General features: G+C 37.0%; 47 protein-coding genes, 8 tRNA genes and 1 pseudogene. 39 read left to right on the forward strand and 17 right to left on the reverse strand.

The genetic code is table 11. The annotated features are described in order from the left end of the window. Positions 1 to 135 precede the first annotated feature (135 nt). The 16 genes from JMM81_RS18150 (at position 136) to JMM81_RS18225 (ending at position 11512) form a co-directional block, all read left to right on the forward strand. Positions 136 to 210, forward strand: a tRNA-Asn gene (locus JMM81_RS18150). A gap of 40 nt (positions 211 to 250) precedes the next feature. Further along, positions 251 to 323: transfer RNA gene (locus JMM81_RS18155), tRNA-Thr, on the forward strand. Positions 324 to 347: 24 nt separating this feature from the next. Further along, positions 348 to 422 (forward strand) — tRNA-Glu (locus JMM81_RS18160). Positions 423 to 428: 6 nt separating this feature from the next. After that, positions 429 to 504: transfer RNA gene (locus JMM81_RS18165), tRNA-Val, on the forward strand. A 12-nt stretch (positions 505 to 516) separates the two neighbouring features. After that, positions 517 to 592 (forward strand) — tRNA-Thr (locus JMM81_RS18170). Positions 593 to 599: 7 nt separating this feature from the next. Then, a tRNA-Tyr gene (locus tag JMM81_RS18175) sits at positions 600 to 683 on the forward strand. 73 nt (positions 684 to 756) lie between these two features. Then, positions 757 to 831 (forward strand) — tRNA-Gln (locus tag JMM81_RS18180). Positions 832 to 971: 140 nt separating this feature from the next. Next, positions 972 to 1044 (forward strand) — tRNA-Lys (locus JMM81_RS18185). A gap of 287 nt (positions 1045 to 1331) precedes the next feature. Further along, positions 1332 to 2228 carry an arginase gene (gene rocF, locus JMM81_RS18190; RefSeq protein ID WP_256242960.1) on the forward strand — a complete coding sequence of 299 codons (897 nt, stop codon included), beginning with the start codon at positions 1332 to 1334 and terminating at the stop codon, positions 2226 to 2228. A gap of 246 nt (positions 2229 to 2474) precedes the next feature. Continuing rightward, positions 2475 to 3038 carry an RNA polymerase sigma factor SigW gene (gene sigW, locus JMM81_RS18195; protein ID WP_256242962.1) on the forward strand — a complete coding sequence of 188 codons (564 nt, stop codon included), beginning with the start codon at positions 2475 to 2477 and terminating at the stop codon, positions 3036 to 3038. 16 nt (positions 3039 to 3054) lie between these two features. Continuing rightward, entirely contained in the window at positions 3055 to 3696 is a 642-nt protein-coding gene (locus JMM81_RS18200) for an anti-sigma factor family protein (RefSeq protein WP_256242963.1), read from the forward strand. 456 nt (positions 3697 to 4152) lie between these two features. Beyond that, entirely contained in the window at positions 4153 to 4980 is an 828-nt protein-coding gene (gene cdaA / locus JMM81_RS18205; RefSeq protein WP_256242964.1) for a diadenylate cyclase CdaA, read from the forward strand. After that, on the forward strand, positions 4973 to 6250 hold the full coding sequence (locus JMM81_RS18210) for a CdaR family protein (RefSeq protein WP_256242965.1): 1278 nt from the start codon (positions 4973 to 4975) through the stop codon (positions 6248 to 6250). The genes cdaA and JMM81_RS18210 overlap by 8 nt, the downstream gene beginning before the upstream one ends. Before the next feature lie 139 nt (positions 6251 to 6389). Next, a complete protein-coding gene (glmM, locus tag JMM81_RS18215; protein WP_256242966.1) occupies positions 6390 to 7742 on the forward strand; it encodes a phosphoglucosamine mutase in 1353 nt (450 codons plus the stop codon). A 567-nt stretch (positions 7743 to 8309) separates the two neighbouring features. Next, positions 8310 to 10112 carry a glutamine--fructose-6-phosphate transaminase (isomerizing) gene (glmS, locus tag JMM81_RS18220; protein WP_256242967.1) on the forward strand — a complete coding sequence of 601 codons (1803 nt, stop codon included), beginning with the start codon at positions 8310 to 8312 and terminating at the stop codon, positions 10110 to 10112. Positions 10113 to 10696: 584 nt separating this feature from the next. Beyond that, on the forward strand, positions 10697 to 11512 hold the full coding sequence (locus tag JMM81_RS18225) for a DUF368 domain-containing protein (protein ID WP_256242968.1): 816 nt from the start codon (positions 10697 to 10699) through the stop codon (positions 11510 to 11512). A gap of 224 nt (positions 11513 to 11736) precedes the next feature. Here JMM81_RS18225 and JMM81_RS18230 read toward each other — a convergent pair whose 3' ends face one another. Continuing rightward, positions 11737 to 12570: a TetR/AcrR family transcriptional regulator gene (locus JMM81_RS18230; RefSeq protein ID WP_256242969.1), complete on the reverse strand. Its 834-nt coding sequence runs from the start codon at positions 12568 to 12570 to the stop codon at positions 11737 to 11739. A 99-nt stretch (positions 12571 to 12669) separates the two neighbouring features. On the opposite strand from JMM81_RS18230, the gene JMM81_RS18235 reads away from it, so the two are divergent. Together JMM81_RS18235 and JMM81_RS23155 are read left to right on the forward strand one after the other, a co-directional pair. Beyond that, positions 12670 to 15753 carry an efflux RND transporter permease subunit gene (locus JMM81_RS18235; RefSeq protein ID WP_256242970.1) on the forward strand — a complete coding sequence of 1028 codons (3084 nt, stop codon included), beginning with the start codon at positions 12670 to 12672 and terminating at the stop codon, positions 15751 to 15753. Between the two features lie 66 nt (positions 15754 to 15819). Further along, positions 15820 to 15927, forward strand: a pseudogene (locus JMM81_RS23155) (hypothetical protein); the annotation flags it as partial. 499 nt (positions 15928 to 16426) lie between these two features. Here JMM81_RS23155 and JMM81_RS18240 read toward each other — a convergent pair. Further along, the gene (locus JMM81_RS18240; RefSeq protein WP_256242971.1) at positions 16427 to 16873 is read right to left on the reverse strand and encodes an Lrp/AsnC family transcriptional regulator; all 447 of its coding nucleotides are present in this window, start codon (positions 16871 to 16873) and stop codon (positions 16427 to 16429) included. A 118-nt stretch (positions 16874 to 16991) separates the two neighbouring features. Between JMM81_RS18240 and JMM81_RS18245 the strand changes: the two genes are divergently transcribed. The 9 genes from JMM81_RS18245 to JMM81_RS18290 all read left to right on the forward strand — a co-directional run bounded on the left by JMM81_RS18245 (position 16992) and on the right by JMM81_RS18290 (position 25987). Next, positions 16992 to 17567 (forward strand): cysteine hydrolase family protein, encoded by a 576-nt coding sequence (locus tag JMM81_RS18245; RefSeq protein WP_256242972.1) that lies wholly within the window; start codon positions 16992 to 16994, stop codon positions 17565 to 17567. Between the two features lie 294 nt (positions 17568 to 17861). After that, a complete protein-coding gene (locus JMM81_RS18250; protein ID WP_256242973.1) occupies positions 17862 to 18326 on the forward strand; it encodes a VanZ family protein in 465 nt (154 codons plus the stop codon). Between the two features lie 1058 nt (positions 18327 to 19384). Next, entirely contained in the window at positions 19385 to 19657 is a 273-nt protein-coding gene (locus tag JMM81_RS18260; RefSeq protein WP_256242975.1) for a GerAB/ArcD/ProY family transporter, read from the forward strand. Between the two features lie 424 nt (positions 19658 to 20081). Then, positions 20082 to 21086 (forward strand): DUF3231 family protein, encoded by a 1005-nt coding sequence (locus tag JMM81_RS18265; RefSeq protein WP_256242976.1) that lies wholly within the window; start codon positions 20082 to 20084, stop codon positions 21084 to 21086. Positions 21087 to 21920: 834 nt separating this feature from the next. Further along, positions 21921 to 22520 (forward strand): nitroreductase family protein, encoded by a 600-nt coding sequence (locus JMM81_RS18270; RefSeq protein WP_256242977.1) that lies wholly within the window; start codon positions 21921 to 21923, stop codon positions 22518 to 22520. Positions 22521 to 22839: 319 nt separating this feature from the next. After that, positions 22840 to 23184, forward strand: coding sequence for a DUF3889 domain-containing protein (locus JMM81_RS18275; RefSeq protein ID WP_256242978.1), 345 nt, complete (start codon positions 22840 to 22842; stop codon positions 23182 to 23184). Positions 23185 to 23522: 338 nt separating this feature from the next. Beyond that, a complete protein-coding gene (locus tag JMM81_RS18280) occupies positions 23523 to 23990 on the forward strand; it encodes a DUF2243 domain-containing protein (protein ID WP_256243007.1) in 468 nt (155 codons plus the stop codon). 6 nt (positions 23991 to 23996) lie between these two features. Then, the gene (locus JMM81_RS18285; protein ID WP_375162415.1) at positions 23997 to 24794 is read left to right on the forward strand and encodes a cytochrome c oxidase assembly protein; all 798 of its coding nucleotides are present in this window, start codon (positions 23997 to 23999) and stop codon (positions 24792 to 24794) included. Positions 24795 to 25159: 365 nt separating this feature from the next. Continuing rightward, positions 25160 to 25987, forward strand: coding sequence for a squalene/phytoene synthase family protein (locus JMM81_RS18290; protein ID WP_256242980.1), 828 nt, complete (start codon positions 25160 to 25162; stop codon positions 25985 to 25987). A gap of 89 nt (positions 25988 to 26076) precedes the next feature. Here JMM81_RS18290 and JMM81_RS18295 read toward each other — a convergent pair whose 3' ends face one another. After that, positions 26077 to 27351, reverse strand: a complete 1275-nt coding sequence (locus JMM81_RS18295; RefSeq protein WP_256242981.1) for an MFS transporter — start codon at positions 27349 to 27351, stop codon at positions 26077 to 26079. Positions 27352 to 27689: 338 nt separating this feature from the next. Between JMM81_RS18295 and JMM81_RS18300 the strand changes: the two genes are divergently transcribed. The 3 genes from JMM81_RS18300 (at position 27690) to pdxT (ending at position 30696) form a co-directional block, all read left to right on the forward strand. Beyond that, positions 27690 to 28790 carry a mechanosensitive ion channel family protein gene (locus JMM81_RS18300; protein WP_256242982.1) on the forward strand — a complete coding sequence of 367 codons (1101 nt, stop codon included), beginning with the start codon at positions 27690 to 27692 and terminating at the stop codon, positions 28788 to 28790. 418 nt (positions 28791 to 29208) lie between these two features. Further along, complete coding sequence (pdxS, locus tag JMM81_RS18305; protein WP_256243008.1) at positions 29209 to 30093, forward strand: pyridoxal 5'-phosphate synthase lyase subunit PdxS; 885 nt, start codon at positions 29209 to 29211, stop codon at positions 30091 to 30093. 12 nt (positions 30094 to 30105) lie between these two features. Beyond that, positions 30106 to 30696, forward strand: a complete 591-nt coding sequence (pdxT, locus tag JMM81_RS18310) for a pyridoxal 5'-phosphate synthase glutaminase subunit PdxT (protein ID WP_256242983.1) — start codon at positions 30106 to 30108, stop codon at positions 30694 to 30696. A gap of 239 nt (positions 30697 to 30935) precedes the next feature. Here the strand turns inward: pdxT and pdxR are convergent, their stop codons facing one another. After that, positions 30936 to 32366: a MocR-like pyridoxine biosynthesis transcription factor PdxR gene (gene pdxR / locus JMM81_RS18315; RefSeq protein ID WP_256242984.1), complete on the reverse strand. Its 1431-nt coding sequence runs from the start codon at positions 32364 to 32366 to the stop codon at positions 30936 to 30938. 304 nt (positions 32367 to 32670) lie between these two features. On the opposite strand from pdxR, the gene JMM81_RS18320 reads away from it, so the two are divergent. The 3 genes from JMM81_RS18320 to JMM81_RS18330 are packed head-to-tail and all read left to right on the forward strand — an operon-like array spanning position 32671 to position 35795. Further along, positions 32671 to 33231 carry a biotin transporter BioY gene (locus JMM81_RS18320; RefSeq protein WP_256242985.1) on the forward strand — a complete coding sequence of 187 codons (561 nt, stop codon included), beginning with the start codon at positions 32671 to 32673 and terminating at the stop codon, positions 33229 to 33231. Continuing rightward, positions 33232 to 34680, forward strand: coding sequence for an AMP-binding protein (locus tag JMM81_RS18325; RefSeq protein ID WP_256242987.1), 1449 nt, complete (start codon positions 33232 to 33234; stop codon positions 34678 to 34680). Beyond that, on the forward strand, positions 34677 to 35795 hold the full coding sequence (locus tag JMM81_RS18330; RefSeq protein ID WP_256242988.1) for an acetyl-CoA C-acyltransferase: 1119 nt from the start codon (positions 34677 to 34679) through the stop codon (positions 35793 to 35795). The genes JMM81_RS18325 and JMM81_RS18330 overlap by 4 nt, the downstream gene beginning before the upstream one ends. Before the next feature lie 51 nt (positions 35796 to 35846). Here JMM81_RS18330 and dprA read toward each other — a convergent pair whose 3' ends face one another. From dprA to JMM81_RS18355, 5 genes are all read right to left on the reverse strand, one after another. Then, positions 35847 to 36899, reverse strand: coding sequence for a DNA-processing protein DprA (gene dprA / locus JMM81_RS18335; protein ID WP_256242989.1), 1053 nt, complete (start codon positions 36897 to 36899; stop codon positions 35847 to 35849). Positions 36900 to 36905: 6 nt separating this feature from the next. Continuing rightward, on the reverse strand, positions 36906 to 38441 hold the full coding sequence (locus tag JMM81_RS18340; protein WP_256242990.1) for a YifB family Mg chelatase-like AAA ATPase: 1536 nt from the start codon (positions 38439 to 38441) through the stop codon (positions 36906 to 36908). Next, positions 38441 to 39016 carry a transposase gene (locus tag JMM81_RS18345; RefSeq protein WP_256242991.1) on the reverse strand — a complete coding sequence of 192 codons (576 nt, stop codon included), beginning with the start codon at positions 39014 to 39016 and terminating at the stop codon, positions 38441 to 38443. The genes JMM81_RS18340 and JMM81_RS18345 overlap by 1 nt, the downstream gene beginning before the upstream one ends. A gap of 209 nt (positions 39017 to 39225) precedes the next feature. Further along, positions 39226 to 41376 carry a PAS domain-containing protein gene (locus JMM81_RS18350; protein ID WP_256242992.1) on the reverse strand — a complete coding sequence of 717 codons (2151 nt, stop codon included), beginning with the start codon at positions 41374 to 41376 and terminating at the stop codon, positions 39226 to 39228. A 187-nt stretch (positions 41377 to 41563) separates the two neighbouring features. After that, positions 41564 to 42907 carry a sodium-dependent transporter gene (locus JMM81_RS18355; RefSeq protein WP_256242993.1) on the reverse strand — a complete coding sequence of 448 codons (1344 nt, stop codon included), beginning with the start codon at positions 42905 to 42907 and terminating at the stop codon, positions 41564 to 41566. Positions 42908 to 43281: 374 nt separating this feature from the next. Between JMM81_RS18355 and JMM81_RS18360 the strand changes: the two genes are divergently transcribed. Together JMM81_RS18360 and JMM81_RS18365 are read left to right on the forward strand one after the other, a co-directional pair. Then, a complete protein-coding gene (locus JMM81_RS18360) occupies positions 43282 to 43551 on the forward strand; it encodes an iron-sulfur cluster biosynthesis family protein (RefSeq protein ID WP_256242994.1) in 270 nt (89 codons plus the stop codon). Between the two features lie 234 nt (positions 43552 to 43785). Next, a complete protein-coding gene (locus JMM81_RS18365; RefSeq protein WP_256242995.1) occupies positions 43786 to 44214 on the forward strand; it encodes a DUF2935 domain-containing protein in 429 nt (142 codons plus the stop codon). A gap of 92 nt (positions 44215 to 44306) precedes the next feature. Here the strand turns inward: JMM81_RS18365 and JMM81_RS18370 are convergent, their stop codons facing one another. After that, positions 44307 to 44684: a hypothetical protein gene (locus JMM81_RS18370; RefSeq protein ID WP_256242996.1), complete on the reverse strand. Its 378-nt coding sequence runs from the start codon at positions 44682 to 44684 to the stop codon at positions 44307 to 44309. 331 nt (positions 44685 to 45015) lie between these two features. On the opposite strand from JMM81_RS18370, the gene JMM81_RS18375 reads away from it, so the two are divergent. Both JMM81_RS18375 and JMM81_RS18380 read left to right on the forward strand, forming a co-directional pair. Next, positions 45016 to 45243 (forward strand): DUF1858 domain-containing protein, encoded by a 228-nt coding sequence (locus tag JMM81_RS18375; RefSeq protein ID WP_256242997.1) that lies wholly within the window; start codon positions 45016 to 45018, stop codon positions 45241 to 45243. Between the two features lie 85 nt (positions 45244 to 45328). After that, positions 45329 to 46573: a DUF438 domain-containing protein gene (locus JMM81_RS18380; RefSeq protein ID WP_256242998.1), complete on the forward strand. Its 1245-nt coding sequence runs from the start codon at positions 45329 to 45331 to the stop codon at positions 46571 to 46573. 199 nt (positions 46574 to 46772) lie between these two features. On the opposite strand, the gene JMM81_RS18385 is transcribed toward JMM81_RS18380, so the two are convergent. The 7 genes from JMM81_RS18385 to JMM81_RS18415 all read right to left on the reverse strand — a co-directional run bounded on the left by JMM81_RS18385 (position 46773) and on the right by JMM81_RS18415 (position 54296). Further along, a complete protein-coding gene (locus JMM81_RS18385) occupies positions 46773 to 47612 on the reverse strand; it encodes an undecaprenyl-diphosphate phosphatase (RefSeq protein WP_256242999.1) in 840 nt (279 codons plus the stop codon). 24 nt (positions 47613 to 47636) lie between these two features. Beyond that, entirely contained in the window at positions 47637 to 48248 is a 612-nt protein-coding gene (locus tag JMM81_RS18390) for a DedA family protein (RefSeq protein WP_256243000.1), read from the reverse strand. 261 nt (positions 48249 to 48509) lie between these two features. Continuing rightward, positions 48510 to 49490 (reverse strand): ABC transporter permease, encoded by a 981-nt coding sequence (locus JMM81_RS18395; protein WP_256243001.1) that lies wholly within the window; start codon positions 49488 to 49490, stop codon positions 48510 to 48512. Next, the gene (locus JMM81_RS18400) at positions 49483 to 50391 is read right to left on the reverse strand and encodes an ABC transporter ATP-binding protein (protein WP_256243002.1); all 909 of its coding nucleotides are present in this window, start codon (positions 50389 to 50391) and stop codon (positions 49483 to 49485) included. The genes JMM81_RS18395 and JMM81_RS18400 overlap by 8 nt, the downstream gene beginning before the upstream one ends. Beyond that, entirely contained in the window at positions 50384 to 51190 is an 807-nt protein-coding gene (locus tag JMM81_RS18405; protein WP_256243003.1) for a GDSL-type esterase/lipase family protein, read from the reverse strand. Before JMM81_RS18405 ends, JMM81_RS18400 begins: the two co-directional genes overlap by 8 nt. 384 nt (positions 51191 to 51574) lie before the next feature. Further along, the gene (gene ilvD / locus JMM81_RS18410) at positions 51575 to 53254 is read right to left on the reverse strand and encodes a dihydroxy-acid dehydratase (RefSeq protein ID WP_256243004.1); all 1680 of its coding nucleotides are present in this window, start codon (positions 53252 to 53254) and stop codon (positions 51575 to 51577) included. Positions 53255 to 53693: 439 nt separating this feature from the next. Continuing rightward, on the reverse strand, positions 53694 to 54296 hold the full coding sequence (locus tag JMM81_RS18415; protein ID WP_256243005.1) for a DNA-3-methyladenine glycosylase: 603 nt from the start codon (positions 54294 to 54296) through the stop codon (positions 53694 to 53696). 117 nt (positions 54297 to 54413) lie between these two features. Between JMM81_RS18415 and proC the strand changes: the two genes are divergently transcribed. Both proC and JMM81_RS18425 read left to right on the forward strand, forming a co-directional pair. Further along, on the forward strand, positions 54414 to 55256 hold the full coding sequence (gene proC / locus JMM81_RS18420) for a pyrroline-5-carboxylate reductase (protein WP_256243009.1): 843 nt from the start codon (positions 54414 to 54416) through the stop codon (positions 55254 to 55256). Positions 55257 to 55694: 438 nt separating this feature from the next. After that, the gene (locus JMM81_RS18425; protein WP_375162416.1) at positions 55695 to 57149 is read left to right on the forward strand and encodes a DHA2 family efflux MFS transporter permease subunit; all 1455 of its coding nucleotides are present in this window, start codon (positions 55695 to 55697) and stop codon (positions 57147 to 57149) included. The last annotated feature ends 159 nt before the right edge of the window (positions 57150 to 57308 follow it).

Raw genomic sequence — 57308 nt, forward strand, 5'->3', positions numbered from 1 at the left:
TATTATTCCGCAGTAGCTCATTGGTAGGGAAAGGCAGCGTCCTGAAGAGGATGCGTTGTGCAACAAAAGACAAAGGCTTTTGAAGCATAAGATCATTACCTATATACCTATATTTAAGAAGATATAATTTTCTATTCCGCAGTAGCTCAGTGGTAGAGCTATCGGCTGTTAACCGATCGGTCGTAGGTTCGAGTCCTACCTGCGGAGCCATCTTATCATAAGCCTATATTATATAGTGATATGAGCTAGTGCTTCCATAGCTCAGTAGGTAGAGCACTTCCATGGTAAGGAAGAGGTCATCGGTTCGAATCCGATTGGGAGCTTTGTAATTGATAAATCATTCATTTGGCCCGTTGGTCAAGCGGTTAAGACACCGCCCTTTCACGGCGGTAACACGGGTTCGAATCCCGTACGGGTCACCAACATATGGAGGATTAGCTCAGCTGGGAGAGCATCTGCCTTACAAGCAGAGGGTCGGCGGTTCGATCCCGTCATCCTCCACCATATTTATATTAAGCCGGCCTAGCTCAATTGGTAGAGCAACTGACTTGTAATCAGTAGGTTGGGGGTTCAAGTCCTCTGGCCGGCACCATTCATATGGAGGGGTAGCGAAGTGGCTAAACGCGACGGACTGTAAATCCGTTCCCTTGGGTTCGGCGGTTCGAATCCGCCCCCCTCCACCATTCTTGAATAGATAATAAAAAATAGGACAACATAATTAATGTCCTTTTTATTTTGTGAAAATTATATAAGTATTGGGCTATAGCCAAGCGGTAAGGCAACGGATTTTGATTCCGTCATGCGAAGGTTCGAATCCTTCTAGCCCAGCCATTCTTATTTGAGCCATTAGCTCAGTTGGTAGAGGGTCGCAGCTTCTATGAAATTGCTTCCTTGAATAGCGATCTGTGAGAAAAACGTAGGTTTTTTGAACACAGACCACTATCCTAGTTTAGGGCGAAACATAATATAACGAGCCATTAGCTCAGTTGGTAGAGCATCTGACTTTTAATCAGAGGGTCGAAGGTTCGAATCCTTCATGGCTCATAATCAGAAAACCTTAGGGGAAAAACTCCTAAGGTTTTTTATTGTCTATTAAAATGTGATACATGATGGATCTGTTCTCGACATTTTCTTTGTAGCCGTATTGCAATAGTGGAAACATTAATTCTTATATTGCTATGCTTATTTTTCCTATTTATTGTAAGCTATTCGTCCCCCACCTAAAATTCTAACAAATTTTTGCGGAAGGAAACTTCTTACCTAAGTGTCAAATAACGCAACTGATAAATAAAGTAATTATAGATAGACATTGATACAGGGGGAGATCAACTGTGAGAAAACTTTCCATTATCGGGATGCCGATGGACCTTGGTCAGATGAGACGTGGTGTGGATATGGGACCAAGTGCTATTCGTTATGCAGGTGTTTGTGGAGAATTAGCAGAACTATTTGATGAAATAGATGATTTAGGAGATATTTCAGTTGGTAGACCAGCCGTTGTTATTGATCCGAATACAAAAATAAGAAACTTAAAGCTAGTTATTGAAAAGAATGAGGAATTAGCAAAAACTGTGGCTAAAGCGATAGAGAATGGATCCTTCCCGTTAATTTTAGGAGGGGATCATAGTATTGCAATTGGAACTTTAGCAGGAGTAGCCAAATATTATCCGAATTTAGGTGTCATATGGTTTGATGCACATGGTGATTTAAATACTGTGGAAACGTCCCCCTCAGGAAATATACATGGCATGCCATTAGCGGTCAGTATGGGCATTGGTCATAGATTATTAACAAATATAATGGGGTATAGTCCGAAAGTTAAACTTGAGAATATTGTTATTATTGGGGCGAGAGCGTTAGATATTGGGGAGAAAAAATTAATTAAAGAAAAAGGAATAAAGGTTTATACCATGCATGAAATTGATCGAATGGGAATGACAAAAGTAATAGAAGAAACCATTGCTTATTTAAAAGAGAAAACCGATGGAGTTCATCTATCTTTCGATATGGATGGATTGGACCCAACTGATGCACCAGGAGTAGGAACACCTGTTAATGGCGGCATTAGTTATCGAGAGAGCCACCTAGCAATGGAGATGTTTGCAGAAGCGGATATAATTACATCTGCTGAATTTGTTGAAGTAAATCCAATTCTCGATGAAAAAAACAAAACAGCTTCTGCTGCAGTTGCTCTAATGGGTTCATTATTTGGGAAAAAACTATTATAATAGGTGAAAAGCGGTAACTTTTATCGACGGTTACTGCTTACTTTTACTTATTAATACATAATATCTTTTTCAGTATAATTCGACTTGAATCTTGGAACTTGAACTAATCCTTAGAATAGTGTCAGGTGATTAACATAATAATGACTTAAAACTGAATAGTAAAATCTAGAGAAATAAAAAAATAATGAAACCTTTTCCGGTATCGATGCGTAATATCGAGTAGCCGCATAGAGCGGAGGTTATAAAATGGAAATACTTATAAAAAAAAGGATTAAACAAGTTTTAAAAGGTGACCAAAATGCATTCGGGGAAATCGTAGAAATTTATAAGGACAAAGTGTTTCAATTGGCTTATCGTATGCTCGGTAACAGACATGAGGCTGAGGATATTGCCCAAGAAGCCTTCATACGTGCATATGTTAATATTCAAAGTTATAATATTAATTTAAAATTTTCAACTTGGCTTTATCGAATTGCGACAAATCTTTGCATTGACCGAATTCGAAAAAAGAAACCAGATTATTATTTGGATGCAGAAGTAGCAGGGACAGAGGGATTAACCATGTATTCCCAAATTCCTTCTAAGACTTCATTACCCGAAGATGATGTAGAAAGCTTAGAGTTACAGGATACAATACAAAGGGAAATTTCGAAACTCCCAGAGAAATATCGATCTGTGATTGTATTAAAATATATAGAAGAATTATCGCTTAATGAAATTAGTGAGATTTTAGATATGCCTCTAGGCACGGTAAAAACAAGAATTCATCGTGGAAGAGAAACACTGCGAAAACAATTACGACATGTGTGATAAGAGGGTGATAACTTTGAAGTGTCCAGCAAAAATGGTAGTTTATATGCATGATTATTTAGATGATGAGATCTCAGTTGAACATGAGAAAGTGTTAAGAGAACATATTCATAGCTGTTCTGAGTGTGAAATGCATTTTCATCAATTAAAGAAAACGATTGCCCTTGTTCAAAGTACATCACATATACAGGCTCCTACTGACTTTACAGCCAATATTATGGAAAAGTTACCAAAGGAAAATCGAAAAGTTGGTGTACAGCGTTGGTTTATGAAGCATCCGATTATGACGGCAGCAGCGCTATTTCTTGTGCTAATGGGTGGAAGTATAGTCTTAACTTGGAGTGAGGATCAACAATTCTCCGTTTCGAAACAACCAAATCTAATTGTACAAAATGATACTGTGATTGTTCCAGAAGGTAAAGTAGTAAAAGGGGATGTGACGGTGCGGAACGGAAACTTAAAAATTGAAGGAGAAGTCGATGGAAATGTCACTGTTATTAACGGTGAACAATATATGGCGTCAGCAGGAAAAGTAACTGGAGAGATTAAACAAATTAACGAGATGTTTGATTGGCTATGGTACCATATCAAAAAAACAGGGGAAGATGTCTTCTACGTGTTTGATGATAAAAAAGAAGTAGGGGAAAATGAAAATTAGGGCTTATATTCGATTAATATCTTTCTGAAGATGATAAACGGGGAAAACCTCTGCTCTTGTAGAGGTTTTTTCTCGTCATGGAGAAAATTAATAGCTTTTTATCTAGAGTATATTTTAAATAAAAGCTATGGTAATGATGATTGTTGCTAAAGAACCTTTTGTATAAGCGGCTATGTGTGTTATGCAGCATGAATAACGTAATGGATGCCCACACCAAAGACTATTAGAACATCAATAGGATTGTTTAATATAGAGATAAACAAGAAGAAACGGATATTTAAAAAGGTAATCATTTGATTACTTAGTTTCCCAGATTGGCATTTGTTTCTAATATGGTATAATAATTAAGCTACATAATGGAATAATTGTATGAATCAAAAACTTACTTATATTAGTTGAATATGAACAAATCTTATGTACCAAACAAAGCTTATTAAAAAAGATGGAGGAAGTACTATGTTGTTTACGGATCTCCCAGTGATGAAATATTTGGCTAATACAGTTGACGTTCTCCTCGTTTGGTACGTCATTTATAAAATCATTATGATTGTTAGAGGTACGAAAGCAGTTCAATTTTTAAAAGGAATTTTTGTTATTTTAATTGTTCGTCTCATTAGTCAAATCTTTCATTTTCAAACTCTTTTTTGGATTACAGATCAAATTATATCATGGGGATTTCTAGCCATTATTATTATTTTCCAGCCTGAGCTACGAAGGGCCCTTGAACAATTAGGGCGAGGGAAGTTCTTTTCAAGAAGTGGTGCTAGTGAGGAAGAAGTTCATGAAAAAGTGGTCGAGTCTATTATTAAAGCTGTTGAATATATGGCCAAGAGAAGAATTGGGGCACTCATTTCTGTTGAAAGAGAAACGGGAATGGGAGATTATGTTGAAACAGGTATTGGGGTTGATTCGAAAATTTCATCTGAGCTGTTGATTAATATATTTATTCCAAATACACCTCTTCATGACGGTGCTGTCATTTTACAAAAAGATCGTGTTGCCGCTGCAGCCTGTTATTTACCATTATCAGAAAGTCCATTTATTTCTAAAGAATTAGGAACAAGACATCGTGCAGCAATTGGAATTAGTGAAGTAACAGATAGCATTACAGTGGTTGTCTCAGAAGAAACGGGAGGCATTTCATTAACTAAAAATGGAAAACTTCACAGAGATTTGAACAAAGATACTTTTCGAGAGATGCTTACAAATGAATTAATAGCATCAAAAGTGGTAAAACAAGCTTCTTCAACCCGTTGGAATTGGAGGGGGAAGAGAGATGGATAAATGGCTTGATCAATTTACTGATAATCGTACATTCATGAAATTGGTTGCATTAGTGTTGGCGATATTATTATTTGGAACTGTATATGATGATAGCAAAGAAACGAATGATGTTAATGTTCCAGGCAGTAGAGAGTCAGAAACTCTATTAGATATACCGCTGAAAAGCTATTATGACACAGATAACCTTGTCATAACAGGTATGCCTGAGACGGTTGAAGTAGTGCTAGAAGGTCCGACAGCTAATTTGCGAGCAGCAAAAACTCAAAGGGATTTTGAAGTGTATGCCGATTTATCGAAAGTAGACGTTGGTAAACAGCGAGTCCAGCTGCAAATTAGGGATTTGTCTGATAGATTGAATGCAACAATCAACCCTGCCTATGTGGATATAGTCGTACAGGAAAAAGTAACAGAAGAGTACACAGTTGACGTTGAATTTAATCATAAGATGGTTGCGGAAGGTTATACAGCCGATAACCCTGAAGTACAACCAGGTAAGGTAAAAATTACTGGTGGAAAAGATGTTATGGATAAGATTACTTATGTAAAGGCAACGATTGAATTAGGCGAAAAGGTGAACAAAACAATCGATGATTATGCTATTGTTACAGTTTTGGACGACAATTTAAATAAATTAAATGTAGTAGTTGAGCAGGAGACAGTCAAAGTGACAATCCCTATTAGAAAGATAAGCAAAACCGTACCAATCGAAATTATGAGGTCTGGTACATCGCCTACAGGCGTAACAATCGATTCAATCATATTAGATAAAAATGAAGCAACCATTAAAGGCAATGAAGATATTCTGGATACGACGGAAAATGTGAGAGTAGAAGTGGATGTAAGTAAGATTAATGAAAATACAGAATTGACGCTTCCCGTAATCATGCCGAATGAGCTAAAAGAAGTAAACCCAGAAACGGTTAAAGCGATGGTTAAAGTTAGTGTGGAGATTGAAGAGACTGCAGTAACAGAAGAAGAGGAAACAACAAAAATATTTTCAGATATCCCGATTGAGTTAAGCGGGATACCTGAAAACTATCTTGTAACTTTTCAAGAACCTTCAAGTGGAACAATAAATTTAACGGTAACAGGAACAGAGGAAGTGCTTTCTATTATTAAAGAGACTGATTTCGAGTTAACCATAAATGCAGAGGGTTTAGAAGAAGGGGAGCATACAGTACAAATAAATGTAAATGCACCAGAGAATGTTAGCTGGACAATGGATATTGATAAAGTAAATATTGATATAACAGAAAAAGAGCTTTCTTAAAAAAATACTCTTCATTATAGTAATCATTTAATAGAGAACTTTAAACGGAAGATATAGAGGGAGATTGAAAGAAGTAGTATGAAATAATCTTCCTCTACATCGGCATATTAGGAATAATCCTAGAAGGAGCGATTCATAAATGGGTAAATATTTCGGTACTGATGGAGTTAGAGGAGTGGCAAATAGTGAGTTAACGCCTGAACTAGCTTTCAAATTAGGCCGCTTTGGCGGTTATGTATTAACAAAAGATCATGATCGACCAAAAGTGTTAATTGGGCGTGATACACGTATTTCAGGTCATATGCTTGAAGGGGCACTTGTTGCAGGTCTTCTCTCTATTGGCGCAGAAGTAATGCGTTTAGGAGTTATATCAACACCAGGGGTATCCTATTTAACAAAAGCAATAGGTGCACAAGCAGGCGTGATGATTTCTGCTTCACACAACCCAGTTGCTGACAATGGGATTAAATTCTTTGGTCCAGATGGGTTTAAATTATCAGATGACCAGGAACTGGAGATTGAGCAATTGTTAGATATGGAAGAAGATAAACTACCAAGACCAGTTGGAATAGACTTAGGACAAGTAAATGATTATTTTGAAGGTGGTCAAAAGTATCTACACTATTTAAAACAAACAGTTGATGAAGATTTCTCAGATATCCATATTGCTTTAGATTGTGCACATGGAGCAACATCCACCCTTGCAACTTATTTGTTTGCTGACCTTGATGCAGATACTTCAACCATGGGAGCATCACCAAATGGCTTGAATATAAATGATGGTGTAGGATCTACACATCCAGAAAAATTAGCAAGCTTTTTAAAAGAAAAAGGAGCGGATATTGGACTTGCCTTTGATGGAGATGGTGATCGCCTGATTGCCATTGATGAAAATGGTGAAATCGTAGATGGCGATCAAATCATGTATATTTGTGCTAAGTATATGAAAGAGCAAGGTCAATTAAAGCATGGTACAGTTGTTTCTACTGTAATGAGTAACCTTGGGTTTTATAAGGCATTAGAAGCTCAAGGAATTGAAAGTATTCCAACTGCTGTAGGTGATCGTTATGTTGTCGAAGAAATGAAGAAAAATGGCTATAATTTAGGTGGAGAACAGTCAGGACATATTATTTTTCTTGATTACAATACGACAGGTGATGGTCTTCTAACAGGTGTACAGCTTGTTAATATTATGAAAGTGACGAAAAAATCATTATCCGAGCTTGCTTCTGAAATGAAAAAATTTCCGCAAAAACTTGTCAATATTCGTGTAACAGACAAGCACCATGTCACTGAAAACGAAAAAGTAAGTGCAGTGATCAAAGAAGTAGAGCAAGAAATGAATGGAAATGGTCGTATTTTAGTACGTCCTTCAGGAACAGAGCCTCTTGTTCGTGTAATGGCTGAAGCATCGACAGAAGAACTTTGTGAATCTTACGTAAATCGTATTGCAGTAGTTGTTCAGACTGAAATGGGATTAAAAGAAGAATAACTTTAATGATGCATAAGGGAACTTTAAGTTCCTTTATGCATATTTTATTTTAAGGGGGCCTTTGAAGGTTGGAAATAATCACTATTTATGCGATATTGACGAAGGTTTTAAACTATTGTATGATTGTTCTTGTTTCTGCAATCCATTAAAAACAGAAGCCTATTTTTTTATTTGCAAAGGAGGGAGAAACAGTTTACTACAACTTTTAAAAGCGCCTGAACTATACCCTGTATGGATGGGTCTAGTTGACGAGGAGGAGGTTTATCGAAATTTCGGCGGATGCCTCCCGGTTGAAAGCACAACCGAACAGCACTTCTTTAAATCGTTAAGGCAACTTAACGGACAAAGGGAAGGGCATGCTAATGAGAAAGAAGATCTAAATAGATCTGAAAATCTATGAAAATATAAAAAATTATAGATATAAGGGGACAAGAGTGTCCCGGAATTTGTTCAAAGGATGCCTTTCAAATGTGAATGCGACCGATCGCAAATTGATTTGAGAGCCATTTAACCAAATTGAACATTTTACAAAGACTTCTTGTTCCCCTATAGGGAGGAAGCAGAAATATGTGTGGAATTGTTGGCTATATTGGAAATCAAGATTCAAAAGAGGTTTTATTAAGAGGGCTAGAAAAGCTCGAGTACAGAGGATATGACTCTGCGGGGATTGCTGTTATGGGGGAAGATGGAGTACAAGTTTTCAAAGAAAAGGGACGTATTGCAGATTTACGAAATATCGTTGATTATGATGTACGTGCAAAAACAGGTATTGGTCATACTCGTTGGGCTACCCATGGGGTACCAAGCCAAATGAATGCACATCCACATAAAAGTGCATCAGGTCGTTTCACCCTTGTTCATAATGGTGTCATTGAAAATTATGAAATTGTTAAACGTGAATATTTAATGGATGTACCATTAGTAAGTGATACAGATACAGAAGTAATTGTACAGCTTATTGAGTTATTTGTGAATAAGGGTGCATCTGTTGAAGCAGCATTCTGTCAAACTCTTGAACTACTCAAAGGTTCATACGCGATTGCTCTATTAGATGAACAAAATCCAAATATGATTTATGTGGCCAAGAATAAAAGTCCACTATTAGTCGGTGTTGGAGAAGATTTCAATGTCGTGGCAAGTGATGCAATGGCTATGCTGCAAGTAACGGATCAATTTGTCGAACTCATGGATCAAGAAATTGTACTGGTCACAGAAGATGGTGTAACCATTAAAGATCTTACTGGTGAAGTGATAAATCGGAACCCTTATACGGCTGAACTTGATGCAAGTGATATTGAAAAAGGAACATATCCGCATTTTATGCTTAAAGAAATTGATGAACAGCCACTTGTTCTTCGCAAAATTATTCAAAAGTATCAAAACGATAATGGTGAATTGACAATTAATGAGGAAATTGTTCAGGCGGTAAATGAAGCGGATAGAATTCATATTATTGCTGCTGGGACATCGTATCATGCAGGGCTTCTAGGTAAACAATTTATTGAAAAGTTAGCTGTTGTTCCAGTTGAAGTGCATATTGCCAGTGAGTTTGTCTATAACATGCCATTATTATCTGCAAAGCCGTTGTTTATTTTCATTTCACAAAGCGGTGAAACAGCTGATAGTCGTGCAGTGCTTGTTCAAATCAAAAAGTTAGGACATAAATCGTTGACAATCACAAATGTTCCTGGTTCTACTTTATCAAGGGAAGCTGATTATACGCTATTACTCCACGCTGGTCCAGAAATCGCTGTGGCTTCTACAAAAGCGTATACAGCTCAGTTAGCTGTGTTAGCGATTCTTGCTGAAGTAACAGCTAAAAGAAGTGGCAAAGAAATCAAGCTTGACCTTGTTAGGGAACTTGGAATTGTAGCGAATGCAATGGAAATTCTTTGTGATTCTAAAGAAGAATTTGAGAAAATGGCAAAAGAGTATTTAACAACTACCCGAAATGCATTCTTTATTGGTCGCGGAGTTGACTATTATGTATGTCTTGAAAGTGCATTGAAATTGAAGGAAATTTCGTACATTCAAGCAGAAGGCTTTGCAGGTGGAGAATTAAAGCATGGTACAATTGCTTTAGTTGAAGAAGGTACACCGATTATTGCCTTAGCGACACAGGAAGGTGTGAACTTAAGTATTCGTGGAAACGTGAAAGAGGTTGTAGCGCGTGGAGCAAACCCGTGCATTATCTCTATGAAGGGTCTGGAGATGTCTGAGGATCGCTTTGTGATTCCAGAAGTACATGAGTTATTAACACCTCTTATCTCGGTTATTCCAATGCAGCTTTTCGCCTACTATGCAGCCCTAATTCGTGACTGCGACGTCGACAAACCTCGTAACCTAGCAAAATCTGTTACGGTCGAGTAACGATGTAGATCTTAAACTTATGTTTTGTTGAATGAAAATAAAGTTCTATCGTAAAAGGAAAGGCTCGGTCTAATTTTATTAGATCGGGCTTTTTGGTAAGGAGAAAACTTAATTCCATTTTTCACTTTAATTTTTTCTGTTATGATCCATTTTTCTTTGAATAGAGATTTTTAAGTGGGTGTTAATTTACCAAAATAATTTGTGGTTGCTGCGATTCCCAAAGAATTAGTTAATAAGAAAGTAGACATTATTGGAAATTGACTACAATCAATCGATGCTTCGTTACAGGCAATTGGAGGAGTGTATGGTTTATAGAAAACGATAGCTGTAGGTAGATGGATACAAACGATTGGAGCTGTTGTTGAAGCGATCGGGGGTATACAATCAATCGGAGTTTGTAAGAGGGGTGCTTATCTGTTATAAAATATTGATTAAATAGAGAATGGAAGATATGATATTAAAATGGTATCTTAATACAGGATAGTATCTTATATGATTTTGTAGATGAGAGGTAATAGTAGAAGCAGTATATTTTGAAAAGAGAAACCTTGTTTTGTGTGGGATAAATAGAAAGGAATGAAATTGTGTTTGAATGGAAGAATATTTTTAAAGGGATGATGATGGGGGCAAGTGATGTTGTTCCAGGAGTTAGTGGAGGAACCATTGCCTTATTAGTAGGGATTTATGAAAGGTTAATAGAAGCAATTGATGGTCTTACAACAAAGGGTTGGAAAAAACATGTCGTTTTTTTACTTCCGGTAGGACTAGGGATGGGAACAGCGATTCTAACATTAAGTCATTTACTGAGTTGGTTGATGGAAAGATTCCCGCAACCAACCTTTTTCTTTTTTCTCGGTCTCATTGTGGCGATTATTCCATTATTGCTGCGTGAGGCTGACTATAAGCAAACATTTAAAGTACCACACTATGTGCTCCTTATACTCGCTGCAGTTGCAGTTGCGATGACTGCCTTTGTAAGTCATGATCAAACCACAGTCATGACTAATCTCGCTTGGGATGATTATCTTTATCTTTTTTTTGCGGGCTGGATTGCAAGTTCAGCGATGATCTTGCCTGGCATTAGTGGTTCATTAATGCTTTTGCTCATGGGTGCATATGCAACGGTAATAGAAGCAATTAAATCTTTGAACTTTCCGGTGATTATCGTGGTTGGTTTGGGCATTGTGATGGGTCTCTTATTAACAAGTAAGCTGATCCGTTATGTATTTCATAATTACAGGACAGTAACATACGCCATCCTAATCGGCTTTGTCGCAGGTTCTATTTTTGTGATCTATCCTGGTTGGCCTGAGAATGTTCTACTTATGGTCATGAGCTTACTCTCTGCTATAGGTGGTTGTCTAATTGCTTATTATCTAAGTCAATTTCAAAAAGGATAAGAATAATTAAACAAACACTAGGTTTTATTGGAATTTGGACTAGCGAGTCTTCGCTAGTCCTTTTTATATTAGCTCTTCTTAGTTTTTGGCTGTGTTAATGATGCTTGTTAATAAATTGCCTTTGGTGTACGTGCAGCATGTGTTTTATTACGTGAATAACTTAATGCCTACGTATACCAAAGGCTTATAAAGTAGCAAAATTACTGCTTAATAAAACCTAGTTTTTAAAACTCATAATAACTACGAAGTAAATAAGAAATCCATTTACAATGTGGGTGATTTCGAATATTTTCTAGTAACCCTCTCACAATAACAAGACTTAAATTAGGTTTAAGTAGCTGTTGTTTTAGTAGAATTAACGATTCTTTTTCAATAGAATCTTCAACTTCTTCTATTTTTTGCTCCATCATTTCAATAAGTTGTTCCTTCGTTACTTCTTCATTTATCGGTTGCTTAAACAGATGGATAAGGTCTTGTGAAATAAATGGAATGGTAGTATGTTTCGCTAGGAGATTTGTTTTTTCCACAAGCGATTGAGACAGTAAGTCCAAATCTAACGAGATGTTATTGTATAGCAGTAATTCTGAATAAATATTCGTAAAGCCTTTAATACAATAAATTAAATCATATTTTGTATGTTTGACCTCTTCACCATATAAACGTTCAACCATCGATAAGATAATTTTCTCCATTAACCTGTTGTAGTAACGAATTTTTAGAATGAGCTCTTTATTAAAAGATTGTGTTTGCTCTTTGATAAAGAATTTTGCAAAATCAGAGTACTTATGAAACGAGTGGAATATTGCGTAATAAAATTCATATAAAAGCTCTTCATCATTATTTGTGTTTTTGACTTTATAGTCAATATCGGAGGTGATTTGTATCATAAAATGATCAACTAGTGCTAAAATCAATTCGTCCTTTGACTTGAAAGATAAGTAGAAAGCACCTTTAGAAATACCACAATGCTCTGTTATTTGTTGGACAGATGTGGATTCAAAACCTTGCTTCGCAAAAAGTTCTAACGCTTTTTCCATAATTAATTGTTTTTTAATCATTTTATTTTATCGCTCCTAGGCTATGTTATTGACAAATGACTGATTAGTCATTAGTATAAGTAATTGAGCTTAATAAGTCAATTAAGGGTAGGTGTAAGAGTGAAAGGTTTAGTCAATTTTGTCCTGAAGAATAAACTAGCCGTATGGTTGCTTACCATTATCATCACTGTATCTGGTATTTATTCAGGTATACAAATGAAAACAGAAACGATTCCAGATATTTCACTTCCTTACTTAATGGTAATGGACGTATATCCTGGAGCAACTCCTGAACAAGTGATGGAAGATGTGTCCATGCCGTTAGAGAAAGCAATAGAAAATCTTGAAGATGTGAAATCCGTTTATTCAAATTCATATTCTAACATGGCAAATATTCAAGTAGAATACGAATACGGTGTAGATATGGACGAGGCGAAGCGTGCATTAGAATCTGCATTAGGTGCAGTGACTTTAGCAGAAGGAGCACAGGAGCCAATTATTACAGCAATTAGTATGAATATGATGCCAGTGGTTGCATTAAGTATAAGTAGTCAGGAAGAAGATATTGTTGAATTAACATCAACAGTAGAAGAAATTTTACTTCCGAAAATCGAGAAAATCGATGGTGTTGCATCTGCAGCGATTACAGGTCAACATATTGAAGAAGTGCAGCTTACGTATAACGAAGCAAAAATGGCTGAACTTGGCTTAACCGAAGATACAGTAAAGCAAATAATTCAAGCAAGTGACCTAGCGGTTTCATTAGGTCTTTACGAGTTTGAAGAAGGTGAAAAAGCTGTAGCAATAGATGGCAAGTTCATGACAGCTGATGAATTAAAGGGAATGCTTATTCCTGTAACACCTTCAGAAACAAATCCATCACCATTTGTGAAACTTAGCGAGATCGCTACAATTGAAGTAGTTGGTAAAGTAGAATCGGTTTCACGCACAAATGGTGAGGACGCGATTGCCATTCAAATTGTCAAAGGGCAACAAGCAAACACGGTTGATGTTGTAGACGATGTGAAGGAGCTAATCGAAGAAGAAGAGGCAAATATCGATGGTCTTGTCATCGATGTATCACTTGACCAAGGTGCGCCAATTCAAGAATCGGTTACAACGATGATTGAAAAAGCGTTATTTGGCGGTTTAATTGCCGTATTGATTATCCTTCTCTTCCTACGTGATGTTAAATCAACCATTATTTCGATCGTATCCATTCCAGTTTCTATCTTCATGGCGTTACTGCTGTTAAACTGGTTGGATATTACGCTAAATATTATGACACTTGGTGCGATTACAGTGGCCATTGGTCGTGTAATTGATGACTCAATCGTAGTCGTTGAAAATATTTATCGTCGTCTTCATTTAAAAGAAGAAAAATTAACAGGTCGTGCACTTGTACGAGAAGCGACAATTGAAATGTTTAAACCAATTCTGTCATCAACATTAGTAACGGTTGCGGTATTCGCACCACTTATCTTCGTTGGTGGTATGGTTGGCGAGCTGTTTATGCCGTTCGCATTAACCATGACGTTTGCACTTGGAGCTTCGTTAATTGTTGCGATTACAATTGTTCCTGCACTATCTCACTTCTTATTTAAGAAGAAGTTATATAGCGAAAAGACAGAGAGCAGTCATAAGGAGATTGGTAAATTATCACAATGGTACAAAGGAATTCTTAAATGGACACTTAATCATAAAGTTATTACTTCACTCATTTCTATTGTTTTATTAGCTGGTAGTTTGGCGTTAACGCCATTAATTGGTTTTAGCTTTATGGGTAGTGAAGAAGAAAAAGTGATGTACTTAACGTACACGCCAGAAACAGGCGAGCTAATGGAAGATACATTAGCAAACATAGAAGTGGTAGAAGAAGAGTTACTAAAACATGAGGATATTGATATTGTTCAATTATCTGTAACGAATAGTGGCGATCCGATGGCAGCGATGATGGGCGGCGGTGGAGATGGTGCATTAATGTACTTAATCTTTGACCCAGAAATGGATGACTTCCCAGAAGCCCGCGCGGAAATTGAAGAGTATGTATTCAACATTAGTCAAACAGGTGAATGGAAGAGCCAAAACTTTTCTTCGATGTCGATGTCAACAAATGAAGTTAGCTACACATTCTACAGTGAAGATTTAGATAAACTAAATGAAGCTGTAAAAATGGTAGAAGACGTTATGAATAAAAATGATGGCTTAGAAGACGTTTCTTCAAGTGCAGAGGATGCGTATGTTGAGTATACATTTAAAGTAGAACAAGATAAATTACTGCAGTATGGTTTAACAACGGGTCAAATCGTGATGATGTTAAGCCCAATAACAACAAAAGAAGTATTAACAACAGTTGAAAAAGATGGTGACCCGTTAGAAGTAATCGTTCAGCAAGAACAAGATGAACAGCCAAAATCAATTGATGATATTTTGGCAACACAAGTGCCGACAGCACAAGGCATGTCAATGCCACTTTCTGAACTTGTAACAGTTGAGAAAGGTACAACGTTAAATACACTTGCACGTAGTCAAGGTGAATACTACGCAACCGTTTCAGGTACAATCATTGGTGATGATATTTCAAAAGCAACATCCCAAGTCGATGAAGCAATTGATCAATTAGATTTACCTAAAGGTGTTACAATCGGTGTTGCCGGTGTAGCTGCAGATATGACTGAAACATTTACACAACTTGGTGTAGCCATGCTTGCGGCAATCGCAATTGTGTACTTTATCCTTGTTGTCACATTCCGTGAAGGTGTCGCACCATTTGCAATTCTATTCTCACTACCATTTGCAGTAATTGGTTCATTTGTTGGTTTATTAATCGCTGGTGAAACCATTTCTGTATCTGTCATGATGGGTCTATTAATGTTAATCGGTATCGTTGTAACGAATGCGATCGTACTTGTAGACCGTATTATTCATATGGAACGTGATGGTATGAGTATGCGTGAAGCGATTCTAGAAGCGGGTGCCACACGTCTACGTCCAATTTTAATGACAGCACTTGCCACGATTGGTGCGTTAATTCCATTAGCCATTGGCTCAGGTGGTGGCGGTTTAATCTCGAAAGGTCTTGGTATTACAGTAATCGGTGGTCTGACAAGTTCGACGTTATTAACATTAATTATTGTACCAATCGTGTATGAGATATTATCTAAGCTATTTAAGAAAAACCGTAAAGAAATAGAAGAAAACTAATTGATTAGCCCTACAAGGTGATCCATCATCTTGTAGGGCTTTTTGTTTTTTAGGAGATATGACACGCTTATTGCCTTAGCGATACAAGAAAGCGTGAATTTAAGTATTCCCGTAAATGTTAAAGAAGCTGTAGCCGGTGGTACATATCCTTGCATTATCTCAATGAAAGGTCTTGTCTTGAAGTGACAGTTGACCGGTTCGTAATACTAGGTGGATCTAAGTCAATATTTTGGACACAAATAAGTTAAATTCTAATTGGGTGTTATTTCCATAAGAGTGCGTAGGGCGTTGGCGCTTGGCACGGAGCCTCTGCGAGCGTGTTGTCTTGCGAAGGGCGAAAGAGGGTATAATGCACTCTCTTTCGCAAAGCGAATAGCCTACCACGCTCACCTCTCCATGTAAAGCGGTGCACAATTGAAGTAAAGTGACTAAAGCTACTTCTCGCATGTGGTTCTCTACTTCTTGGGGTACGACCGAGATATGTTTAAAAACAGGTCATATTATTACATTATTTACCAAATATTATTTCCCATGCTATTCCAGTATTTTTGTAAAAGTATTTGGTAATCTTTTTGGACACGTTTTTTGGTAATAAAAAAACTTAATTAAACTAGGTATCACTGAAACAGAAAAAATGATTACAAAAAGTACACCTTCTGGGAAAAACAAACGTTTATTGTAATGTGGCAGTTAACGGATTATGTTGTTTGATCTTTTGTATTGATAGATTTACACTATAATTCCCATGTTCGAGAAGTTTATTAAGAAAAAGATTCAATTGTTCTTGAGATTTAACCTTTATTTTTAAATGGTAACATCCTTCCCCCGATATTCGGTGAGCTTCAACTACCTCATTTCGATCATTAATAAAACGAATAAACGAATCATGATTTGCTGTTTTCATATAAACAATGACAAACGCTGTATAAGGAAGCCCTAATTGCATTTCATCGATGATTAGAGAGTAGGCTTTAATTACACCACTTTCCTCAAGTTTTTTAATACGATTCCCTACTGCTTGTCCAGTCATATGAATTTGTGCTCCTAAGTCTTTCCATTGAATACGTGAATTTTCAGTTAATAACTGGAGAATCTGAAAATCAATTTTATCAAGTTGCATATAAATTCCTTTCACCATGAATTTTTTTGATAAAAAAGTGTTTCATCAAAGTATCGATAAAAATCAAGATATTATTTATGATTTGATTATAATCTATTTTTGGATGGGGTGGATAAAAATGAGTGTAGCTTTGATCTTAGTTGATATTCAAAATGACTATTTTCCAAATGGAAAGATGGAATTAAGCAATCCTGTAAAAGCAGCCGCTAATGCTGCAAAAGTTCTTGAATGGTTTAGACAGAATAACAAAGATAATATTTTTCATGTCCAGCATATCGCAAGTGAAGCAGGGTTAGGCTTCTTTCTTCCAAACACGGAGGGAGTCAAAATAAATGAATCTGTTTTACCATTAGAACATGAAAGTATTATCATAAAACATGCACCTAACAGCTTTTTAAAGACCGAATTAGAAAACAAATTAAGAGAAATTGGAGCGACCAAGCTAGTGATTGTAGGTATGATGACGCATATGTGCATTGATGCCACGACAAGAGCTGCAAAGGACCTAGGTTTTGAATGTACAGTTATTGAAGATGCATGTGCGACAAGGGACTTATCTTATCAAGATAAGGTCGTCCCAGCTGAACAGGTTCATTATGCGTTTGTCAGTGCACTTAATGGAATGTATGCAAATGTAGTTTCGACCGAGGATTTCCTGCAACATGAAGTTGATACGATCCAGGAGAACAACTAATTAAATATAAAAGGGAGCTTGTTTATAAAACAGTCTCCCTTTTTTCTGTGTCTTTGAAATAAAGTTGTACCGTTAATAAAGTTATACCGTTTGTAAAAAAGTTGCACCGTTTCCCCTTTGGATATCTAAAGGGGTTTTTGTGTCGTCGCAAAGAAAAGTTGCTAAGTAGATTAAGGAAGAATTGTTCCGTTATAGGGCCATTTACTTGAATAACACTCAATAATGAAATCATTATCTATGCTAAAATAAAGAGATAGATTTTTAAAAGAAACATAGCAAGTAGTGGGGGATAAAATGAAAAAAGTAATAAAAACTGTTTTCGGTATAAGTTTCGTGTTTTATTTATTGGCATTAGTAGTTTTATTGTTCTTAGGTTCAAGAGGTTATATATGGACAGATTTATCATTGATAGAATATATAAAGAACTCTTCTAATTTTGTACCATTTAAGACTATAAGTACATATATTACGGCAATATTTGATGGAAGTATGAATATGGATATACCTATAAAAAACCTCTTCGGTAACTTCTTTATGTTTTTGCCAATGGGAATTTATCTACCTTACTTTATAAAAAAGATTAATAAAATAAGTGTATTTACCATTTCGATGATTATATTGTTATTTGCTATTGAAGTAATACAAGTAATTACAAGAAGAGGAAGTTTTGATATTGATGATTTCATTCTTAATATGGTTGGTGCTTTGATAGGTTTTGGTATTTGGAAAACAAAAGTTGTTCAGAAGTTACTTAAATAGGTATCTTTAGTTCTTCAACTAGTTCTTCAACAAACGGGCGCATTTGTTGAAAAGATATAAAAGGACCATACATATTAGTCAGGCTAATATATATGATCCTTTATTTGTGTTATTAACGCAAAATAAGTATTAAAAAAGCGCAAAATAAATATAAAAGTTACATAAATATAGTTTAATATTTTCTCTAATTTTGTTTATTGTAGTGAACACCGAATGTATGAATTTATTTATTTTCGTATATTGAAAAGATTGGCTTAAGTTACGTAATACTACCTTAAGGTCATTAACATAATCAGATATTATCGGTACTAAAAAAGGACCTTCGAACAAAGATCCTTTTTATTGTGTAATGAGTTTTTAAGCACCGTTAATGAGAGAACTTTTATTTTATAAATTTTTTATAATACATTAATAAAGTCATAAGCAGTAAAGGATCTATAGCAGCTGAATACCCTATATTCCACCACCCATAATGAAAATACCCAAAAGGTTTTGGAAGTAATGTAATTAATTCATATGTTAATAATAATAATTCCCAATAGAAAAAGTAACGTATTTGTTTCCATAAGGAATTTCGGAATGGATACCAGTTTAAAAACATCATATTTACAGGCGGTATTAAAACTGTAACCGTGGGTAAATCTAACCAATCTACATTTTGAGTAAAGTACCAATATCCGTGATATTTTATGTCAACATACCCATCAAAAAGGATTTGGAAAGCAACAGTAAACATCCACACGTGTGCTATCTGCTTAGATGATAATATTTTATTTGTTTTGAAAGCAATTAAATTAAAAAGAACAATACTAACAATGAGTATAATCATAAAATCCTTTTTTTATCAATAATTATTTCCATTACCTTATTCAATTATTCTGTTTTATTAGTTGATTTAATTAACATAAGCGATGTTATCGGTATTGAAAAAGGATCTTCGATTGGAAGATCCTTTTTCATACTGCTAATTCACCTATATCCACTTGTAGTTTAAGTTTAGTAATAAATATAGGAATTTATTGGAATACTAAATATTATCTGATAATGTGGAGGAAATCATGCTCGAAAAAGGGAAAATTAACTCCGGTGAATTTCAAATATTAGTGATCACATTTACGATAGGAACTGCAATTCTTAATCTACTTGCTTTACTTGCAACTTCAGCAAAGCAGGATGCCTGGATTTCTTCTGCTTTAACGACTTTCATCAGTTTATTTTTTATATTCATATTTAACCAATTAGCTGCCCTTTATCCATCTATGACTTATATCGAAGTTAATGAAAAAATATTTGGGAAATGGATTGACAAAATCGCACATTCAAATCATTGATTAACAAGGGTTCAGAACTCGTTTGAGGAATGGAAGGAAAGGTTGTGAAGGGTTATGAATCAATTAAAAGATATGCAGCCACGAGTCTTCTGAAGAAGCCTGCAACGTTGATAAATCAACCATATATAAAAACCTGCATAAACGATAAAAAATGAACACAAGCCAATCCCTTACGGTTCAAGAGATTGGCTCTTTTGCTAGCTGCTAATAGTTGACTTTATGTTAAATAGGTTTGTATACGGTATTCATGTAATTATGGGAGATCTTGTTCAACAAGTAGGTTTTTTCAATAAAATAATGCAAAAAAGGACTTATCCTGAGAGTCCCTTTTTGCATTATTTTAGATAGGTTGTTCATTTATATTTTCCACCGTTTAGGAAATATTATTCCATAATGTATTACTTTAAAATAGGAGGTTGTTCCAATGGAGGATAAAACAAATATCCCTTTAACTGCTGCGGAAATGTCTGGTTTATGGACTCAATACATGGGCGATACAATAGCTGTTTGTGTGAATAGCTATTTCTTAGAAAAAGTAGAAGATGAAGAAATACGTCCTATTATTGAATGGACACTCGATACAGCAAAAGAGAATGTTTCCATCATGCAGGAACTGTTTCAAAAAGAGAATTTCCCGATACCCATTGGATTTACGGAACAAGATGTCAATACAAAAGCTCCAAGACTTTTTACAGATACATTTTTCTTAAAGTATTTAAGTCAAATGGCTGTATCTGCAATGACAGCCAGCAGTGCAGGACTAACAGTTGCGACACGTCCAGATGTTGTTACTTTTCATAAACGTATATTGAATAAAGGGGTTGAATTGCGGAACAGAACACGTGATTTAATGCTAAAACAAGGGATTTATGTAAAACCGCCTTATATACCTATTCCTGATAAGGTCGATTTTATAGAAAAACAACATTATTTAACTGGTTTTTTGGGGAAAAAGAGGTCTATTAATTCACAAGAAATCACTCATTTATACTTAAACACTCTAATAAATGCTATCGGTAAAGAAATAGTAACGGGCTTTGGCCAGACTGCTCAAAACGAAGATGTAAAACAGTATTTTTTAAGAGGGAAAGAACTTGCCCAAAAATATGTAGATACATTTAGCAATTTTTTAACCAAAGAGGATCTGCCTGCCCCTATAAGTTCAGGTTCGGCTGTTTTAGATACAACCGCAAGTATTTTTTCAGATAAACTAATGATGTTTCATGTTACAACTATGGTTGCAACAGGAATTGGATATTATGGAATGGCATTAGCAGCAAGTCCAAGGAGAGATTTAGGACTTAAATATATATCAATAATTCCAGAAGTCGCACTGTATGTCGAAGATGGAGTCAATATTATGATTAAACACGGCTGGATGGAGGAACCTCCACAAGCAGTCGACCATGACAAGTTAATACAGAATTAATGCTATGAATCCCTATGAAAAATTATTATGGAGCATTGCTCTTCCTGGCTTCGGCTAGTTATTAAATGGCAAATATGTAAAGGGCATTATACTCATCTTGTTGGAGTTTGTGGTCAATGTTCAAGCAAATTTTAATGAAGTGATTAGATTAAGGGGTAGTACCAACATTTTGACTTAAAACCCATGTTAAGACATTTTCTGGTAAAAAATAGTATTTTTCCTTACTCTAAGCTAAATCCCTTTAACTTGAATAGCTTTGTGACAAGGGAATTACATTTAGGGAAGGATTAAGGGAACTAAAATCATCTATTTTACAACCATTACATGGTTAGTATTTAACTTCCCTAAAATGGTCGTTAAAGAGAAATTGTTTATTTATCAAGGGTTTTGTCCTTAGCGTGGGAAATATGATAAATGGTTGGTAATACCCCTATTAGTATGATCTTATTAAAGTATACCAGTTAATGAAAACTATAGTTTATTCAAGAATAGGGCGCGATTGTGAAGGATTACAGGTGGAAGATGATCCAAGTTTTTTATAAAAGAATGCTTCAATTGAATATATTAAAAGCTTGTTTTGATCAATCTTTTTTCAAAACAAGCTTTTTCATTTTTTCATCAGGGTTATTAGTATCAATTTGATCCAACTTTATTTTAGCGATTTAATACTGCATCATACGTTTGTTTATGCCTAAATATTAAAAAAGTAAAATAAATAATTCTCGAGGATTTGACAACAACTATTTTTTTATTTAAAATTACTATTAATTCGAGATATATTTATTGAAGATATTTTGAATCGAGGCATTTTAAAAATTGGGAGGAATAAGTGTTATGACAAAAGATTTTTACACTGTATTGAAAGAAAGACGTTCTTACTATGGGATTAATAAAGAGGTACGGATCTCTGATGAAAGAATTAAAGAAATTGTTGAATTTGCTGCAAAATATACTCCATCTGCTTTCAACTCTCAAACGGCACGTCTTGTTGTATTGACAGGAGAAGCACATAATAGATTATGGGATATTACGACTGAAACATTAAGAAAAGTGGTTGGAGAAGGTGATTTTGAAGGAACTCAACAAAAAATGGATTCCTTTAAAGCTGGATATGGAACTGTATTATTCTTTGAAGACGAAGCAGTAGTGAAATCTCTTCAAGAACAATTTGCTTTATATGCTGATAACTTCCCAGTCTGGTCAAACCAAGCATCAGGTATGCACCAATTAGTGGTATGGACAGCATTAGAAGCAGAAGGGTTAGGAGCATCTTTACAGCACTATAATCCACTAATTGATGACGAAGTAAAAAAAGAATGGAATATTCCAGGGAACTGGAAATTGATTGCCCAAATGCCATTTGGTAACCCAACTTCTCCAGTGGGCGAAAAAGAATTCCAACCACTTGAAGATCGTGTTAAATTTTATAAATAATTTGAACAGGAAGAGAAGTACCTTTTCATCTCTCCCTTAATAACAAATAGTAGATTTACTAAAAGTCTGGTGAGGATTGATAGCCCATCAGACTTTTTTGAGTTCATCTGATCATAAGTATGTAAGGATTGTTCATTGCATTTAGGGATGCTTTCCAGTGTAGGTGTGACGAAAAGACAAAAGCGAAACTCGGTATTTATTGAAGGATTAAAACAAGAAAGTATATAGATTCATGTTGGTTTCATTTTGGTTGGTTTTGGCTTAGTCAGAATGGAATAATATTAAGAAACTGACAAACCCTAAAGAAAAGGGTGATAAAATGAAAAGAATCATATTTGCTTTATTGTTTTGCGCAGTATCAAGCTTGGGGATTTCAGCAACAACCCCATTTAATACAAATTATATGGTTCATGCAGAAAAGGAAACTCCACCGTATGCAAAGTGGGGAAACCTGGCTGTTCAAAAAACAACAGAAAAGTATCCAAACACAAAGGTAGTAGATTATTTACACGTTGGCAAGGAAAATAAGGATAAGACTGCAATTGAAAAATTCAAACTCTGGTTAAAAAGTGAAAACAAGGAATTTGGTGTCTTTGTGAATATTGAATTTGATAAAAGTACAGAACAAATCGTCAATATTACATTCAAAGAAGTATCCCAATGACGGGTGTACTAATGACCTATAGATGATTTGTCAGTCGTTGGACTGGGTATCAAAGTGAAACAACTTTTAATAAAGTTATTTAAAACACGAAGAAATTGCTTGAAAGAAGAAGCAATTTCTTCGTGTTTTTTTGATTATTTCTTGAAACCTGTGGCAGGGTACTGTTATTTTCCATATCCAAGCTATCTTCATGATCATTTGTTTATTTTGACTTTCTTATGTTGAAAATTTTTTAAGTATAGAAAAAAATGGGGATACTGCAAATGTAGAATAAAATACAGTGCAGAGGGGATGATTTTATGACTTCGGAAAGTAGGAATCCAAGGAAGCAAGGAAGTATGGTGACTCAATCTTCATATTTGAGTCGTAATCTATGGTCTGGCCTTTTGTTCGGTATTAGTTTAGTTGCTTTTATTGATGAGACCGTTTTTCATCAGTTATTACACTGGCATCATTTCTATGATAAATCTACAACCAATATGGGACTGGTATCAGATGGTTTGTTTCATGCCTTTAGCTGGTTTGCAACCGTGGGTTCTTTGTTCATGGTTGCTGATCTTCGCCGTCGGAAAGGGTGGTGGGTTAGGAAATGGTTAGGAGGTGTGTTGCTCGGATCGGGAGTTTTCCAGTTGTATGACGGTACGATCCAACATAAGCTTATGGGACTTCACCAGATTCGCTATCACGTAAATATTCTCCCTTATGACCTCGTATGGAATATCATTGCCATTGCGATGATTGTAGCGGGTGCCATCCTTATCATTCGTAAACATCGTCCATCAAAACAAGTGGAGGTGGTCAGTTAAATGCCTATGCATAATTATTTAGCTCATGGCAGTGACATATTCCCCCACCTTATCTTAGTATTCGTGTTCATGCTAGTAGTAAGTTTATATATTTTGGCGGTGATCGTATCCAATCGTCGCTATAAAAAATGGCTCTTGTACCGTACGTTTTTCTGGATTTTGGGTGTTTTGTGTATTGCGATGGTAGTCGTTGGACCTATAGCAGATCAGTCCCATCAGGATTTCACTGTGCATATGATCGGTCATTTACTTCTAGGAATGCTCGCGCCACTCCTTATAGTATTAGCTGCCCCTATGACTCTCCTATTACGAACACTCAATGTTACTCTTACACGAGATCTTTCACGCTTGTTGAAAAGTTGGCCAGTGCATATTTACAGTCATCCGATTGTCGCTTCCATCCTTAATATTGGAGGTCTTTGGGTACTCTATACGACCGAATTATATGCACAAATGCAGCATAATATCCTACTTCATATATTGATCCATCTACATATATTCTTTGCTGGCTATCTTTTTACTGTGTCCATGATTTATATTGACCCGATCGTACATAGAAAGAGTTTCACCTACCGTGCCATTGTGATGGTGATCGCTTTAGCAGGTCATGGTATTTTAACGAAGTATACCTACGCCCATCCACCTAAGGGTGTACCCGCCTTGCAAGCTGAAAATGGGGCCATGTTAATGTACTATGGTGGAGATGCTATTGATCTTATTCTTATTTTTATTTTTTGCTTCCAATGGTATAGAGCAATGCGACCACGAGAACCATTCCGTTATGAATCACTCCATATACAATGAAGTCATTGTACTTTTTATTAATGTATGAACCTACACCTTCTTTAGATGCTATGACAAAAGAGCAAATTCAGCAGTTGATCTTCGCACAACAAAAGTTAAAAATAACCTTGTTATTTCAGTTTGTAGACAAAAGGGGTTCTTTTTTTCATAAGTCAAATTAATCCCGAAAACGAATGGAAAATGCCGTGGTTGTTAAATATCCTTTATAGTCGTATAATTTATAATAGAGATATTCTATTTATTATTTTTCTTTTTAAATACGGTGCGGTTTTTCAGAACGTGCATTTGATTTAATAAAATGGATTAGTTGATACGAATAAACAAAGATCTTTCGTGTATTTATAGAATAGAGGGAGGCTTACAGGGTGAGCGAAACAACCTATTTAAATAGTGATGCTAGAAATGTGTTAAAGGCGACAAGTAGGACTTTCTATATCCCGATTAGTCACCTAGCGCAAGGCTTACAAGAAGCAGTTGCGTCTGCCTACTTATGTATGAGAGCCATTGACGAGATAGAAGATCACCCCGAACTCCTGCCAACATCTAAAAGCCATCTATTACTCTCCATCAGTCAAATCTTGCAAAGACAACCTTTTAATGAGGAAGAGTTAATGGATTTACTTGATCCTTATAAATCCCAGCTACCTAAAGTTACTAGACAACTTGGTGACTGGATAAAAATTTGTCCACCGACAATTGTAGAGAGTATATTGGATGCGACATCAACTATGGCAGAGGGTATGGCTGAATGGGTTAATCGAGGATGGCAGATTAAGAATGAAGAAGATTTAGATCAGTATACTTACTATGTTGCAGGTTTAGTTGGGGTCATGCTCACGGATATTTGGAAGTGGTATGATGATACGGACGCAGATAAAGATTTGGGTATCGCGTTTGGACGTGGCCTACAAGCAGTTAATATCCTTCGGAATCATCATGAAGATAAGGACAGAGGTGTAAGCTTCTTTCCAGAAGGATGGGAATTAGAAGATATGTTTTCCTATGCCCGTCGCAATCTTAAATTGGCTGATCTTTATGTAAAAGATATTAAAAATAGTAGTATCCTTAAATTTTGTCAGATTCCATTGGCTCTTGCGCATGGTACGCTTGGAGCTTTAGTAGAAGGAAAAGAAAAAATGAGTAAAGTAGAAGTACTTAAAGTTGTTAGTCAAGTAGTAACGAAATCAAAATGAAAATATATGAAGAGTAACGTCCCCTCTAACTTAGTTGTTAAAGATCTAAGTGAAGGGGGCGTTTTTTTTGCTTTTTCTAATTTTAATCTTTATTCGTTTCGTGAAGAGTGGTTTAAGACTATCTGGCTTCCTTTTCTTAAAAAATAGTAGGCGATGAAAAAGCTTAAGGCTGCACCATAAAAAAGAGCAGGGTGGGAAAATAAATCCATGAGTAGTCCCATGATACTTGGAGCGATGATGGCAGAAGCCATCGAGAATAAATAATATAGTCCAGTAAAAAAACCAATTTTATTTTTACCACCTAAATCAGCAACTAAAGGATATGCTTGAACATTAACGAGTGCCCAAGTAAAGCCGCCGATAAATAGAGTTACCTGTAATAAGACGATTTGGCTTATGCTAGGAAATAAAGAACTAATAAATGGAAGAAATGGGATGCTGATAAAGATAAGAGGTTGACAGATTAATCCAACCAGCATGAGTGGGACTTTGCCCCACCTGCTGCCGAATAATCCGGCTGGGATAGAAAAGAGAACAAAGGATAAGCTGAAAAAGCCAAGGGTAAAGCCTGCTGTGCTTTCTGCCATGTTTAAATGTTCAACAGCATATACTGTAAATAGGGCTTCAACTCCGGTATAACCAATAAAATAGAGGAAAATAGCGATTAGAATAAAGAGTTTTCCCCTAAATTCAACTTTGATTAGTTCGCTAAAGCCTTGCAATAATGAGTGAGAGGCTTTGACCTCATCTAATTCATTGTTAGAATTTTCGGTATAAGGTGGATGATGATCAACTGTGAAGAAGAGTAGAATAAAGGTAAGTAGAAGCAAACAGCCTGCAACTAAAAAAGGGTATGTTCGATCGATCCCATATAAGGTAGATAATCCGAATAAGGCGATGATGGCACCGATACCACCCATGAAATTGATGACTCCATTAGCTGTTGATCTTTTATCAGTAGGGGTATGGTCGGGCATTAATGCAATGACAGGGGCTCTAAATATGGTCATTGCTAGTAAGAAGATGATATCAACTAGGATCAGTATCCAAAATGTAGCGGCAGCACCGTAAGGGATTAAGATATAGAAAAGAGCGGCGATGGGCATCCCAATCACAATGAAAGGAAGTCTGTTACCTATTCGAGTATCCACTTTATCTGACCAGGCACCAATTATGGGAATCAAAAGAACGGCAAGTAAGTTGTCTAGACCCATAATTGCTCCACGGATGGCCTTGCTTTCAATATATTCTCCAAGAATGAGTGGCATATAAGCGTTATAGAACGTCCAAACAAGCATTAAAGTTAAAAATCCACTTCCGATGACAAAAATCTTAGTGTAAGAAAAAGGTTTTTTCTGTCTCAACCCAATGACCTCCGTCTATTTTTATCCACATCCATGACAGTACTTTGTATTTAAAAGTAAATGCCTTCAATTCACTGATCAATACGTATAAGTATATTAATAGTAAGTAGGTGTTATGTTATGTTTAACATGGAAATATAAAAGAGTGAAAAAATGGATAAGTATCATGAAAAAGCCGATCAAATTCTGCGTTTACAGTAATTGATCGGCTGTCAGAAGAAAGAATTAGCTCTTGTTAACCAAAAAGACGGAAAATATAGAATAAATCATCTTTTAATTCTTTTTCGAGTTAATATGTTATGATAAAAAACAGACTTAATTAGAGGTGAAACAATTTTATGTCGTGGGAATTATTTTTTGCATATGAACACTTAATTGATTTAGGTATTGCTGTTGCGATTTTCCTGTTATTTTTACTCTTCAGGAAAATTTTTGCTAAGTATGTCTTTACTCTTTTATTAAAGTTGAGTAGCAAAGCACCAACTACTTTATTTTCCTCGGTTTTTAAGGCTTATGAAAGACCGATTCAATGGTTATTTATTATTATAGGCTTTTATGTTGCGGTAAGATACTATCCTTTATTAAACCATAGTAATACTCTGTTTTTAGATATTTTAAGATCAGGTGTGATTATCGTTATTAGTTCGGGGCTATACAATCTTTCGGCTTCTTCCTCAGCCATTTTTGCAAAACTGAATGATAAGTACAGCTTAGAAATTGATGCTATTTTGCTTCCATTTTTATCAAAGGTATTGCGGGTGGTTATTGTAGCTATTGCAATCAGTGTGATTGCTCAAGAGTTTGGTTATAATGTGAGCAGTCTTGTTGCCGGTTTAGGGATAGGTGGACTTGCTGTTTCTCTCGCTGCAAAGGATGCTTTAGCTAATTTGTTTGGTGGATTTGTGATTATTACCGAAAAACCATTTTCTATTGGAGAGTGGATTAAGACATCAGCTGTGGAAGGTACAGTTGAAGAAATTACCTTTCGAAGTACGAGAATCCGTACTTTTGCGGATGCCATTGTTACGGTACCGAATGCAACACTTGCAAATGATTCCATTACAAACTGGAGTAAAATGGGGAAAAGGCAAATTACATTCAATTTGAAAGTAACCTATGATACACCTAGAGATAAATTGGAGAATGTTGTAAGAGAGATTAAGGATAAAGTGAAAAATCATCCGGGTATCCATCCAGAGACGATCTTCGTTACATTTGATCAATATCAGGAAAATGGGTATGGAATTTTCTTGTATTTCTTTACAAATACAACGGCTTGGGGAGAATTTCTAAGTATAAAAGAAGAAATTAATTTTAAAATCGTGGATATCCTTGAACAAGAAGGAGTTTCACTGGCCATTCCAAGTAGAAAGTTGTATGTTGATCAGGAAAATGATGTGCAATTGAAAAAAGATGTTTTAGGAAGACAAGAAGCTTAAAAGGATCACACAAATATTCTCTATAAGAAATCAGGATAACACCTCTTTAGATTTTATATCTAAGAGGTGTTTTTTGGTTTGTGGTGACAAATACTAATTGTGATTCAGTGAAAATAAAGGTGACTAATTGGTGAAAAATAATGATTTAAGAGGCTTCTTTAAACCAAAAAACCAATTTGCTATGTAATATTAAGAATGGATTGGTTGACTACCTTTACTGATTTTAATGTGCTTTTAATAGAAAGAGCATTTTTCATGCTATGAGTAATCGAGAGGCTGGTTCAGGAAGTGAACAAATTTCTATAGATTAGAAATATGGACTGATTTTTTTAAAAAATATGGATGTAGAGAAAAATCCATAACCTTGTTATATTCATTTTAGCCCACGAAAGTGGAAAGAGAGAATACTGGAGGAATAATCATGCAAACAGGTACAGATCGTGTAAAAAGAGGAATGGCAGAAATGCAAAAAGGCGGCGTCATTATGGATGTCGTGAATGCAGAGCAAGCAAAAATCGCAGAGGAAGCTGGCGCAGTTGCGGTTATGGCATTAGAACGTGTTCCATCTGATATTCGTGCTGCTGGCGGTGTAGCAAGAATGGCTGACATTTCCATCGTTGAAGAGGTTATGAATGCCGTAAGTATTCCAGTGATGGCAAAAGCAAGAATTGGTCATATTGTTGAAGCGCGAGTATTAGAGTCGCTTGGCGTTGATTATATTGATGAAAGTGAAGTTTTAACACCTGCTGACGAAGAATATCATTTAAATAAAAGAGATTTTACAGTTCCATTTGTATGTGGTTGTCGTGATTTAGGAGAAGCTACTCGTCGTATCGGAGAAGGAGCTTCTATGTTACGTACTAAAGGAGAGCCAGGTACAGGAAATATTGTTGAAGCAGTAAGACATATGCGCCAAGTTAATGCTCAAGTTCGCAAAGTTGTAAATATGAACGCAGATGAACTAATGACTGAAGCAAAACTACTTGGAGCACCATATGAATTGTTACTTCAAATTAAAGAGCTAGGCAAACTTCCAGTTGTTAATTTCGCTGCAGGTGGGGTTGCTACTCCTGCTGATGCAGCATTAATGATGCAACTAGGTGCAGACGGTGTGTTTGTTGGTTCTGGTATTTTCAAATCAGAAAATCCAGCTAAATTTGCGAAAGCAATTGTTGAAGCGACTACTCATTATCAAGATTATGAGTTAATTGCACAGCTTTCAAAAGGTCTTGGGTCAGCAATGAAAGGGATCGAGATTTCAACACTTGCACCGGCAGAACGTATGCAAGAACGCGGATGGTAAGGAGTTTTTTACATGATAAAAGTTGGGGTACTAGGACTACAGGGAGCTGTTAGAGAGCATGTACGATCTGTGGAAGCTTGTGGAGCGGAAGCAGTTATTGTTAAAACAGTGGAACAATTAAATGAACTTGACGGGTTAATTATCCCAGGTGGCGAAAGCACAACGATGCGTAAATTGATTGATAAATATGGGTTTATGGAGCCTTTAAAGGAGTTTGCCAGTAAAGGAAAGCCGATGTTTGGGACTTGTGCTGGTTTGATCCTATTAGCAAAAGAATTGGTTGATTACCCAGAGCCGCATCTTGGATCATTAGATGTGACAGTTGAGCGGAATTCTTTTGGACGGCAAAAAGAAAGCTTTGAAGCGGAGTTGTCGATTCAAGGGTTGGATGAACCATTTGTGGGCGTGTTTATTCGTGCCCCCCATATTGTTAAATCAGGAGAGAACGTTGAAATTCTCGCGGAGCATGATGGACGGATTGTTGCTGCTCGTGAAGGACAGTTTCTTGGTTGCTCATTTCATCCAGAGTTAACAGATGACCATCGTTTTACTGAACTGTTTATTAAAATGGTGAGAGAGTCTGTTGAGGTTAAAGTAGGATAAAGGTTTGAATAGGTAATAGTGATGAGCCCGCTTTTTAGCGGGCTTTTTATATTCAATTGAAGGATAAGGATTTCGTGCGAACTGGGTTTGTTCCTAGTTATCTTAAACCTTGGATCGTGCCCGAAAGTCCTGATCACAGTGAATCCGGTTGTTATTAGGCTATGATAGTGTCGGGGAAAATTGGATTATTGAGAATGCGGTCACTAGTATATCGGCTTTTTAGTTAGAAAAAATGAATTTTATAATAAAACTTTGGCTAATCGACGAATTCCTTCAACAATAGAATCTGAATTAAGATGGGCGAAGCCAAGCAAAAGACCTTTTCTCTGGCTTTCTAAACAATAGGGGCTAAGTGGAAAAACACCAACACTGACCTTTAATGCGGATTGAACAGCTTGATATTCATCAAATTCTTTGTCACTTTCTAATAATACATGGAGTCCAGATTCGGTTCCTAGTATATGGAATTTATTTGCCAACCCTGATTCAGTTAAAGCATGGATAACTTCACGATGTCTTTTATGGTAGATGGAACGCATTCTTCTTACATGCTTAAGCAGGTCACCTGTTTCAAAAAATTGACCAAGCGTAAGTTGCTCCATAACGGGAAGGTGGCGGCAAACAAATTCTTGTACTTTGGCCATCCTAGAGATTGCTTCTTCTGGTCCAATCACTGCGGCTAAGCGAATACCGGGAGCGAGAAGCTTTGTGAAGCTAAGTAAATATAAAATGTTGGTAGGCATTTGTGAATACAAGCTGGGCATTGGACCGCCTCTATAACGGAATTCACCATCATAATCATCTTCAATAATCCATGTTTGATTTTGTCTAGCAAATTGAATGAGTTCTTGCCTCCGATTAGCGGTCATCAAGACACCACTCGGAAATTGGTGGGAGGGTGTCGTAAAAATCATTTTTGTCTGGGGTGAAATCTTCTCTACACAAAGTCCTTGGCTATCAACTGGAATTGGTTCAATTTCCATATTGCGATAACGCATGGATGACCAGGCGACCGGAAATCCGGGATCCTCTACAGAAACTAAATCGTTTTCCTGCAGTAAGGTTTGAGCAATGATATCCATTGTTTGCCTTGCCCCTAATGTAAGGAGGATTTGTCCGGGCTGGACGTGAATCCCTCTTTCGATGGCTAAGTAACGTGCGATCTGTTCTCGTACGGAGTACAAACCATATGGAGAACTATATCCCCAGTCCAGTAAATTTTTTTCTTTCATAGCGGTATTGGAAGCTAGGCGCCAAGACTTTTGGAAAATGGGATCAATATAAGGTACATGGAGGCGAAAATCAATTTGAGGTTTCTCATCTTGATTCAGATCAGGCCAGTGATCTACACGTTCCGTTGTTTCCTCTAAAAACGGGTTTGATGGAATGGATGGAACAGCTTGTTGAGTTTGACAGGCTGCATTGTCAGGCATAATTTGGCAAACTCGTGTACCACCTCTTCGTGATGTCGTCACGTATCCCCTAGATTGAAGTTCTTCGTAGGCAATTTGCACACTTGATCGCGATATAGAAAGCTCTTGTGCCAGCTGGCGTGTCGGGACTAATGGATCTCCGGGTGATAGCTGTCCACTCGAAATATAATCAATCACTTGATCAACAATCTGCAACCAAAGAGATCGCTTATCCTCTCTATCCAACTGAATATACATTTGAATCAAATCTCCCTTAATATAAAAATGGAATGTTATTATTATAATAAAATAGTTTTATTAATAAGTCTATATTTTCAATGTCAGGAACGGCAAAAGGAGAATACTCTCATTTTGTCCATATGAGAGAGACAATATAGTTGTAGGGAGTAATTATCTTATTAAAGTATGCTTACGATCTCTCCAATAATCCTTTATATTTAGCAATCTTGTATTTTAATTGATTAGAAATATTTAAACTTTACAAATAAACAGGAGAGGTTTTATAATGAGTGTTAACTATAAAAATAAGGTGGTTAACATAATGAAGTTAAAAAAATTAATGTATGTTTCTATGTTTGCAACTATTATGGGGGTGCTAGGGATGGTCCCTCCAATTCTTTTGGGAATTTCTCCTGTACCCATTACCTTACAATCGTTAGGAGTTATGTTATCAGGAAGTATTCTAGGAGCCCGTTTTGGCCCCAAATATGCGGCACTTAGTCAACTTTTATTTTTATCATTAGTGATGACAGGTTTACCTCTATTGTCTGGCGGACGAGGTGGAATCGGGGTTTTTTTCAGTCCATCAGGTGGCTATCTCATTGGCTATGTTGCAGGGGCATATGTGATTGGATATTTATTTTATCGTATGAAAGAAGGATCATTTTTTAAGACTATACTTGTTAATATTGTAGGCGGTATTTTTGTTGTGTATTTATGTGGTATTCCGATTCAAGCACTGATGATGAATATTTCTATTAGTGAAGCGATCATTCTTAGTCTCGTGTATCTACCGGGTGACTTCATGAAAGTGGCCATTGCATCTTTGCTTGCTATAAAACTGCAAAACGCTGTTCCGTTCCGAAAAGAGGTTAAAGCATAAATGAGAATTACGAGTGCATACCGTACATATGCTCAAATGGACCACAATCGAACTGCGATCGTAACAGACGAAGAAACGGTTTCCTATGGAGAATGGTATGAATTAGTACAACGAGCAGCGGCCTCTTTCTCGAAGGAAGCTGCAGTGACGAAAAGAGTTGCTCTATTCCTCCCAAATAGTCGTATGTTTTTACAACTGTTTGCTGGTGCAGGTGAGGCGGGGTGGGCAAGTATTGTCGGAGATATGAGGTGGAAGGAGCAGGAGGTCAAGGAACGGCTTCAACAAACGACTCCAGATCTTATTATTGCTGATGAAAAGATGAGAGATTTATTTGAAAAGTATCCAACAAAGGTAATTTTCACTAATGAGGTTGAGGGATGGTTAAGTTTAGAGCATAAGAGACAAGAAATAAATGATAATGTTCCTTTTTATATTGGCTTTACTTCCGGTTCCACGGGGAAACCAAAGGCGTTTGTGCGGTCCCATGTTTCATGGATAGAAAGTTTTCACTGTAATCAAGTCGATCTTGGGATGACGGACAAAGATCATGTATTAATACCAGGTTCATTTGTAAACTCGACTTTTTTATACGGCGCTTTAAGTACTCTATTTTTAGGAGGAACGATCTATGTACTAAAGAAATTTTCTCCTGTCCGTCTGATGAGTTTTTTACGAAATCATCCAATTACAGTTGTCTACGTAGTGCCAACGATGATGCAGGCATTAATAACGGAAGGTTGTTCCGATGAGCGATCAGTTGCTTTTATCTCGACAGGGGCAAAGTGGCAGCCGCGTGCAAAAGATAAAATGCATCTTCTGTTTCCAAATGCTGATTTTTATGAGTTTTATGGATCATCTGAGCTTAGTTATGTCACCATTTTGAAAAATAACGAACAGATCGAATATGCCGATTCAGTTGGAAGAGTATTTCATAATGTTGAAATTAGTATTCGCGATGAAGAAGGACAAGAAGTAGATATTGGGGAAGAGGGAACTTTGTATGTAAAGAGTAAGATGCTTTTTGATGGATACTTAAATAATGAGAAAGAAACAAAAAGAGTATTACAGGGAGATTGGGCAACGGTTTATGATATCGCCAAAATGGATGAAGAAGGGTATGTATACATTTTGGGCCGGCAAAATGACATGATTATTTATGGAGGAATAAATATTTATCCACAAGAAATAGAACAAATATTAAAAAAGTATGAAGGTGTCGAAGAAGTCGTTGTTTTGGGAGTCAAAGATGAGTATTGGGGAGAGAAAGTAGTGGCATGTATTAAAGGAGATGTGTCTTTATCTTCTTTGAAAAACGATTGTCTTCAAATTCTATCTTCTTATAAGATTCCACGAATCTGGAGAAAAGTGGATCATTTCCCGTATACAACAGGTGGGAAGATTTCGCGTCAAGAAGTAAGGAAGTGGCTGGAAGATGGTGAGTTAGAATGACGAGGGCTGTGATTGTGAAAGCAAAGCGAACGGTGATTGGAAAGAAAGATGGCATCTTAAAGTCGTATGCTCCTGAACAATTAGCGGCTTTTGTCATTAGAGATATCGTTCAAGATTTGCCTGAACAAATTGATGAGATTATTTTAGGAAATGCGGTAGGTCCTGGCGGCAATATCGCAAGGCTGTCAGCATTGGAGAGCGGTTTGCCTTTTTCGGTACCAGGTGTAACAATTGACCGGCAATGTGGATCGGGGTTAGAAGCGATTCGCCTTGCTTGTCATCTCATTCAAGGAGGGTCAGGTCAAATCTATATTGCGGGTGGTGTCGAAAGTACAAGCCAATCACCATACGATAAAAGAGCGCGTTTTTCTCCTGAAAGGATTGGGGACCCTGATATGGGTGTGGCTGCAGAATATGTAGCTGAAAAATATGGGATCACACGTCAGATGCAGGATGAGTATGCTCTACTTAGTTATAAACGAGCCATCGATTCATTAAATAAAGACTATTATAGTGAGGAGCTTGTCAAAATTACGGATGTGCCCTTACAAGATGAAAGTTTAAATCCCAAGCTTAATTATGAGAGAATGCTGAATCGCTTGTCTCCTTGTTTTAAGAAAAATGGGACCGTAACGTTGGGGAATTGTTGTGGCATCAATGATGGAGCAGCAGTGGTTCTTATTATGTCTGAAGAAAAAGCGAAGGAACTAGGATATCAACCAATCATGCGCTTTGTGGATAGTGTTGTATCAGGAGTAGACCCAAACTATCCTGCCATTGGTCCAATTCCGGCTATTACGGAAATTTTGTCTAGATATTCTTTAACCATTCGGGATATCGATCTAATTGAATTGAATGAAGCATTTGCTGCAAAGGCAGTCACATGTGCAAGAGAGCTTTCTATTCCTTATGAAAAATTAAACGTAGAAGGTGGAGCCATTGCGATAGGTCATCCTTATGGCGCATCGGGAGCCATTTTAGTGACCAGATTATTTTATGAAGTACAGCGCTACAAAGCGAACTATACCATTTCTGCGATCGGGATTGGCGGTGGAATAGGAATCGCTCTTTTATGGGAGAGTGTGATAGGAGAAATTCGGTGTCAGGCACCGTAAAAAGACAGTATCCCCTATTATGTCTATATGTGGGAGACAGATAAATAGATGTTAGAGTAAACTGACTGAATTGCCTCGTATGATGATTTTCCCTTCGAGTTCTAGAAGAAGGAGCTTACCGAGGATTTCAGATTCGCTGGAGTTTAGGATTTGAACAAGAGAAGAAATGGAGGTAGGTGTCTGGGAAAGTTGATGCAAAATAGAGTCGTCTTCTTGAGTAGAGATCACTGTTTTAGTAGGCTTTCTTCCATGTAAAGCAGTCAAACTCTCTTTTCCTAAGTAGGGAAGTGCCCCTTGAGTAAGAAGTAGGTTACTCCCTTTTCCTTCGTGAATATGAATGGGATGTGGAACAGCATAAATCGTTTTACTTTGTGTTCTCGCAAAGTTAGCTGTCCAAAGAGCACCACTTTTCTCATTTGCCTCCACGACAACAACTTCAGTTGACCAAGCACTGATTAAAGCATTTCTCTGTAGAAAATGTTTTGGATGTGGCTTTGTGCCAGGTGGATATTGTGAAAGGAATATACTGCCCTTTTCTAAAGTCTTATAGTAGAGACTCTGTTGCTCGGGAGGGTAGCAGACATCTACACCGCTAGCTAGAAAGATAGCAGTATAGCCATCTTGATTGATACAGGCTGCTTGTGTATAGCTATCAATTCCCTTCGCAAACCCGCTAATTAACGGAATCTCTTGTAATGCTAATTCTCTTCCAATTTCTTCAGCTACTTTACGCCCGTATGGGGTGCAACGCCGCGATCCGACCACACCAATTGCAGTTTTTATTTTATTTAGATGTCCCTTATAGTATAGGACAACAGGAGATTCTTTCATGGTTTTGGCATAAGGCGGATAAAGCTCATCGAAAAAGCGGAGGAGACGTACTCCGCTTTGATCACATTGATCGAGAATATACTCTGCATAAGTTAAGTCACGTTTCACTAAAATAGACTCAATCGCACGTTTACTGATCCGAGGAACTTTTTCTAAATCCTCTTGGGAGGCAAAGTAAACTGCTTCTGGTGATCCAAATTGAATGAGTAATCTTTTTTGTAATACAGGACCAATATATGTAATCTGGGTTAGCCAAATCCAATAAACATTCATGTTTAATTACCCCTTCCGTTGCAAAGCATGGTTGTCCTTTTCTAAATCACGGCTTAATAAACTTTTTTTCATATGACTAGCGTTAATAGAAGGTTCATTCTCAAGATCGGCAATCGTTCGTGCGATTTTGATGTATTTATGGATTGTTCTACCACTATAGTGAAAGTGTTCGGCAGCTTTGCGAAGTAAATTTAACGAATCATCGTCAAGGGGGCAAAATTTTTCTATTAATGAAGGAGATAGCTGAGCATTGCAGGTGATATCGGGAATATCCTTGTATCGCTCAATTTGAACTAATCGTGCCCGTTCGATATGATCACGCAGTTCCAAAGAGCTTTTCCCTTTTTTTGGGAGATTAAAAAAATCGACAACTCCCACATATTTCTGAATATCCATTCGATCCAGGATGGGTCCAGATATTTTTTTTCGATAAGATAAAACTTCATAGTCTGTACAACGACATTGGCTACCCCCGAAATAGCCACATGGACAGGGATTCATCGCTCCAACAAGCATGAAGCTAGCTGGATATGTGTTGGAACCCCAAACACGGGAAATAGTGACTGTTCCATCTTCTAAAGGCTGTCTCATAGCATCCAATGCCTTTTTTGTAAACTCTGCAATTTCATCCAAGAATAAGACGCCATGGTGAGCGAGGGAAATCTCTCCTGGAAGGGCATAGCTGCCGCCACCAATCAAAGCGTTTATGGATGCATTGTGATGGGGAGATCTAAAGGGTCTTTCGGTTAGGAGCTTAGTATGGATTTTTAATTGATTAGCGACACTGTAAACTCTCATCACCTGGAGAGCTTCTTCCTCAACCATTTTGGGTAAAATAGTGGGGATTCTTTTGGCGATCATTGTTTTTCCACAGCCAGGAGGGCCAATCAAAAGGAGATTATGCCCACCTGCAGCAGCAATGGCGATATATTCAATTAATAATTCATGCCCTTTTACTTCTGAAAAATCAATTGAATGTTTCAGGTTATCTGTTGTAGAAGAAGGTGTGGGCTGGTTCGAAATCGGGGTAACTTTTCCCTCGAGTAAATCAATGGCTTCTCTTAACGTACTGCAACCGAATATGTTTAATCCTGTCACAAGTTGAGCTTCTGCCACATTTTCCTTCGCTACAATGAGTGTAGTGATATGTGTTTCTTTTGCTTTTATCACCATTGGGAGGATGCCAGATACAGGGCGAATTGAAGCATTTAAAGAAAGTTCACCAATAAAGCCTATGTTTAGTAAGGTGTTTACATGTATTTGATTTGTCCTCACGAGAAGACCAATCGCCATGGCAAGGTCAAAATGTGTGCCTGTTTTTTTCATATCAGAAGGTGCTAGATTAAAGACAATTTTTTGAGGAGGAAAAATGAGTTTTGAATGAACGATAGCTGCTTCTAATCGTTCTCTAGCCTCTTTAATCGCTTTGTCGCCGAGACCGACGATGGAAACAGAAGGGGGGCCGAATAGTACATCGGTTTCAACCTCAACAACATGTCCTTCGATACCTGATAAGGTAAAACTGTGAACAGTAGATGCCATTATAAAAACTCCTCTATCTTTAGTGTGGGTGAGCTAATTGAGCTAATTGTATGTATATAATCTACATAATGTTTTAACGGTGGTTCGGGAAAATAGGAAAGGATCTGGCTAGTGGAAATGAGGGGATGTTCTTTTTGTGAAAAATAGGCTCGGTAACTACTCCATTGATAGTCTTCTGGACTTTTTACTAGTTTGGCTTTAACAGGATTTAAATGAATATATCGATTCACCTCTAGTTCATAATCTATGGAGTTAATGAGTTCAGATCCATATCTGCTTTCAAATACATGCCCTGAAAAGTTGTATCGGTTATTGAAATATTTAGCATATTTTGTATGGAGATCCTTCATAATTTGGCTAGGAGTTATTTCAACGGATTCTAATTGAAGGTGAATGTGGTTTGTCATAAGGCAGTAGGTTTGAAGATGAAAGGGATAGTGCTCTATTGCTTCTGCAAGTAGATCAAGATATTTGAGATGATCGTGATCATCATAGAAAAGAGGGTATTTCCGTATGCCTCGGCTCGTAATATGATACTTTGCACCCGGAAACCAAACACGATTTTTTCGCGCCAAGAAATCACGTCCTTTTATTTATATGTAAGGGGAAACTCGATTCTAATATCTCATTTCTATAAAAAATGTCGAATTCCTGCTAAAAATAAAATTATTTTAGGGATAGATGTAGATAGTATAGCAAGTCGTCGTAAAAAAGCCGAAATTTGTCCGCGTTGGAAAGACAAATTTCGGCTTTTTGTGCATAAGCGGTGCCTGACACCAAAAAACTAAGCTGTTTGAACAGGTAATATAATATTAAAGGTGGTTCCTTTATCGACCTCACTTTCGATATATATATTGCCTTTATGACTTTCGATGATTTTGAAACTAACCATCAGTCCAAGTCCATTTCCGTTCTCTTTCGTTGTATAGAAGGGTTCGCCTATTTTCTTTAACTTTTCTTCCGGGATCCCTATACCTGTATCCTGAAATGAAATTTCAACTTGATCTTCATGAATCTTGGTGAAAACACGGAGGTCTCCTCCGTTAGGCATCGCTTCAATTCCATTCTTGACTAGATTTAAAAAAACTTGCTTCAATCGATCCTCATCACATTCCACTTGGATAATTTCATTACACCATTCGAAATGCAATCGGACATGCTTCTTTCTAGCCTCAAATTCTAATAATGAAAGAACCTCTTTTATTATTGGTATAATATTTTTTTCTGACAAATTAGCTTCTTTTGGTTTTGCTAAAACCATAAATTCTTCAACGATTGCATTCACACGCTCAATTTCATCTAATATAATATCTAAGAATTCAAGCCTTTCAGGATGCTTTTCATCCAATTGAAGAAACTCTGCATATCCTTTTATGGAAGTAAGCGGATTCCGAATCTCGTGAGCAATACCAGCTGCAAGTTGGCCAATAGCAGCTAATTTGTCCTGGCGATGTAAAATATTCTCTGTTTTTTTCCGTTCCGTTATATCATTTCGGATAGCTAAATATTGATAAGGCTTTCCCATCTCGTTTATAAAGGGAATGATGGTTGTATCAACCCAATAGTAGTGTCCATCTTTTGCCTTATTCCTTATTTCTCCCTTCCATACCTTTCCTTGTCCAATTGTATGCCATAACTCTTTGAAAAATCTTGGTGTATGGTAACCTGAATTCAAGATTCGGTGATCCTGACCAATTAATTCTCGTCGATCATATTTAGAGATTTGACAAAACCTTTCGTTTACATTGGTAATTCTTCCTTTTTCATCAGTAAACACAATGATGGAAGATTGGTCCAAGGCAAATTTAATATCACTTAACTCTTTTAAAGAATTTTTTAAATTTACTTCTATCTGTTTCCTTGCTGTTATATCTGTTCTAATCGAAACATATTGATAAGGTTTCCCCTTTTTATCAAGAAAAGGAACGATAGTCGTGTTCACCCAATAAAGAGTTCCATCCTTTGCTCTATTTTGGATGTCTCCCTTCCAAACTTCCCCCGAACCGATCGTAGCCCATAACTCTTTAAAAAATTCTTTAGAGTGAAAGCCTGAATTTAAAATTCGGTGATCCTCACCAATCAACTCGAATTCTGAGTACTTTGAGATTTCAATAAACTTTTCATTAACAAACGTTATTTGGCCTTTAGGATTCGTAATCGCTACAATCGAATGCTCATTTAGAGCGGCAGTAATATCCTTTAAATTCGTATCGGTCGCTGTAAGTTGCTTGCTTATTAGGACACTTATACTAATAAGTCCCCCTAAAATGATAATAGAAACAAGCAAGATTACATACATGATAAATGTTTCCGATGTGGTTGGACTAGACCAAACTTGTTTGTTTATCTCAAATAAAGAAGATCTAATGAATAAAAAATGTCCCTCTACAATGGTTGCTGTAATAATTAACGCACCAACAGGCTTAAGCCAAACTTGATTTGTCTGTGACAAACTTTTTGTATAAAATAACATCCAAAACGAAAATAAAAATACACCAAACAATAATAGAATAGATAGAACCATTAAGAGTTTGTCATAATGGATATTTAAATTCATAGAGTACATACCCATGACATAGCTTAAAAAAACAGCCAATGTCATAAAAAAACTAGCCAGAAAAACATTAGAGGCTTTTAATGATTTTCTAGTTATCGTATAAAAGGCCATCCCGGTGAACAAAATTCCAAGAATCATTGAAAGTAACACAATTGGGAAATGGAAGGCCAGAGAGCTATTCATATTTCTCAATAATATTCCAAAAAAGTTCATCATCCCAATTCCGATTCCCATTGAAAAGGTTCCGCCTATAAATAACAGTCTTTTTTTATGTTCCGATGAGTTCAATAAATAAAAAAGATCTAATGCTGCATAGGAAGATATCATTGTTAAAATGATGGAAAGCATCATAAGAATCGAATTTGAAGTGACTCCCATTAATTGTAACCCCTCCTATCAATATACCGCTTAACTTTATACTATAATTATAGTGGAAAACCAATATGAATGAAAGATGAATTCAACATTCAACACTATTAATAAAAGGCACACTAAATAAAAAAAACGGTGTCAGGCACCACAAAAAGACATTTTTCTTTTTGTGGTGCCTGACACCGAAGTGATCTTACAAGATTCCTGATGTACTTAAGAACACAAGGATAATCAAAATCGGAACAACCCATCGCATCAAAAACTTCCAAGCGATAAAGGGAGCTTGCGTAAGGGGGTTTGCTTGGAAAAATTCCTGTTTAACGATACTTTGACTCATTCGATACATAATAAAGAAAGCGATAAACAGATTTCCAAGCGGGAGCATGATATTACTAACGAGAAAGTCAGTTAAATCAAATACAGTACGGCCGAACCATTTGAAATCTGCTAGCAAGCTTGACGACAACGCAGCAGGGATGCCAGCGATAAATATAACTAGTCCAGCAATCCAGGATACTTTTTTACGTGAATGTTTCCCATTGGCGGTAAAAGCAGCAACGATGATCTCTAGTAAGCTGAAAGCTGAAGTTAAGGTTGCAAAGAGAAACAAGATTAAAAATAAACTTAAAAATAGCTCGCCAAAAGGTAATTGGGCAAAAACAGTTGGTAGAACAATAAAGAGCAAGCCAGGTCCCTCTGCAGGTTCAAGGCCAAAGGAAAAGACCACCGGGAAAATAGCAAGCCCAGCGAATAGCGAAACAAAAATATTCATAAAAACAACCGAGCCTGCTGATGCTGGAATGCTTACATTTTTATCTAAATAAGAACTATACGTTACCATGCAGGAAAATCCGACAGCTAATGCAAAAAACGATTGACCGAGAGCATATAAAATAGCTTCACTTGTGATTTTTGAAAAGTCTGGCTGAAGGAAAAACTTTACGCCTTCCATAGCCCCATCTAATGTTAATGATCGAACCACAAGGATGATAAAAAAGATGAAAAGAATAGGCATCATATATTTATTAGCCTTTTCAATTCCATTTTGAACTCCGAGTGCAATAACGAGTACGTTAATAAGTAAAAAAATGGCTAGACCAGTAATCGTAATGACCGGACTACCTGTCACCTGACCGAATAGCTCAGGGTAATTTGCCCCATCTTGAATCAATTTACCAGGAATTGATAAAACGCTATAAATGAATACCCAGCCTCCAACAACACAGTAAAAAGAGAGAAGAAGGAAACAACCCACAACACCAAGTCGTCCTACATTGATCCATAAACTGTTAGGTGCTAACTTTTTATAAGCACTAATCGCTTCTTTTCCGGACCCACGGCCAATAATGAACTCTGAAATGAGCATAGGAAGCCCTATTAATAGAGTAAAGATAACAAAAATAAGAAAAAATGCACCGCCGCCACTCACTCCAGTGACGTAAGGGAATTTCCAAATGGCCCCTAAACCAATTGCAGCCCCTGCTGAAGATAAAATAAACCCCAGCTTTGAAGACCACTTCTCCGTCTGACTCTCCATATAAATACCTCCAAAAACATTGGTGCCTGACACGCCAAAAAGACAAAATTCACTATTTTGTTTTTTTAGGTGGACACTTTATACGTGTGCAAATTTAAGTATGTAAGGGAAATAGCAACAGCTTATTTCCTTATGTATGTTATTGTTGAATAATTGTTATCTTATAAATAAGACACCTTAAACATCATACCATAACACGTAGTAGCAGAAATATCACATTTGCTTTTTTTGAATTATTGAATCATTTTAAAGCTTTTTTCGAGACGATTATATGCCCCCAGGTGTATAGTGGGTTTATGGGTAATAGGTATGTCTTACTTCTTTTAAGAGCTTGCGCTATAGTTTATTAAAATTTATAAAATGGGGATGGTTTTATGTTTACATTAACAGAGGAAGCAAAAACAGAAATACAAAAAAGGTTAATTGAATTCCAACCAAAGAATTTAATCAGGTTGCAGATGCGTCATAGCTGTTATATGAAATTAAAGCTAACTTTGGAAGAAACGATTCAACCGAACGATACAGAAGAGTTCGTAGATGGGCTGCATTTTATTATTGATAAAGAACATGTACATTACTTTAATAACAAAAAAATAGACTTTATACCGGATAAATTTGGCTTTAAGGAATTTGAGGCTATTTAAGAATTTAAATGGATATAGGCTAAAAATAAAGCGTGTGAGTGCTTCTTTTACTAGACAGACTATTCTAATTTAATTAATCTTCTCGAAAGTTTCTTATTCGTTTCAATTCACTTAAGTTATGTTTCCCATTTCGGCTTTTAGTTTAGAAGACTCTTCTCGTAATGAAGGATTGTCAGGCATATTCACATTACTCCCTCCATATATTGTTATGAACATGTACAAGGGGGAATAAGCTTGCAATTTTATTATGGTCAACAGATGCCTTTACGAATACTGGATGAAGCCGAGTTTTGGAAGCATCAGGAAGAAGAACACACCGTAGTGATTAGGGAATTGGTTTCGGGTCTTGAAGAAGAGTATGTTGAGGCATTAAAGGAATGGGAAAAAGCACTTAGCGAAACGCATAAGCAGGTGATCCGCTTTATTGAATCGGTTGTCCGGTCGAGTTACTATATTTCGAATGCCTTGCAGCAACAAGTATTGCAACTAATCTCTTTTTGTTTAAAACAAAGCTTAGAGTTCATTAAGCTCTGTCAACAAATTAAAACAGAAAGTGCAGTAGTAAGTGCAAACCCAACAGCAAAAGTAGTCTTAGACCATATCATCCGAGAATCAGAATACTTTGTTGGTATTGCCCAAGCACTTCTTTATAATCAACCATAAACCGGTGCCTGACACCGGTTTTTTATTTTGAGCTAAGAAAGTATAGATTTTTTTGAATGAGATAGTGATCGAGTTTCAGGCACCTTGTGCTTTTATTTTTCGTAGCGAAGGTAATCGTAATTAGAAGTAGGGACTTTTTTGATGATTTTGCCCTTATTATCCTTATAAATTTCATATTCTCGATAAGTTTCTACGATATAACCATCGATTTCCGTTGTTTCTTCAAGAACCATATCCAATGAATAGTTCTGCGCTGCAACTTCCTCACTTTCCTCGTCTATTGTCACATTTGTTTCTTCCTCTATAGCAATAGGTTCACTTCCTTGTGCTTCAGCATCTGCCATTAATACTTCATAAGGAACGCCTGAAACTTGAACATGTTCTTTATTGACCACAGAATAGGGCGACTCCAAATAACTTACTAAGACTAATGTCAGGATCATTCCGACTGCGGGTAAGAAAATTTTCACACTCAATCTACTCCTTTTAATCAGTTCCTATTTAACCATTGTAAATAAATCAAATGGCGACAAGCTTTTAAACCAATAATAGAATCTCGGTAGGATCATTTATTATATGTATATGTACGTCCTTTTTTTATAGTACAAGTTGTGCTCATTTAAGCAGAGCATCAACAGGGCTAAATCCAGTAAGTTTTACGATTTTCACCGCTAGTGATGTACATCACTATGTTCCTTTTCCATAACGGCTATACTTTTTGTATGAGAATAGTTCTCATAAAGCGAACTAAAATCATTTATTTGTTTAAAATATGCATTCTCACTAAAGAGGTGAGCCGTAGTGGAGAAAATAGTCGACTTTCAAAAAACAGTCTATGACATCTGTACAGAAGATCCATTCATTATCGAAATTATGAAGGAGCTTGGCTTTGATCAAATTACCAAGCAAGGAATGTTACAAACAGCAGGACGAGTCATGACGATTGCAAAAGGAGCCCGAATGAAGGGGATTGAGCTATCTGATATCATTCAAACTTTTGCGAAACATGGATATAGCGTAAAACAATAGAATTATGATAGTTCACAGATAAAAGTACTTTAAAGAATCAATCGTGTTTTAATAAAGAATCGTCAACCAATAGGAGGATGAAATCATGAGCGAATTAATTAATAATCGTGAAGTAATGGAAAGTAAAACCGAACGTCAAGAAATGTTAAAAGAAATTATTAAAGAACTTCACGCTGGGAAAAATGTTGATGAAGTAAAAGCAAAATTTGAAGAAGCTGTCGGTGATGTAACCGTTGCAGAAATTTCCCAATTAGAGCAAGCGCTTATGCAAGAGGAAGGAATTCCAGTTTCTGAAGTTCAACGACTTTGCTCAGTCCATGCGGCTATTTTTAAAGGATCGATAGAAGAGATCCATCGTTCAGACAAACCAGAGGAACAACCCGGACACCCGATTCATACATGGAAACTGGAAAATAAAGAAGTCGATATGCTTGTGAATTTCAAGCTTCAGCTTCACGTAGAACGTTTTGAAAAAGAAGATTCTGATGAAAATAGATTCAAGCTACTTGAAGATTTGAACCTCCTTTTGGATTTGGATAAACATTATTCCAGAAAAGAAAATTTGCTTTTCCCGTATCTTGAGAGATATGGAATCGATGGGCCAACGAAGGTCATGTGGGGAGTGGATGATGCGATCCGCCTTGCAATCAAAGAAGCTAAGGCCTTTTTGATGGAGTATTTTGGTAACAAAAATGAAGTAATTGGAGTACTTAATCATGTTATTAAAGAAGTAACAGAAATGATTTTCAAAGAAGAAAATATTCTCTTCCCAATGGCATTAGAAACATTAACAGAGGATGAGTGGGTGAAAATTGCCGCTGAAAGTGACGAAATTGGCTATTGTTTAACTTCTCCACAAGGTGTTTGGCAACCTATCCGCCATCATTTACCCAACGAAGAAGAAGTAGAGGAAGTAGAACCTGCAGATGGTTATATCCGTTTCGAAACTGGAATTATTTCCATCAAACAATTAGAAACACTTTTGAATCATTTACCAGTAGATATTACTTTTATTGACGAAAACGATGTGGTTCGTTATTTCTCTCATGGTAAAGAAAGAATTTTTGCTAGAACTAAGGCTGTTATTGGACGTACTGTACAAAACTGTCATCCGCCACAAAGTGTCCATGTTGTGGAAGAACTATTAAAAGATTTCAAATCAGGTGCAAAGGATATAGAAGACTTTTGGATTCCAATAAAAGATAAGTTTGTTTATATTCGTTATTTTGCAGTCAGAGATGAAAATGGAACTTATATGGGGACACTTGAGTTCACGCAAAATGTAGCAGGAATTCGTGCATTAGAAGGCGAAAAACGAATTTTATCATAATGAAAAATTGAATGATGTCAAATTCATGATGAATGGCATCAAACAAGGTTATAATTGCATACCATTTCAAAAAAGAGGGATCCTGCAACATTACAGGATCCCTCTTTTTTATGGCTGTGTTGAGGATGAGTGTTGATAAATGGTACATACACGAAAAGTCACTAGATCATCAACACTATGGTTTAACACAGTCTTATTATTAGAAGTACAAAATGAAAATCACAGCGGCTATAATGATTCGATAAATAGCAAACGGGATAAGCTTAATTTTATTAATCAATTTTAAGAAGAAGCGGATGGAAATAAGGGCGAAGACAAATGCACTAATAAAGCCCACGATAAAAAACGGCAGGGCATCCACCGAGAAGTATTGCCAGTTTTTCAAAAGAGAGATAAAACTCGCACCGGCCATAATAGGAACGGCCATAATAAACGTAAAGTCAGCCGCCGTACGATGGTTTAATCCAAATAAGACACCACCTGAAATCGTTGCTCCTGATCGTGAGAAGCCTGGCCATAGAGATAGACACTGAACAAGTCCTACGATAAACGCCTGTTTATACGTAATCTCGTCAAGGGAATTGACACTTGAACGTTTTCCGCCAAACACATCGGCAAGAATCATTAAGATTGCACCGAGTACTAAACCAATTGCGACGGTTTCAATGGAAAATAAATACTCATCAATATAATCTTCAAACAAAAGACCTAGTATTCCAGCTGGAATTAAACCAACAATAACATGGGTCAGTTTCAAATGTTCTTTTCCATGTACGACGACCTTTTCCTTATTGAAAAGACGATTTAAACCAAGTAAATCAATAAATCGATCTCTAAACACGATCACAACCGCCAAAATGGATCCAAGTTGGATAACAACTTTAAATGTATTGGCTACATATTTTGTTAAAAACTCTTCTGATTTCAACCACATATCATCCACGATAATCATATGACCAGTAGAGGAAATAGGGGCAAATTCCGTTAAACCTTCTACCATTCCTAGAATAATAGCTTTTAAAATTTCTATAAAATCCATTGTGAAAAATTCTCCTTATAATTGTTATGATTTCTTTCTTTTTTTACGGAAAAAGAGAATAAAGAACACAATCATTCCAATTGCGATTAGGGTATAGGCAATATCTGAATAAATATCCATGAAGCTCAAGATATTTTCCCAGTTTTCACCTAAAGCGGCACCGACAGAAACAAGAATAATATTCCAAATCAACGTTCCAATAAAGGTGAAAACAAGGAATACAGCAAATTTCATGTTAGACATACCAGCAGGGATGGAAATTAAACTTCGGATCAACGGAACCATCCGGCAAAATAGCACTGTCCAGTAACCGTATTTGTCAAACCAAGCATCTGCTTTCCAAATATCTTTTTTCGTGATCCGTAAAATATGTCCCCAACGGTCAACAATTTTTTCTAGTCTCGATACATCTAGCAAAAGGCCAATCCCATAAAGTATAACAGCCCCAACAACTGAACCAGCAGTAGATGCAACAATGACCCCTGGAACGGTTAAGTTTGTATAGGTTGTCATGAACCCACCAAATGGAAGAATAACTTCTGAAGGGATGGGAGGAAAGACATTCTCTAAAGCAATCATGAGAAAAATTCCGATATAACCAAACTGTTCCATAAAGTCTGTAATCCAGCTTTGCATGTTAAACCTCCAACTAAGCTACTTTTCTTCAGGTTGTCCTACTCTCATACAATAGTATGCAGTACGGAAAAAGTCCATGCAGAAAGATTAACATGAAAATGAAGGAAATGCGCTCATTCTTTCTTTAACACTATCTTCCTAGCTTTTATATTGTAATAGACGAAACCAATCACGAACAGCCCTACATTTGAAAGAATAGAAAAAAGGTACCTAATACTTAAAAAAGATATCTGTCTTTTTTAAGTATTAGGTACCAAGTTTTTAGTAAACATCTTGCCTTGTGAAGACGAGGAAAGAAACGAATAGGGAGATGAGCCACCAGACTGCTAAGACGCTGATGGAAAACAGTAACGTCATCCCTTCAATTGGTGGAGCCACTCCACTTAAATAACCAGTTAAGTTTAAATTGACCATAAACAAATATTTAGCAGATTCCCAGGAAGAAACCATTGAGCTTAAGATAGATCCTGAAACAAGGGCTGCGAGCATCACGCCCATACCTGCTGCTGTACTTCGAATTAAAACAGATAACATAAACGCCAGCGTCCCGATAACGACTGCAACAAACCAGGCAAGCCCAAAGTCCATCAATAAAAATTTCCACTGGCTAATCATTCTTACGCCAGATGTATCTAAAGCTCCAGCTTGAGCAGAAAAGCCCGTAATTACGGGTGCACCCCAACCACGATAACCGAACACTACCCCAGATAGTAGATAGGAAAGCACCCCGACAATTGCCATGATGATGGAGATGGATAATAAGAGCGAAATATATTTGCTCAAAAGAATTCGCCAACGTTTGACCGGTCTTGTTAGCAGTAGTTTAATGGAGCCTAAAGTATGTTCAGAGGAAACGAGATCACTAGCAATGAGCATGACAAGCAAAGGAATAAACATCGTACCCGAATTTTCAATGAACATTCTCACAAATGTTGGTGCCCCGGGTTCTGAAGGATTGATATCATGATCAAGATAGTATTGCCGCTGTTTCAACGTAATTTGCAATCGTTCACGAACATCATCTGTCATTCGGCTTGAACTGAGCCGGTTTGAAATATCAACAATCTGGGATTGAATTGCAACTCGCCAGTCAGTCGTTCCAAGCTTTTCTTGCTGTTCCAATGTTTGTTTATATTGGGCATATGTAAATAAAGCAACGAGAACGGCAACAATCAAAGCAACAACAATTAAGCGTTTCCTTGCTAACAACTTCATCATTTCATTATGAATGAGCTTATTCAATCGTACCACCGCCCGTCAGTTGTAAAAATAACTCCTCTAAAACGGGAATTTTACGATTCATTTCCAAAATGGAGACCCCTTCTTCAATTAACGCTTTACTCCACTCAGCGGCATTCTCTCCTTCGAGAGGAGTCGTTAAATAGTCACCATCTGCTGTTACATCTGTGAACTGTGCCAAAATCTTCTTCCCTTGTAAAAGAGGGGATACCTTCCAAACGAGTTTCTCCTGTCTTGTCAGTAGGTTTTCAACAGAATCAATTTGAATAATTTCTCCTTCTGTCATGATGGCGACTCGATCGCAAAGCAGTTGAATTTCACTTAATAGGTGGCTTGAGACAAGCACACTCAACCCTTCACTTTCTGCTAAGTTACGAATAAACTGCCGCATCTCACGAATCCCCGCCGGGTCGAGTCCATTTGTAGGCTCATCCAAGATGAGCACCTTTGGCCGATTCAGTAGGGCTTGGGCAATTCCAAGTCTCTGCCGCATGCCAAGCGAATACGTTTTGACCTTATCATGGATTCGGTCATCGAGACTAACAAACGCAATGGTTTCTTTAATTTGCTCTTCTGTAACAGAAGGAAGCATTCTGGCAAAGTGAAGCAAATTATCCCAGCCAGACAAATATGGATATAACTCAGGATTTTCAACAATACAGCCTAAATATTGCATCGCTTTTGTAAATTCTTTTCGCACATCATAGCCACAAATCGAAATCGTACCATTTGTTGGCTTGATGAGACCTGTTAGCATTCGAATCGTTGTTGTTTTTCCAGCTCCGTTAGGGCCCAGGAATCCAAAGACTTCGCCTTGTTTCAGCTCAAAGTTTAACCCTTTAATAATCTCCTTTCGTCCAATTGTCTTGCGTAGATTGTTCACTGCCAATGTTACTTCAGCCATCTTGATCGACCTCCTTTTCCCAGCTAATAAGGGGAGCTACTCTATTAGAAATTAACTGATATCCAGCTTGATTTGGGTGGAAATGATCAGAATACAAGTAATCGTTGACAGACAATTGAAATAAATCAAAGGTCGGGACAAATACCATTTTCTCAAATTGCCCAACGACCATCTCAGTTGCATAATTCCATTCACGAATGATCGTATTCGTCACTTCGCTCCCCTCTAATTCGATAAATGGATTATACAGCCCGAGAAGAAAGACGGTCGCTTGTTGATTATGTTCGCGAATCGTTGTGAAGATTTGTTTCATATTAGCCAAGTAATCTTGTTGAAGCTGTTTTACATTCTCAAGGTCTAAATTGAGTAGGGTCTCTCCCTTTTGAAAAAGATCATTTCCCCCAATGGTCATCAAGATCACATCGGCTTCTCCCATTTGGCGCGCAATATTTTGTTCTCCTAATTGTTGTAAGAGATCTGATGAAGTTTGACCATTAATTCCTAAGTTATAGATGAGAATCTCTTGTGGATTTAACCGTTTTTTCAATTCATCTGTTACGAGTCCAACATAACCTTTTCCAGAATCATCACCTGTGCCTCTTGTAAGGGAGTCTCCAAGTGCCAATACTGTCAAGTCCTTTGTATTTGTTTGTTCAGTTACGTTTTCCGTAGGTTTCTTCTCTATACTAGCGGCTTTTCCAGAATAAAAATCTTGAATCGACCAGACTAAACCAAATATCCATAGAAACGATAGTAAAATGGCGATAATCGTCGTCATCTGAGCTGTGTTTTTTTTCAAAAAATCATCTCCTGTGATGGTCATTATTTTCATTTCTAACACCATCATTTATTCATCTGCATTTATCGTAGGGAGTTGGTTCATGTAAACATAGTTATTTCTATTGTGAAAAGACTTTAATCCCATTTAATAAAATTTGTTTGAAAGTGGTGTTGAAATTTGTGTGACGGAAGAAAATGAGGAAGTTTTGTATTGAAATCAATCCAGAGTAGGGTAGAGAGAAGAAATAGGAATGATTAGTCTCTCCCTTCTTCCAGGAGATCATTATTTTGAGATATCCGTACTTTTACTTTTTCTGTAAAAAAGAACAAACAAAGTTAAAAAGTTTTAGTGGAAAATAAAAAAGTGAAACCTCCAAATGGAAGTTTCACTTTAACGTCTTTATTAGATTTTCATTACGCCGCCAGAGCTAGCGTTTGTTACAAGTTTGGAGTAGCGTGCTAAGTAACCTCGTTTTACTTTTGGTTCAAAGCCTTTCCAGTTCGCTTTACGTTTTTCCATTTCTTCATCAGAAATTTCTAGTTTGATTGTTCGATTATTCATATCAAGTTCAATGATGTCACCATCTTCGACAAACGCGATTGGACCACCCTCTGCTGCTTCTGGAGAAATATGACCGATTGAAATCCCTCTTGATGCACCTGAGAAACGTCCGTCTGTGATCAAACCAACTTTCGCTCCAAGACCACGACCAACGATTTGTGAAGTAGGGGCAAGCATTTCTGGCATACCTGGTCCACCTTTAGGGCCTTCATAACGGATAACCACAACATGGCCTTCTTCTACTTTGCCCATAATGATTCCTGATAGTGCATCTTCTTGAGAATCAAAGCAAATTGCAGGACCTCTATGATAGCCACCAACAGATTCGTCGACTGCACCCACTTTGATAATGGAACCAGCTGGAGCCAAGTTACCGAATAATACGGCAAGACCACCTTGCTCAGAATGTGGATTGTCTAGTGGATGGATAACATCCTTATCCAAAATCTCACAACCAGCAACATTTTCACGTATGGTTTTACTTGATACGGTCAGGCAATCACCATTGAAAGCACCTGGTTTTTTCAGCAACTCATTGATAATAGCACTTACGCCTCCAGCATTATGCACATCTTCAATATGATAGTCTGATGCTGGAGCGATTTTTGCAAGATGTGGTACGCGAGCAGCCACTTCATTAATGCGTTCCATAGAATACTCAATTTCAGCTTCATGTGCTAACGCTAATGTGTGTAGAACCGTGTTCGTAGAACCACCCATAGCCATGTCTAATGCAAATGCATTGTCAATTGCATCGATCGTTACGATGTCACGAGGCTTAATGTCCTTTTTAATAAGGTCCATCAATTGTGTAGCTGATTGTTTAACAAAATCTTTCCGCTCTTCAGCTACGGCTAGAATTGTCCCATTACCAGGAAGTGCAAGACCAAGACCTTCTGCTAAACAGTTCATTGAGTTTGCTGTAAACATACCTGAACAAGAACCACATGTAGGACAGGCAACTTGCTCGATTTCTTGTAATCTAGCCTCATCAATATTACCAGCTTGATAGGCTCCTACACCTTCAAAAACAGATGTTAAATCAAGAGCATTACCACTTGCATCTGTACCGGCTTTCATTGGTCCGCCACTGACAAAGATCGTTGGAATATTGACGCGAAGAGCCGCCATCATCATCCCTGGTGTAATTTTGTCACAGTTTGGGATACAAACCATTCCATCGAACCAGTGAGCAGATACGACTGTTTCGACTGAATCAGCAATAACTTCGCGACTTGGTAATGAATAGCGCATGCCAATATGTCCCATCGCGATTCCGTCATCAACACCGATTGTATTAAATTCAAAAGGTACACCGCCCGCTTCACGAATGGCTTCCTTTACAATTTTTCCGAATTCCTGTAGGTGAACATGTCCAGGAACGATATCAATATAAGAGTTACATACCGCAATAAACGGTTTACCGAAATCCTCTTCTTTAACGCCGGCTGCACGTAACAAACTACGATGCGGTGCACGGTCGACTCCTTGTGTAATCATACTACTACGTAAATCTGTCAATCTTATTCCCTCCAGTTTCTCCCAATATATACATTCGACAATTTTTTACTTTTCCCTATTTTATCACTCTTAGACGGATAAGTGTAGGGTTTTCGGTTTGGAAGAAGGTGGAGGGTTTAACGGACCGTTGTATGATAAAGGCAATATTAAAGTAGATCCTATTTTTTATCTTTTTGATAGCTAGTTACTTTGGTTCATATGCTTTGCCTATTTTCTTGTCAAAGTTCTTATCTTAAAGAATGAGATGCTTCTTGTATAATTAACCTTCTTATTATGTACGTAGTAATAACAGCGTAGTGAAAGTAGGCTTTCCGACATTTACATACTGGGTTAGGAGCAGAAGTTCATGAAGGTCTTGTCATACGTTATTTAATGTTTGAACTACTTACCGCGTCTGTCAGTTTGTAAAGAAAAAATACTCTTTTCTCTACAAACCTCATTATTTTGGGGCAACTGTTTTTTTGTGCCTAGATACAAAGGGATTTCCGGTTATCCAAAAACGCCAAGGATAGTCTCTTGCTTCCCCTGTATTGTCAATTCCAATGCGTGGGCCGATTGAAATGTCATTCGGAATGATTCCCGAAGCTATGTACAGCGGAGGTTTTGAAAAAGAATGTCCATAGTCATTCATTGTAATCCCAAGTGCTTTTGTTAATTTTCCAAGTCCATTCGTGAGGTTTCTCAGATTATCGGTACCGCGACGTTCATGCATCAGTTCAAGTCCGGTATATGGTTCAATCGCGCGAATTAAAATAGCTTCAGGTTTTTCAAGGGGGCCGCTCACAACATTGACAAGGGTATGTGTATGCATTGTGTAAGTATACACAATGCCGGCTTCACCAAACATAATTTCAGTTCGCTTTGTACGCCGATTCTCAAAACTGTGTGCCGCCCTGTCTTCAGGTCCCATATAGGCCTCAGTTTCAATGATATAACCAGATGCGGTTCCTTCTGTTGTGTCTTTCACTAGAAGACAGCCAAGTAAGCATTTAGCAAGTTCAAGTGTTGGTTTTTGAAAAAATTTAGATGATAGTGGATTCATTGTTTGCACTCCTGAAAACGTATTGTTTCTTTATATTACCCAACGATTGCTGATTTTTTCCAAGCTTCAATCTAATGGTATAATATTGGCTTAAAAAGAGGATAGGACGTGAAACAGTTGGTCAAAAATATTGGTTTTATTGGCTGCGGAAAAATGGGCCAAGCAATTATGGCAGGTATGTTGAAAGCTGAAGTTGTTCAAACAAAAAACTTGAAAGTGAGTACATCAAGAGCGGAGACCCTTACCGTGATCGAACAGAAGTATGGAATAAAAGGCAGTTTGCATAACGAAGAGGTCGCTGAATTTGCTGATATTCTTTTCCTAGCGGTGAAACCAGCAATTCATAATCAAGTGTTAGCTGAAATAAAGGATAGTCTCAAAGAAGATGTTGTGATGATTACAATGGCTACTGGTGTGACAATCGAACAGATTGAAAAGGAATTAAATAGGAAGATGAAAGTGGTTCGTACGATGCCAAATACACCATCACTCGTTGGAGAGGGTATGACGGCAATGAGTATTAACAGTAGGTTAACTGAGGCAGATTTAACTGAAGTAGAAGTTTTGTTAAATAGTTTTGGGAAGGTAGAGGTTATGACAGAAGATCTCATGGATGCAGTACCAGCCATTAGTGCTTCTTCACCAGCTTATGCATATCTATTTATTGAAGCTTTAGCAGATGGAGGTGTGCGCGATGGCATTCCTCGTGAGCAAGCTTATCGTATGGCAGCCCAAGCCATGCTAGGTGCAGCAAAAATGGTATTGGAAACAGGAAAACACCCTGGTGCTTTAAAAGATGACGTATGTACACCGGGCGGTTCAACGATTGAAGCTGTCGCTGCGTTGGAGGGAAATCAATTTAGATCTGCTATTTTAGAAGCAATGAAGGCATGTACAAATAAAATAAAAGGGATAGATGCTTCTGGTAACGGGTTCAGTTTTGGAAGAGAAAAATGCTAATATTACAGTAAATAACATAGTCATTAGCATAGATTTCAACAATAATCTAACAGCATAAATAGCAAACAAAAATGCTCCAATCTGAGTGTGAAATTTAGTGTCCTTTATCGGCTTTATGAAGGACAACTTTAGTTTAACGCAGGAAATTAATAGGCTTAACATAAATTTATGTTAAGCATTGGTAGAATGGCTGCTAATTAAGATGATGGAATCTCTAGGATTTTAGTATCTTAGTATTTATTCATTATTCAATGTCTTTAGCCTAGTAATACGTAAAAGAATAGGGTAATGGATAATAAAATATACATAGATGCTAAACGATATTGACACTATGTGTAAATCCAAATAGTATTATCTAGACTGAGCGTTATAATTTGAAGGGGTGTACTACTTGAAAAAGGTTAGCCAACTTTGTAGGAGGAAAAAATGAGCATGCAGATGGATTCAAAGGGTAAATCGGGAGTGGAAATAGAAAGGGAAGCGATAAGAGTTGTCCCGGTTATCATTTCCTTTGTAGTAGCAGGTTTTATCGGATTGTTTAATGAAACAGCCTTAAATATGGCGTTAAATAATTTAATTATAAGTTTTGGGATTCATGAAACAACAGCACAGTGGCTGACAACGGGATATTTACTAACACTAGGAATACTAGTGCCGGTATCAGGACTTATTTTACAGTGGTTTACAACTAGGCAGTTATTTATTACATCCTTGATTTTCTCGATCGTTGGAACCTTGATTGGAGCAATTTCTCCGACCTTCAGTATATTGATGATCGCTCGCGTCGTGCAGGCAGTGGGTACAGCATTGCTTCTGCCACTGATGTTTAACACGATTTTAATGATTATTCCGCCATATAAACGTGGGAAAATAATGGGGATAATCGGTCTAGTTATCATGTTTGCTCCTGCGGTAGGACCTACTTTATCTGGATTGATCTTGAAAAATTTATCTTGGCATTGGATCTTTTGGGTTTCTTTACCGTTATTAGTATTTGCACTTGTTTTTGGTATTTACTTTATGCAAAATGTAACAGAGACAACAAAGCCCAAAATTGATTTATTTTCGATTATTCTGTCTACCTTAGGATTTGGAGGTATTGTATTTGGGTTCAGTAGCTCTGGGGAAGGCGACGGTTGGGGAAGTCTGACTGTTATTATTTCATTAGCCATAGGTGTAATTGGCTTGTTGTTATTCTCTATTCGCCAGCTGACCATGAAGCAACCTATATTGAATTTAAGAGCGTTTAAGTATCCAATGTTTACTCTAGGATTGGTAATAGTTATTACAAGCATGATGGTCATTCTGTCTTCAATGATTCTACTACCATTGTACTTGCAGACATCCTTAGCATTAAGTACATTTGTCGCAGGACTCCTACTTCTGCCAGGAGGTATCATAAATGGGATTCTTTCACCTGTAATGGGCAGTCTATTTGATCGGTTTGGCCCAAAATGGTTAGTCATACCGGGGTTTGTTATTGTGACAGGTGCTATGTTTGGTTTTGCTGCAATTACGATGGAAACGAATTCCGCCTTTATTGTTGGACTCCACATTATTATGATGATTGGAATCTCCATGGTTATGATGCCTGCGCAAACGAATGGGTTGAATCAACTGCCGCGTGAATTATACCCAGATGGAACCGCCATCATGAATACATTACAGCAGGTAGCAGGAGCCATAGGTACAGCAGTAGCTATTTCGATATTATCATCTAGTACCCAAAACTTTATGAATACGGTAGCTGACAAAACCAATCCGTTAAATCAAGTGCTTGCATTTACAGAAGGGGTACAAAATTCATTTGTATTTGCTATCATAATTGCTGTCATTGGATTGGTACTATCATTCTTCATCAAGCGGGTAGAAGTTGAGCATGAAGTTCAATAGATAAAGGAAATTAATCATAAATATTAAAAAGTGCTTGGGGAATTTCCCAAGCACTTTTTTGATACGGATTGTACGATTAATTAGAATAGGTAATATTACTATTAGTAGTTTATTTTATCATTTTAGGCGAGAAGACTCCTTCCTCAAGGAATGAGAAGA

The organism is Bacillus sp. V3B, from assembly GCF_024494465.1.
GTDB lineage: Bacteria > Bacillota > Bacilli > Bacillales > Cytobacillaceae > Bacillus_BD.

What these genes read in the sequence shown, in the direction of transcription:
- JMM81_RS18240 (WP_256242971.1), bottom strand. Translation starts at nt 16,873, where the DNA reads ATGCAACTTGATAAAATTGATTTTCAGATTCTCCAGTTATTAACTGAA.
- JMM81_RS18390 (WP_256243000.1), bottom strand. Translation starts at nt 48,248, where the DNA reads ATGCAAAGCTGGATTACAGACTTTATGGAACAGTTTGGTTATATCGGA.
- JMM81_RS18355 (WP_256242993.1), bottom strand. Translation starts at nt 42,907, where the DNA reads ATGGAGAGTCAGACGGAGAAGTGGTCTTCAAAGCTGGGGTTTATTTTA.
- JMM81_RS18270 (WP_256242977.1), top strand. Translation starts at nt 21,921, where the DNA reads ATGACAAAAGATTTTTACACTGTATTGAAAGAAAGACGTTCTTACTAT.
- JMM81_RS18415 (WP_256243005.1), bottom strand. Translation starts at nt 54,296, where the DNA reads ATGAATCCACTATCATCTAAATTTTTTCAAAAACCAACACTTGAACTT.
- JMM81_RS18350 (WP_256242992.1), bottom strand. Translation starts at nt 41,376, where the DNA reads ATGGGAGTCACTTCAAATTCGATTCTTATGATGCTTTCCATCATTTTA.
- sigW (WP_256242962.1), top strand. Translation starts at nt 2,475, where the DNA reads ATGGAAATACTTATAAAAAAAAGGATTAAACAAGTTTTAAAAGGTGAC.
- JMM81_RS18340 (WP_256242990.1), bottom strand. Translation starts at nt 38,441, where the DNA reads ATGGCATCTACTGTTCACAGTTTTACCTTATCAGGTATCGAAGGACAT.
- JMM81_RS18285 (WP_375162415.1), top strand. Translation starts at nt 23,997, where the DNA reads ATGCATAATTATTTAGCTCATGGCAGTGACATATTCCCCCACCTTATC.
- JMM81_RS18260 (WP_256242975.1), top strand. Translation starts at nt 19,385, where the DNA reads ATGCTCGAAAAAGGGAAAATTAACTCCGGTGAATTTCAAATATTAGTG.
- JMM81_RS18360 (WP_256242994.1), top strand. Translation starts at nt 43,282, where the DNA reads ATGTTTACATTAACAGAGGAAGCAAAAACAGAAATACAAAAAAGGTTA.
- JMM81_RS18265 (WP_256242976.1), top strand. Translation starts at nt 20,082, where the DNA reads ATGGAGGATAAAACAAATATCCCTTTAACTGCTGCGGAAATGTCTGGT.
- glmM (WP_256242966.1), top strand. Translation starts at nt 6,390, where the DNA reads ATGGGTAAATATTTCGGTACTGATGGAGTTAGAGGAGTGGCAAATAGT.
- cdaA (WP_256242964.1), top strand. Translation starts at nt 4,153, where the DNA reads ATGTTGTTTACGGATCTCCCAGTGATGAAATATTTGGCTAATACAGTT.
- JMM81_RS18275 (WP_256242978.1), top strand. Translation starts at nt 22,840, where the DNA reads ATGAAAAGAATCATATTTGCTTTATTGTTTTGCGCAGTATCAAGCTTG.
- dprA (WP_256242989.1), bottom strand. Translation starts at nt 36,899, where the DNA reads ATGAATGTTTATTGGATTTGGCTAACCCAGATTACATATATTGGTCCT.
- JMM81_RS18385 (WP_256242999.1), bottom strand. Translation starts at nt 47,612, where the DNA reads ATGGATTTTATAGAAATTTTAAAAGCTATTATTCTAGGAATGGTAGAA.
- JMM81_RS18280 (WP_256243007.1), top strand. Translation starts at nt 23,523, where the DNA reads ATGGTGACTCAATCTTCATATTTGAGTCGTAATCTATGGTCTGGCCTT.
- JMM81_RS18230 (WP_256242969.1), bottom strand. Translation starts at nt 12,570, where the DNA reads ATGATTAAAAAACAATTAATTATGGAAAAAGCGTTAGAACTTTTTGCG.
- JMM81_RS18330 (WP_256242988.1), top strand. Translation starts at nt 34,677, where the DNA reads ATGACGAGGGCTGTGATTGTGAAAGCAAAGCGAACGGTGATTGGAAAG.
- JMM81_RS18320 (WP_256242985.1), top strand. Translation starts at nt 32,671, where the DNA reads ATGAAGTTAAAAAAATTAATGTATGTTTCTATGTTTGCAACTATTATG.
- JMM81_RS18325 (WP_256242987.1), top strand. Translation starts at nt 33,232, where the DNA reads ATGAGAATTACGAGTGCATACCGTACATATGCTCAAATGGACCACAAT.
- JMM81_RS18250 (WP_256242973.1), top strand. Translation starts at nt 17,862, where the DNA reads ATGAAAAAAGTAATAAAAACTGTTTTCGGTATAAGTTTCGTGTTTTAT.
- JMM81_RS18245 (WP_256242972.1), top strand. Translation starts at nt 16,992, where the DNA reads ATGAGTGTAGCTTTGATCTTAGTTGATATTCAAAATGACTATTTTCCA.
- pdxT (WP_256242983.1), top strand. Translation starts at nt 30,106, where the DNA reads ATGATAAAAGTTGGGGTACTAGGACTACAGGGAGCTGTTAGAGAGCAT.
- JMM81_RS18400 (WP_256243002.1), bottom strand. Translation starts at nt 50,391, where the DNA reads ATGGCTGAAGTAACATTGGCAGTGAACAATCTACGCAAGACAATTGGA.
- JMM81_RS18425 (WP_375162416.1), top strand. Translation starts at nt 55,695, where the DNA reads ATGGATTCAAAGGGTAAATCGGGAGTGGAAATAGAAAGGGAAGCGATA.
- pdxR (WP_256242984.1), bottom strand. Translation starts at nt 32,366, where the DNA reads ATGTATATTCAGTTGGATAGAGAGGATAAGCGATCTCTTTGGTTGCAG.
- JMM81_RS18380 (WP_256242998.1), top strand. Translation starts at nt 45,329, where the DNA reads ATGAGCGAATTAATTAATAATCGTGAAGTAATGGAAAGTAAAACCGAA.
- JMM81_RS18210 (WP_256242965.1), top strand. Translation starts at nt 4,973, where the DNA reads ATGGATAAATGGCTTGATCAATTTACTGATAATCGTACATTCATGAAA.
- glmS (WP_256242967.1), top strand. Translation starts at nt 8,310, where the DNA reads ATGTGTGGAATTGTTGGCTATATTGGAAATCAAGATTCAAAAGAGGTT.
- JMM81_RS18300 (WP_256242982.1), top strand. Translation starts at nt 27,690, where the DNA reads ATGTCGTGGGAATTATTTTTTGCATATGAACACTTAATTGATTTAGGT.